Annotated in this window: 39 protein-coding genes; 31 read left to right on the top strand and 8 right to left on the bottom strand. The window is 62.8% G+C overall.

Annotation, left to right across the window (positions count from 1 at the left end):
* Positions 1-125 precede the first annotated feature (125 nt).
* From M2320_RS20430 to M2320_RS20420, 3 genes are all read left to right on the top strand, one after another.
* Positions 126-593: a hypothetical protein gene (locus M2320_RS20430; protein ID WP_264598865.1), complete on the top strand. Its 468-nt coding sequence runs from the start codon at positions 126-128 to the stop codon at positions 591-593.
* Complete coding sequence (locus M2320_RS20425) at positions 499-1755, top strand: AAA family ATPase (protein WP_264598864.1); 1257 nt, start codon at positions 499-501, stop codon at positions 1753-1755. The genes M2320_RS20430 and M2320_RS20425 overlap by 95 nt, the downstream gene beginning before the upstream one ends.
* 94 nt (positions 1756-1849) lie before the next feature.
* The gene (locus M2320_RS20420) at positions 1850-3121 is read left to right on the top strand and encodes a tetratricopeptide repeat protein (RefSeq protein ID WP_264598863.1); all 1272 of its coding nucleotides are present in this window, start codon (positions 1850-1852) and stop codon (positions 3119-3121) included.
* A gap of 227 nt (positions 3122-3348) precedes the next feature.
* Here the strand turns inward: M2320_RS20420 and M2320_RS20415 are convergent, their stop codons facing one another.
* Positions 3349-3600, bottom strand: coding sequence for a phospholipase D-like domain-containing protein (locus tag M2320_RS20415; RefSeq protein ID WP_264598866.1), 252 nt, complete (start codon positions 3598-3600; stop codon positions 3349-3351).
* Between the two features lie 686 nt (positions 3601-4286).
* On the opposite strand from M2320_RS20415, the gene M2320_RS20410 reads away from it, so the two are divergent.
* From M2320_RS20410 to M2320_RS20330, 17 genes are all read left to right on the top strand, one after another.
* The gene (locus M2320_RS20410) at positions 4287-5228 is read left to right on the top strand and encodes a DUF3991 and toprim domain-containing protein (RefSeq protein WP_264598862.1); all 942 of its coding nucleotides are present in this window, start codon (positions 4287-4289) and stop codon (positions 5226-5228) included.
* A gap of 337 nt (positions 5229-5565) precedes the next feature.
* Entirely contained in the window at positions 5566-6114 is a 549-nt protein-coding gene (locus M2320_RS20405; RefSeq protein ID WP_264598861.1) for a hypothetical protein, read from the top strand.
* A gap of 109 nt (positions 6115-6223) precedes the next feature.
* The gene (locus tag M2320_RS20400) at positions 6224-6481 is read left to right on the top strand and encodes a hypothetical protein (RefSeq protein ID WP_264598860.1); all 258 of its coding nucleotides are present in this window, start codon (positions 6224-6226) and stop codon (positions 6479-6481) included.
* Positions 6482-6518: 37 nt separating this feature from the next.
* On the top strand, positions 6519-6707 hold the full coding sequence (locus M2320_RS20395; protein WP_264598859.1) for a hypothetical protein: 189 nt from the start codon (positions 6519-6521) through the stop codon (positions 6705-6707).
* Between the two features lie 419 nt (positions 6708-7126).
* Positions 7127-8080: an ArdC family protein gene (locus M2320_RS20390; RefSeq protein ID WP_264598858.1), complete on the top strand. Its 954-nt coding sequence runs from the start codon at positions 7127-7129 to the stop codon at positions 8078-8080.
* Positions 8081-8173: 93 nt separating this feature from the next.
* Positions 8174-13267 (top strand): N-6 DNA methylase, encoded by a 5094-nt coding sequence (locus tag M2320_RS20385; RefSeq protein WP_264598857.1) that lies wholly within the window; start codon positions 8174-8176, stop codon positions 13265-13267.
* 68 nt (positions 13268-13335) lie between these two features.
* Complete coding sequence (locus M2320_RS20380; protein WP_264598856.1) at positions 13336-14073, top strand: hypothetical protein; 738 nt, start codon at positions 13336-13338, stop codon at positions 14071-14073.
* A gap of 188 nt (positions 14074-14261) precedes the next feature.
* The gene (locus tag M2320_RS20375) at positions 14262-15947 is read left to right on the top strand and encodes a ParB N-terminal domain-containing protein (protein ID WP_264598855.1); all 1686 of its coding nucleotides are present in this window, start codon (positions 14262-14264) and stop codon (positions 15945-15947) included.
* Between the two features lie 120 nt (positions 15948-16067).
* On the top strand, positions 16068-16328 hold the full coding sequence (locus tag M2320_RS20370) for a hypothetical protein (protein ID WP_264598854.1): 261 nt from the start codon (positions 16068-16070) through the stop codon (positions 16326-16328).
* Between the two features lie 38 nt (positions 16329-16366).
* Positions 16367-16576, top strand: a complete 210-nt coding sequence (locus M2320_RS20365) for a hypothetical protein (protein ID WP_264598853.1) — start codon at positions 16367-16369, stop codon at positions 16574-16576.
* Positions 16577-16594: 18 nt separating this feature from the next.
* The gene (locus M2320_RS20360; protein WP_264598852.1) at positions 16595-17008 is read left to right on the top strand and encodes a DUF3768 domain-containing protein; all 414 of its coding nucleotides are present in this window, start codon (positions 16595-16597) and stop codon (positions 17006-17008) included.
* Between the two features lie 1113 nt (positions 17009-18121).
* Positions 18122-18697, top strand: coding sequence for a hypothetical protein (locus M2320_RS20355; RefSeq protein WP_264598851.1), 576 nt, complete (start codon positions 18122-18124; stop codon positions 18695-18697).
* Positions 18698-19159: 462 nt separating this feature from the next.
* Positions 19160-19516: a hypothetical protein gene (locus tag M2320_RS20350; RefSeq protein ID WP_264598850.1), complete on the top strand. Its 357-nt coding sequence runs from the start codon at positions 19160-19162 to the stop codon at positions 19514-19516.
* Between the two features lie 56 nt (positions 19517-19572).
* Entirely contained in the window at positions 19573-21258 is a 1686-nt protein-coding gene (locus M2320_RS20345; RefSeq protein WP_264598849.1) for a hypothetical protein, read from the top strand.
* Positions 21259-21390: 132 nt separating this feature from the next.
* The gene (locus tag M2320_RS20340; RefSeq protein WP_264598848.1) at positions 21391-23034 is read left to right on the top strand and encodes a hypothetical protein; all 1644 of its coding nucleotides are present in this window, start codon (positions 21391-21393) and stop codon (positions 23032-23034) included.
* Positions 23021-24721, top strand: a complete 1701-nt coding sequence (locus M2320_RS20335) for a hypothetical protein (RefSeq protein ID WP_264598847.1) — start codon at positions 23021-23023, stop codon at positions 24719-24721. Before M2320_RS20340 ends, M2320_RS20335 begins: the two co-directional genes overlap by 14 nt.
* On the top strand, positions 24708-26102 hold the full coding sequence (locus M2320_RS20330; protein WP_264598846.1) for a DUF4132 domain-containing protein: 1395 nt from the start codon (positions 24708-24710) through the stop codon (positions 26100-26102). Before M2320_RS20335 ends, M2320_RS20330 begins: the two co-directional genes overlap by 14 nt.
* Before the next feature lie 141 nt (positions 26103-26243).
* On the opposite strand, the gene recD2 is transcribed toward M2320_RS20330, so the two are convergent.
* Positions 26244-28421 carry an SF1B family DNA helicase RecD2 gene (gene recD2 / locus M2320_RS20325; protein WP_264598845.1) on the bottom strand — a complete coding sequence of 726 codons (2178 nt, stop codon included), beginning with the start codon at positions 28419-28421 and terminating at the stop codon, positions 26244-26246.
* 370 nt (positions 28422-28791) lie between these two features.
* On the bottom strand, positions 28792-29352 hold the full coding sequence (locus M2320_RS20320) for a hypothetical protein (RefSeq protein WP_264598844.1): 561 nt from the start codon (positions 29350-29352) through the stop codon (positions 28792-28794).
* An 828-nt stretch (positions 29353-30180) separates the two neighbouring features.
* On the opposite strand from M2320_RS20320, the gene M2320_RS20315 reads away from it, so the two are divergent.
* Positions 30181-31068, top strand: a complete 888-nt coding sequence (locus M2320_RS20315) for a helix-turn-helix domain-containing protein (protein ID WP_264598843.1) — start codon at positions 30181-30183, stop codon at positions 31066-31068.
* A gap of 1231 nt (positions 31069-32299) precedes the next feature.
* On the opposite strand, the gene M2320_RS20310 is transcribed toward M2320_RS20315, so the two are convergent.
* Positions 32300-33154: a transposase gene (locus M2320_RS20310; RefSeq protein ID WP_264598842.1), complete on the bottom strand. Its 855-nt coding sequence runs from the start codon at positions 33152-33154 to the stop codon at positions 32300-32302.
* A gap of 1035 nt (positions 33155-34189) precedes the next feature.
* Here M2320_RS20310 and repA point away from each other — a divergent pair.
* The 7 genes from repA to M2320_RS20275 all read left to right on the top strand — a co-directional run bounded on the left by repA (position 34190) and on the right by M2320_RS20275 (position 39050).
* Complete coding sequence (repA, locus tag M2320_RS20305) at positions 34190-35389, top strand: plasmid partitioning protein RepA (RefSeq protein WP_264598841.1); 1200 nt, start codon at positions 34190-34192, stop codon at positions 35387-35389.
* A 2-nt stretch (positions 35390-35391) separates the two neighbouring features.
* Positions 35392-36411: a plasmid partitioning protein RepB gene (gene repB / locus M2320_RS20300; RefSeq protein WP_264598840.1), complete on the top strand. Its 1020-nt coding sequence runs from the start codon at positions 35392-35394 to the stop codon at positions 36409-36411.
* A gap of 212 nt (positions 36412-36623) precedes the next feature.
* Positions 36624-37919, top strand: a complete 1296-nt coding sequence (repC, locus tag M2320_RS20295) for a plasmid replication protein RepC (protein WP_264598839.1) — start codon at positions 36624-36626, stop codon at positions 37917-37919.
* A 78-nt stretch (positions 37920-37997) separates the two neighbouring features.
* Positions 37998-38219 carry an AbrB family transcriptional regulator gene (locus tag M2320_RS20290; protein ID WP_264598838.1) on the top strand — a complete coding sequence of 74 codons (222 nt, stop codon included), beginning with the start codon at positions 37998-38000 and terminating at the stop codon, positions 38217-38219.
* Complete coding sequence (locus M2320_RS20285) at positions 38206-38448, top strand: hypothetical protein (protein WP_264598837.1); 243 nt, start codon at positions 38206-38208, stop codon at positions 38446-38448. Before M2320_RS20290 ends, M2320_RS20285 begins: the two co-directional genes overlap by 14 nt.
* Positions 38436-38660: an AbrB/MazE/SpoVT family DNA-binding domain-containing protein gene (locus tag M2320_RS20280; RefSeq protein ID WP_264598836.1), complete on the top strand. Its 225-nt coding sequence runs from the start codon at positions 38436-38438 to the stop codon at positions 38658-38660. Before M2320_RS20285 ends, M2320_RS20280 begins: the two co-directional genes overlap by 13 nt.
* Positions 38661-39050: a type II toxin-antitoxin system death-on-curing family toxin gene (locus tag M2320_RS20275; RefSeq protein WP_264598835.1), complete on the top strand. Its 390-nt coding sequence runs from the start codon at positions 38661-38663 to the stop codon at positions 39048-39050.
* A gap of 133 nt (positions 39051-39183) precedes the next feature.
* Here M2320_RS20275 and M2320_RS20270 read toward each other — a convergent pair whose 3' ends face one another.
* From M2320_RS20270 to M2320_RS20255, 4 genes are read right to left on the bottom strand one after another with little or no spacing between them, the layout of a single operon-like run.
* On the bottom strand, positions 39184-40341 hold the full coding sequence (locus M2320_RS20270) for a site-specific integrase (protein ID WP_264598834.1): 1158 nt from the start codon (positions 40339-40341) through the stop codon (positions 39184-39186).
* Positions 40338-40523 carry a type II toxin-antitoxin system Phd/YefM family antitoxin gene (locus M2320_RS20265; RefSeq protein WP_264598833.1) on the bottom strand — a complete coding sequence of 62 codons (186 nt, stop codon included), beginning with the start codon at positions 40521-40523 and terminating at the stop codon, positions 40338-40340. The genes M2320_RS20270 and M2320_RS20265 overlap by 4 nt, the downstream gene beginning before the upstream one ends.
* Before the next feature lie 6 nt (positions 40524-40529).
* Positions 40530-40943, bottom strand: a complete 414-nt coding sequence (locus M2320_RS20260) for a type II toxin-antitoxin system VapC family toxin (RefSeq protein ID WP_264598832.1) — start codon at positions 40941-40943, stop codon at positions 40530-40532.
* Positions 40940-41197, bottom strand: coding sequence for a type II toxin-antitoxin system VapB family antitoxin (locus M2320_RS20255; RefSeq protein WP_184429907.1), 258 nt, complete (start codon positions 41195-41197; stop codon positions 40940-40942). Before M2320_RS20255 ends, M2320_RS20260 begins: the two co-directional genes overlap by 4 nt.
* A 138-nt stretch (positions 41198-41335) precedes the next feature.
* On the opposite strand from M2320_RS20255, the gene M2320_RS20250 reads away from it, so the two are divergent.
* The 3 genes from M2320_RS20250 to M2320_RS20240 all read left to right on the top strand — a co-directional run bounded on the left by M2320_RS20250 (position 41336) and on the right by M2320_RS20240 (position 45060).
* Positions 41336-41521 carry a hypothetical protein gene (locus M2320_RS20250; RefSeq protein WP_184429908.1) on the top strand — a complete coding sequence of 62 codons (186 nt, stop codon included), beginning with the start codon at positions 41336-41338 and terminating at the stop codon, positions 41519-41521.
* A gap of 119 nt (positions 41522-41640) precedes the next feature.
* The gene (locus M2320_RS20245; protein ID WP_184429909.1) at positions 41641-42765 is read left to right on the top strand and encodes an RHE_PE00001 family protein; all 1125 of its coding nucleotides are present in this window, start codon (positions 41641-41643) and stop codon (positions 42763-42765) included.
* Positions 42766-43050: 285 nt separating this feature from the next.
* The gene (locus M2320_RS20240; RefSeq protein ID WP_264598831.1) at positions 43051-45060 is read left to right on the top strand and encodes a pentapeptide repeat-containing protein; all 2010 of its coding nucleotides are present in this window, start codon (positions 43051-43053) and stop codon (positions 45058-45060) included.
* Positions 45061-45127: the final 67 nt, after the last annotated feature.

The following is a 45127-nucleotide window of genomic DNA, read 5'->3' as shown; positions in this document are numbered from 1 at the left end:
GCAACTCGTTACGACAAGCGAGCCGACAACTTTCTCGCAGGCGTCAAGCTCGCTGCGTTTCGCATATGGTGCCGGTTTAATGAGTCGATGACCTAAAGGGCGGCGCGGGCGCCAATGCGCTGGCTATGGCCGGCGTGATCGCGACTGGAGTTCTCGCAGGCGCCGTTGCGCTTCCGACAGCTAGAGCAACCGCGTCCGATTCCGTCGAGATCAGCGCTTTGTCGGTCGCCGACATCGCCGCCGCAATGGGTTCGCTGGAGCCGGGCGTCGCCGCGGCTCTCGCCAGCCAGGCCCGGGACTGCAAGACGCCGATGGCGGTTCTTACCCTCGTACGGGCGCCGGACGCGCCGGTTGGACCGATCAGAATTCGCGCGGGCGCATATCTCTCGCCTCCGTTCCAGGTTGGCGCGACCCCGATCCGCGTCGCCGTGCCTTTTCCGGCGGCCTATTCGGCCGGGACAGGCCAGTTCGGCGTCGAGGGGCCCCATAATGGTTTGAATGCGTCGCTTAGCCCCACCTGGTTCTCCAGCGGAACGGGAGGCGCCGCCGTCATCAACGTGTGGTGGCGCACCGACCAGCCATGCGGCCGGTGACCGGAGGGTTTTAGGGAAAGACGGTGGGGCGATGTTTGATTTTCTCCAGCGTAATCAAACTGCTGCGTTGATCGTTGGCATGACCGCGGCCTCGCTGCTGACGGCATTGATCTTCGCGGGCGTCGCCGGCGGCGCCGGCGCGCTTTCGCAACTCTTTACATGGGCCAATATGCCCAAGCTGCTGACAGCCCTGGCGATCATCGTCGCCGGCGCGCTCACGAGCTTTCTCGCCATGCGCCTTGCGCTCGTCTATGCGAATGTCAACGCGACAGCGGAAGGGCCGGCGGTGGCGACGCATCAACTACGGTTGTTGCGTATCGTCGCGACGCCCGCGATCGTGGAGCAGGGCCGCACCGCGCAGCAGGCTCTCGACGAACTCGACGCCATGATCGGGCTCAACAGCGTCAAGGCCGAGGTCAACACGCTGATCGCTCGTCTGCAGCTTGAGCAGAAGCGTCGAGCCGAAGGCAAGAAAGTCACCGGCCTGAGCCAGCACATGGTGTTCCAGGGACCGCCGGGCGTCGGCAAGACCGTGGTGGCCCACGCGCTCGGAGACATCTACCGCGGCCTGGGCGTCCTCAAGCGCGGACATCTGATCGTCGCCGAGACCAAGGATCTCATTAAGGGCTATATCGGCCAGACCGCAGGAAATGTCGACAAGATCTGCGAATCCGCGCTGGACGGAATCCTCTTTATCGACGAGGCTTACGGTTTGGTCGCCGAGAACAACACGGCCAGTTTCGGCATGGATGCGATCAACACGCTTCTCACCTTCATGGAGAACTATCGCGACCGCGTGATCGTCATCGTGGCCGGCTATTCGCAACCGATGCAGAAATTCCTCGACGCCAACCCTGGCCTACGGGGACGATTCGCAAAGACGATAGAATTTCCGGATTATGCGCCGGATGAACTGGCGCAGATCATGATCGCCATGGTCAAGGCGCAGGACTTCGTTCCGCCCGAAAATTACGAGGAGAAGTTCAACGCCTGGGTTTCGGCGGCGCGCGGCCGGATCGGCTGGGCCAACGCGCGATCGGTGCGACAATTGGTGGAGAAGATGCGCGAGGCGCAGGCGGTGCGGCTGTCGCGCGATCCGGAGTCGAGCAGCACCAGTCAGCTGACGCTGGCTGACCTCGACAGCGCCATAGCTGCGTATTAGGCGCGACGCCATGACCGCTCGAGCGCGCTTCGCCCATTTCCTTCTCTGGCACGGAGACACGGCCTATCGCCGCATCTGGTTCGTCGCTCCGCAGATGCTGGCCCTCGCCGGTCTCGCGTGGCTGTTCACTCGGCAGGTGGAGCCGGGGGCGCCAGGCTGGGGCGCGCCGCCGCCGGGCTGGAGCGGCGGGCCAACGACGCCGCGTCAGCCGAAACCGGCTGAGCAATCGCCCGCCGCGATCGGCGTGGCCGAAGCCCTGCGCAATCGCGCCTTGAACGATCCCGCCGCGCTGAGGGAGTTGACCGCGCGCGCCGACGCTGGCGACGCCAACATGCAGTTCATGCTGGCCACGATCTACGATGGGGACATGAAACTCGGCAAGCCGCAAGACTGGGACGCTAGCAAGGCCGCGCGCTACTATCGCCTGTCGGGCGAGCAGGGCATGGTCTACGGCCAGGCCAATTACGGGCTGTATCTCGTCTATGGCAAGTTCGGCCTGGCGCGTGATCTCCAAGCCGGATTCGCATGGCTCTCCAAGGCCGCGGACGCCGGACTGGCTTTCGCGCAGCGTCACGTGGGCATTGCCTACCGGAACGGGGTCGGCGTGGGCGTCGACGGCGTCAAGGCGCTCGAATATTTTCGCAAGGCGGCCGACCAGGGCGATCTCTATTCAAAGGTCGAACTGGCGGACGCCTACTGGCATGGCAGGCCCCCCTACGCGCAGAACCGCGCCGAAGCGGTGAAGATCTATCGTGAGGCCGCGAATGACCCCAGTTATGCCAGCGCGGCCCGGATGGTCGGCTGGGCCTACATGAATGGCGACGGCGTTTCCCAGGACAAGACTGTGGCGTTGAAATGGTTCCGCGATGCGGCGGATCGCGGCGACGCGAATGCGAAGTCGATGATCGGGGACGCCTATTGGAATGGATGGCCGCCTTATCCGCGCGATCATGCCGAAGCCGCCAAATGGTATCGCGGCGCCGCGGCGGACCCGGATCAGGCCGGAGCCGCGCGCATGCTGGGCATGGCGCTGCGAGACGGTGATGGCGTCCTGGCCGATCCGGCCGAGGCGGCCATCTGGATGCGGCGCGCGGCGGAAAAGAACGACGCACATGCGCAGGCCGAACTTGGAATCGGTCATTTCTTCGGAAAGGGAGCTTACCGCCAAGATTATCGGGAAGCCTTCAAGTGGCTGCAAAAGGCCGCGGCCGCAAACAATGAATCGGTGGCGCAACGGCTGCTTGGCGTCTGCTATATGCAAGGCTACGGGACGCCTCCGGACCCGCGGCAGGGCGTCTTCTGGCTACAGCGTGCTTCTGCGAACGGTGATCGCGAGGCAGCGAAACTCCTCCGGCAATTCCGATGAAAGGCGCGTCCTGCCCTGCTTCTAGTCCGAATTCCTGAAATCTTGCAACGTCCGCCATCGAAGCTGGATGTGACGTTGGCTTCCGCCTGTCAGGCGTCTCCTTTGGGCTGATCTGAAACGAGGGCAGGCGTTTTCCGCAATGTCGCTTTCGAGCCGGACTCTGCCGATCAAGCGGTCTCGATCTCACTCGTCGCCAAATCCACATTTGGTGTCGCAAGCCGCAGCCGTTAGGGAAAAGAGAAGGCCACGTTAGAGCGTCGCGCCAACATGACTTCAAATTTTCGATTGAAAGCCTCGACAGCCGCGCGATCCGTAATCAAAAGCAAGTCATTGTCTTGCTTCGTCAATCCGGTAAACGATTCGTTGGCTGAACCTGTGCGCAAATTTGAATTGTCGATCGCATAAGACTTCATGTGCATCAGCCCCTCGGCCTCTGCTTTTACTTTGATCTGGACGGTTGGCGCGTGCGAAAGCTGCACCAACGGCTGATCGTCGTTCAGTTTGAGCTACGGGAGTTCTCTTAGGTCCAGATAAATCCGAAATTTTGCTCCGCGCGACGCTGCAAATTTAAGCGAGTCAATAACCTCGTATTTCGACAAGGCTCATTTCCGGCGCACTGTAAAAAGCAACGCTCGCGGCCCTTTGTCGCGCATTCGCAGGAGCGCTAATCGGAAAAATTGGAATCATCGACAAAAAGCCAATTAGTTTGCTCATAGCTCGTGAGCCTCCTGGATTCGGGTTAGCGAGATTTTCCGATCGCTGCAAGGCCGCTCCAGCATGAGCCGGCAATCCCGCGCCTCTCAATCCTTCATGGCAAGCCCTGCGGGACGGGCTCTCGCGCCTACATCGCCGAAGCCCCAAAGGGTCTTCGCCCTGCGGGTGACGATCGGCTCCATCGCCTGCGGCGCCGGAGCCCCCAAGGGCCTCTTGCGCACCCTCCGGCGCGGACGCGCGCCATTTCACGACACAGCGCGCCTACCGGAGAGCGGTGGGAAGGAAGCAGAATCACCTCTACCGCTATCGCCGTCGATCGCAGCAAGGGTGCGTCGCCCGCTCCCGCGCGTATCCGCGCGCCCTTGCCCCGCCGCCGCCTCGCGGTCGAGCCGTCGTCATTCCGAGAAGAGCAACCGGATAGAGGGCTTTGTTCCCAATTCAGGAGCAGGAAATGACGCACGCCCGAACCGAAATCGAGGAATTACGCGCCGGGGTAAGTTGCGCGACCGTTCTCGAAAGAGCCTCGCCGGCCTGGCGCCTTGACCGCGCCGAAAGTTCTCGAAATTGCCTGAAGTATCGACGCGGCGCCGGTGAGATCGTCATTGTCAATCACAACGGCGCGGGTTGGTGGGATCCAACGAGCGACGCGAAGGGCGACGTATTCAATCTCGTCCAGCATTTGGAGCCTCGGCTCAATTTCGGGGACGTGCGCAAAGCGCTGCGGCCTCTCGCCGGCATCCCGCCCGCCTTCACGCAAGACGTGCGGACAACCGCCAGCTGTGCGGTGCCATTGTCGGTGGCTGTTCGGTGGGCGCAACGGCCCCGCTTGCGCAGGCATTCGCATGCCTGGCTTTATCTTTCGAACCGAGGGTTGCCGGAAGCCGTGCTTGTCGCCGCCGCCGGTTGCGATGTCATCCGCGACGGCCCATATGGCTCGGCATGGTTTGCTCATCGCACTGCGAACGTCGTCACCCACGTCGATGTCAGGGGGCCAGCATACAAAGGCTCGTTGACCGGCGGCGCCAAGTCGCTGTTCTGGTTTCCGAGCGACACCGCGCTTCGGAACCGTTTCGTGCTGGCGGAGGCTGCGATCGACGCGCTGAGCTGCGCCGCCCTTGAGAATATGCGTGAGGACACGGCTTACGCCGCGACGGGCGGAGGCATGGGACCGGGCACGATCGCCGCCATCAGAGATCACTTGTTTTCGATCGCCGGCAGGCCCGGCGCTCATTTCGAAAGCGCGACCGACGCAAACCCTGCCGGCGATCGTTATGCCAACCGCCATGAACAATTCGCTCAGGAGGCCGGCATTCCCTTCATTCGGCGCCGACCGCCGCAGGGCCAGGATTGGAACGACGTCCTCAAAGCCCGAATATTGCGCCGTGACACATGACCAATGCGCGGCGCCGCTGCGCATCCGAGTATATTCACACCCAAACAGGCGAGCCCGACGATGACAAGCCGCACTTTGACGGCCGTAAATCCATGATGGCCCAAGAACAGGGCGCGCGGCCTCACCATTGGCAACACGAACCTGACGCGTTGCGGATGCTCAGCGATCGCCAGAACTGTCGCTGAAATTGAAAGGAAGATCCGGAGGAAAGGCGAAAATTCGCCGACGCGCGGCGTCGCCGCAAGGGTCAGGCCATGCGCTGACGCGCCCTTGCCCCGTCCGCTGCGGTCGGCGGCTCAGGAAATATCTGGAAGAGATGAAAGGAATTCCTGAGATGATGAACATCGAGGCCAACACCGACGGCAAGCGCGTTTCGCCAGCCCAGGTTCGCAGCGGAAAGATTGAAGATCCAGGATTCGGCTGGTCGCGCGCCGTTTTTGACGGCAACAATCATGGCCGTGAAGCGTGGCGTCAGCCGCCCCACGCAGAAGATGAAGAACTTCTCTTTCACGAGCCCGGTCGCATTCTCCCCTCGGTTCACGAGGGCGCCGGTGGAACCGACTGCCGCAGCCACAGCTTCAAGATCATCAAGCCGCGCTTCGCCAATTATGTGTTGATCGTCCAGCATGGCGGCGGGATTGAGCGCGTGGACCTCGGCTATTCCCGCCGGACGGTCAACGCATTCGCGCAAATGGATTCCGACACGCGCTTCCGCCTGATGTGGTCGATTCTGGATGTTCACACGAACGCCAAACGGGAGGCGGCCGAAGCGACCGCCAAGACCTTTCGTGAAGCCTTTGTTCAGGGCCGCTTGAAAAAGCGCCATCTGCCCGCGCGCGGAACGACCAGGGTTTGGATCGAACCCGACCGAGCCGGGATCGGCTGAGCCGGACGCCGGGCCGAGACGCAGAACACCCCCATCACCTGATCCTTTCCGCGCGCTCCGGAGCCTCGCTGGCGCGCGCCATCTGCCCAATTCCAGGAAGGAAGACGTCATGAACTCGTGTTGGACCATCACCGATGACGGTGCGTTCATCTGCGGAGATCTCGATAGCCGCGTGACCGCCTACAGCTACCCGACCAGCCCGAATGCGGAAAAGGCCAAGCGCCTCGCGCGCCATGGCATTCCAGCCGTCATGCGTTTCGTGGTGCGTGTCGTCACGGCGGCGGCATCACGACGCGTCAGCTCCGAATGCGAGGCGGAATACGACGCTCGCAACTGGCGCAAAATCAACGCGGAACGGGAGGAATAGGCAGGTTTGAACGGCGACAAGCGTCAAGGAGGTCAAAATGTCTCTTGGACACTATGCGGTTCAAATCTGTGACCTGAATGGACGCCCAGTGCGCGCGTTCAACCTTCCCATCGTGCCCGACATGGTCAGTTCACATCAGCGCTGGATTCCGGGCGCCGACATTCCGCCTGAGCTGATCGATGATCGCCACGTCGACGTCATTTGGTACGGCCTGAACGAGGGCTGATGGCCGCGCGACGAACATGGGCTTGCGCTTGAGGCGTCCGACGAGCTGACGAACTAGGACGGTGAAGGTCTGGCGAACCTTCGCCTGATCACCGCGGCGCCGAAAATGCTGGAAGCCGTGCGGACTGTCGCGCACACGCTCGGTCGATCCGGAGTTTTAGTCGGCTGCATGGACGCCATTTCCGCGATCTGCGCCGCCCTGGCCGATTTCAGTTGAGGACCTCCCGTCAGTCGATGCCCAACACGCTTTCGCGGTTGGAGAGACAGGAAAGACGGCAAAAAGAGAAAAGAAGAATCCCGCTACCGCATCGCCGTCGCGCGCCGCAAGGGTCAAGCCCGGCGCTTCGCGCCCTTGCGGCGTTCTCCGGGACGCGAAGCGCAAGGGGCTGTTTTCGGACCAGAATATGGAAAGGACAGCCGATGAAAAAGTTCAACAGAGCCAGCGCGCGCCGCGACCATTGCGAAGAACTCACCCAAACCATCATCGCCAAGCTCGAAGCCGGGGTTCTACCGTGGCGTAAGCCGTGGGACGCGGCCAAATGCGCGTCGGCAAGCAACCCGATGAACCCGACCACGGGACGCTTCTATCGCGGCATCAATGCCCTGGCGCTGGCGATGTCGCCGCACACGTTCGCCTCGGGCGATCCGCGCTGGTGCAGCTACAAGCAGGCCGACCAACGTGGCTGGCAGGTGCGAAAGGGCGAGAAGGGGACCATCGTCTTCTTTTACAAGAAGCTGAACATCAAGGACGAGAACGAGGAAGACCGCGCGATCCCGTTGCTGCGCGCCTATACCGTGTTCCACGCCTCGCAGATCGACGGCATTCCCGAATTCGTCGCCCCGGAAGCGACCAAGCCCGTCATCGAGCGCATCGCCGACGTCGATTTGATTCTGAGGGCCAGCGGCGTGCGCATCGAGATCGGCGGCAACCGCGCCTTCTACCGACAGGCGACCGACCATATTCAGATGCCGCCGGAACAGGCGTTCGAAGACATGCCGGCCTGGGCGGCGACCGTGATCCATGAATTGGCCCACGCATCCGGCGCCAAGCACCGGCTCGACCGCGACCTCACTGGCCGGTTCGGCAGCACGGCATACTCGCGCGAGGAATTGCGAGCCGAACTGGCGAGCCTGTTCGTCGGCAACGCCCTGGATCTTCCCTGCGACGTGCCCAATCACGCCAGCTACATCGAGTCCTGGGTCAAAGTGCTGAAGGACGACAAGCGCGAGATTTTCCGCGCGGCAGCCGACGCCAATCGCATCGCTGAATGGATCCTGTCGCACCATCCTGAGCACGCCGCCAGCGACGACGATCACGACGCGACCGACGAAGCCCAGCCGTCGAACGCCTCCGCCGAGGCCCTGGCCGCCTGAGCGCGGCCCTCAAGCTCACCTCTCCCATTTGGTAGATCGCGACGACGTCTGACGGCGCCGCGCGATCGCGCGCATCCGAAAGGCCTCGGACCGATGAAAAAATCCATTGATCAAATGACCTTGCCGCTGTTCGACACCACCGCTTTGAGCACGGGCGCGTTCGGGCTCTATTCCGGCCTGTCTCTCGGCGAACCCGCCGAAGACGACGAGCCCGAAGCCGAAGACCAGGGCTCCGTCGCGAAGCCGGTTGCGACTCCCGCGCGAAACTTCCGGCTCCGGGGATCGCGGCCTCTCGCCTCCGACTGGAAATCCCGCGCCGCCGACAATCTCGCCGCCATCCGCCTGATGCAGCAGATCGAGGGTGAGGCGCGCAATGCGACGCCGGAGGAACAGAGCCGGTTGGCGCGATTCATCTCATTCGGCGCAGGCGATCTCGCCAACAATCTGTTCCGCCGCGCCGCCGACGAGGCTCTGCCGAAAGGCTGGGAAACGCTCGGCCAGGAGCTCGAACAGCTGGTCTCGCCGACCGAACTGGCGAGCCTCGCGCGCGTCACCCAATACGCGCATTTCACGCCGGAATTCATCATCCGCGCCATGTGGAAGGCGCTGCGCCGTATAGGATTCTCCGAAGGCCGCGTGCTGGAGCCCGGTTGCGGCTCCGGACTGTTTTTCTCGATGCTGCCGGATGCGCTCGCCGACAAGACCACCCTGACCGGCGTCGAACTCGATCCGGTCACGGCGAAAATCACCAAACTCCTCTTTCCGAACGCCCAAATTCGCAACGAGGATTTCACCAAGGCGCGCCTGCCCGACAACTACGACCTGGTCATCGGCAATCCGCCGTTCAGCACCCGCACCGTGCGGGGAAGCGACCCCGTCGGCGCGCTCAATCTGTCGCTGCACGACTATTTCATCGCGCGCTCGATCGAACGCCTGCGCCCGGGCGGAATCGCCGCTTTCGTCACGAGCCGCTGGACCATGGACAAGACCGACGCGACAGCCCGCACGTTCATCGCCTCCATGGCCGACCTGCTCTGCGCCGTTCGCTTGCCGGAAGGCGCCATGCGCGCCGGCGCCGGGACCGACGTCGTGGTCGACGTGCTGATCTTCCAGAAACGCGACCAGGACCAAGCTCCCAAAGCGGCGAACTGGATCGAACTCGACGCGATCCTGCCGGCCGAGGATGGCGAGGACGAACTGCGCATCAACCAATATTTCGTGGCGCATCCCGCCATGACGCTCGGCGCGCACGCCCGCACCACCAGCGCCTATGGCCCGACCTACACTTGCCTTCCGACCCACGCCAACGAACCGGCGCTGTTCCGCCGCCTGATCGAGGCGCTCTATTCCGTCCCGCCCGCGATCTACGCGCCCCGGCCGCAGCTTCCCAAGGAACTGAACGACCTGCTCGACCTCGACGGCGAAACGATCGACGTCGGCACCGCCGCCGAAGGCGCCACGATCAAGGAGGGCAGCTATCTCGTCGTCAAGAACAGCCTGGCGCAGATCATCAACGGCAGGCCGGTCCCGGTCGCGGTCCGCCAGGGCAAGGGCACAGAAGGCATTCCCGCCAAACACGCCCGCATCATTCGCGGCTTGATCCAGGTCCGTGACGCCGTTCGCGAGGTTTTGCGCGCGCAGGCCGCCGATCAGCCGTGGGGCGTCGCCCAGGTGCGGCTGCGCTCGGCCTACGCCCATTTCAAGCGCGACTTCGGCCCGATCAACCTCACCACCATTTCCGAAACCACCACTGCCGACGGCGACATCCGCGAAACCGTGCGCCGGCCCAATCTCCAGCCCTTCCTCGACGATCCCGACGTCTGGCTGGTCGCCTCGATCGAGGACTATGACGTGGAAAGCGGCCACGCCAGCCAGGGCCCGATCTTCAGCCAGCGCGTGCTGCATCCGCCGACCACGCCGGAGATCACCAGCGCGGCTGACGCGCTCGCGGTCGTGCTGCACGAGACCGGCACGGTCGACGTCGACCGGATCGCGGAACTTTTGGGCGTCACCCGCGAGGCGGTCATCGCCGACCTCGGCGACCGGATTTTTCTCGACCCAATCGCGCATGGAACAAATGTAGAACTCTGGCACACCGCCGACGCCTATCTCTCTGGCGACATCCGCAAACGCCTCGCCGCGGCTACCGAAGCCGCAATGTCCAACCCCCGCTTCCAGCGCAATGTGGACGCGTTGAAGGAGGCCCTGCCGGAAGACCTGAAACCCTCCGAGATCACCGCCCGCCTCGGCGCACCGTGGATTCCGGCCGAGGTCATCGCCAAATTCTGCGAAGAGATCATGGGCGTGAAGACGCTGATCTATCACACCGTCGAAATCGCCTGCTGGACCGTGACCGCCAGCGCCTTCCAGCAAAACCCGGCTTCGACTTCGGACTGGGGCACGCTGCGCCGCCACGCCGGCGAGCTCATGATCGACGCGCTCAATTCGCGCATCCCGCAGATTTACGACGAATACCAGGAAGACGGCGTCACCAAGCGCGTGCTCAACGCGCCCGACACAGAAGCGGCCAAGGACAAGCTGGCCAAGATCAAGCAGGCGTTCGAGAACTGGATCTGGACCGACGCGGAGCGCGCCGAAACCCTGGCGAAGCTCTACAACGAGCGCTTCAACAATCTCGTGCCGCGCTGCTTCGACGGATCGCATCTGACGATCCCCGGCGCCTCCAGCGTGATCAAGTTCTATTCCCACCAGAAGCGCGCGATCTGGCGCATTCTGGCCGCCGGCTCGACCTATGTCGCCCACGCCGTCGGCGCCGGCAAAACGTTTACGCTCGCGGCGGCCGTGATGGAGCAGAAGCGGCTGGCTCTGATCACCAAGCCGATGATGACCGTGCCCGGCCATTGCCTGGCCCAGGCCGCGCGCGAGTTCCTGCAGCTCTATCCGACCGCCCGCATCCTGGTCGCGGATGAGACCAATTTCGCCAAGGACAAGCGCCAGCGCTTCCTCGCCCGCGCCGCGACGGCCAATTGGGACTGCATCATCATCACCCATTCGGCCTTCAAGTTCATCGCCACCCCCGCGAAATTCGAGGAGGGCCTGATCGCCGACCAGCTCGCCTCTTACGCCGAGCTGATGAGCCGCATCGACAAGGAGGACCGCGTCTCGATCAAGCGCCTGGAGCGCATGAAGGAGGGCATCGAGGCCAAGCTTGAGGCCCTGCAGAGCCGCAAGGACGACATGCTGACCATCGCCGAGATCGGCGTCGACCAGATCATCGTCGACGAGATGCAGGAGTTCCGGAAATTGTCCTTCACCACCAACCAGAGCACGCTGAAGGGCGTCGATCCCGACGGCTCGCAGCGCGCCTGGGACCTCTATGTGAAAACCCGCTTCCTGGCGCTGAACCGCCGCACCGAACGCGCGCTGATCGCCGCGTCGGGCACGCCGATCACCAACACGCTCGGCGAAATGTACACGATCCAGCGGTTCTTCCAGCCGGACATGCTGGAGGAGCGCGGCATTCAGGAGTTCGACGCCTGGGCGGCCTCGTTCGGCGAGACGACGACCGACCTCGAATTGCAGCCCTGGGGCATCTACAAGCCCGTGACCCGGTTCGCGCAATTCGTCAACGTGCCCGAACTGATCTCGATGTTCCGGGATTTCGCCGACGTCGTGCTCAAATCCGACCTTCGCGAGAACCTGAAGCTGCCGAGGATCGCCTCCGGACAGCGCCAGATCATCACCGCGCCGGCGACGCCCGCCTTCAAAGCTTACCAGAAGGTGCTCGCGCAGCGGATCAAGGCGATCGAGAACCGCCAGGGACGCCCGAAGAAGGGCGACGACATCCTGCTGTCGGTCATCACCGACGGCCGCCACGCCGCGATCGACCTGCGCTTCACCTACCCCGATCACGCCAACGAGCCCGAAAGCAAGCTCAACGCGCTGATCGACAAGGTCTTCCAAATCTGGCGCGACACCTCGGACCGACGCTATCGCCGCCCGGACGGAACAACCGACCCAACCCCCGGCGCCACCCAGATGATCTTTTCCGACCTGGGCACGCCGTCCGTCGCCGAGTCGCGCGGATTCTCCGCCTATCTGTGGATCAGGGAGACCCTGATCGCGCGCGGCGTCCCGGCGTCCGAAATCGCCTTCATGCAGGATTTTAAGCGTTCCGCGGCCAAGCAGCGCCTGTTCAACGACATGAACGGCGGCAAGAAGCGCATTCTGATCGGCTCGTCCGAAACCATGGGCACTGGCGTCAACGCGCAAAAACGCCTCGTCGCGCTCCACCATCTCGACGTGCCCTGGCTGCCTTCCCAGGTCGAGCAGCGCGAGGGCCGCATCGAGCGCCAGGGCAATCAGAACGAGGAAATCGAGCTCTACGCCTATGCGACCAAGGGCAGCGTCGACGCGACCGGCTGGCAGACGCTCGAACGCAAGGCCCGGTTCATCGAAATGGCCATGTCCGGCGACCGTTCGATCCGCCGGATCGAGGATGTTGGCGCCCAGGCCAACCAGTTCGGCCTCGCCAAGGCGATTGCGTCCGGCGACGAGCGCCTGATGCGCAAGGCCGGCGTCGAGGCGGAGATCGCCCGCCTCGAGCGCCTGCGCGACAATCATTTTGACGAGCAGATCATGCTGCGCGGCAAGATCGAGCGGATGCGCAACAACGCGGAACGCGCGCGCCTGCGCATCACCCAGATCGAGGCCGACATCGCTAAGCGCCGCTCTACGCGCGGCGACGCCTTTGCGATGACCATCGACGAAAGGTCGTTCACGGACCGCAAGGAGGCGGGATCGTTGCTGTTGAAGCATGTGGTCAAGAACCGCGCCGCGACCAAGAGCTTCAGTCCGCACCGGATCGGCGCCATCGGCGGTTTCGACCTGCGCTTCATCAAGAGCATGTTCGGCTATCCCGCCCTGGTGATGGCGCGCACCGGATCGAACGAGACGATCGAGACGGACGGCGACCTGACGCCGCTGGGCCTGATCTCTCGCATCGAGCATGTGCTCTCGCGGTTCGAGGCCGATTTGCGGGACGAGAACGCCACCATCGCCCAGGCCGAGACGTGGCTTCCGTCGCTGGCGGCGCGCCTCGGCGCACGTTTCCAGTTCAACGACGAACTGGCCGAAAAGCGGGCCGAACTCGCCGAGATCAACGCCTCGCTCGCGACGACGAAGAGCGAAGCGGACTACAACGAGCCGATCGCCGCAGCCGCTTGATGCGCTGACGAGCTGTCGCGCCGGGTCTTTCAGCCGGCGCCCTCCCCTCCCCCAAAATTTGAAAGGGCATGACGATGCGCTTCCGCCGCTGGCCCCACCCGACTCCTTTCGAAGACACGACCCGGAAACGCGCGGCCTTCGCGCGCAAGCAACGGCTTGAACGCGAATCCTTGCCGCTGTTCGCAAGCGCAATCGCGGAAAACCAGCACAGCGTCGACGAAGAAATGGCGCGCCGGGCCGTGAGTTGGGTCCGAATCCAACAATCAAGCCGAAATCGGCGCGCGGCCGACTGGCGGCGGTTTCGCGCGCGACTGTTTGCTTTCCCCGATGCGCTGCGGCGCCAAATCCGCGAGACATGGCGGCGCTGCCCCTACCCGCCAGACCCCTACAGCTTCGGGGATTTCCTGCGCCAGATCCAGATCGGTAAACTCGATCCCTTCCGGCCGCCCTGGACGTTCCATGCCTCCATCCGGGCGCGGACGACGCCCAATCCGACGACGTTCGCGGAGGCCTTCAAGCAGATCGGCAAGCCCCCGCCCTCTCCTGGCGCCCCGAAGCCCGCTGCGATTTACTGCGGCAATCTCGGCTCCGGGATTCTGTTCCTGCGGGCGACTCCGCTGCAAGTCGCTGCAGCCGCGCCCGATGATTGCGGCGAATTCATCGATCTCGAAATCACCGGCGCCTGTTCAGACGACGAGCTTGCTCTGATTGAGCGCCTCGCTCAGGCCGCTTGTTCGCGCCCCCTCGTCGCGCGTCGGCGCGGCGCCGAAGTCGGCTTTGCGTCGAAAAAGCAGAAGGCGGCGTAGGGCATAAAAATGAATGAGAAATCCAGCGCGGGCGACGCGCCCGCCGCAAAGGGTGGGTTCGGACGGCCGCTTGCGCTGGACCGTCCGAATCCCGGCGCAAGCGCCGCCTTTGCCCCGGTCGCGCCTCCGCGCTCGCGCGCTGTTGTTTCGGAAGAAGAAGACCGAAGCGCGAGCCATAGGAGCGAGGCATGGAACTCAGGATCGTCAATCCGAAAACCCTGGAATTCAAGGACAACAAGGATCCCCGCGAAATCGCCGCCGCGAAGGCGTCCGACGCCGGCCTGAAAGCCAACGTCAAGGCGATCGGCTTCATTCAGCCGCCACTGTTTGCCCAAGAGGATGATGGATCGCTGACGATCATCGCCGGCCGCCGCCGTTTGCGCGCCGCGATCGCCAACAAGGTGAAGGAACTGGCGATCCTGGTCAAACCTGCTGATCCGCTCGACAACATGCGCGCCGTCGCAGAAAACGCCGTCAGGGAGCCGATGTCGCCCGTCGATTTGTGGCGATCGTTCGAGTCCCTCGCCTCCGAAAATTGGACCGAAGAAGCCATCGCCGCCGCCTTCGCGACCACGGTGCGCCAGGTGAAGAAACTCCGACTGCTCGGCAAGGTGTTGCCTGAGATTCTGGAGCGGATCGGTCAGGGCGACATGCCCCAGGAGCATTATCTCCGCGCCATCGCCTCGGCGCCGATCGCTGAACAGGCCGAGGCCTGGGAGGCGCACAAGCCGAAGAAGAAAGACGGTGTGTCGTGGCACGCCATCGCCAACGCCCTGTCCCGCCGACAGATGTTCGCGCGCGACGCCAGCTTCGGCGAAACCGAACAGCAAGCCTTCGGCATCACCTGGATTGAAGATCTGTTCGCCCCGGCCAACGAAGATTCCCGCTTTACGACCGACGCCGCCGCCTTTCTCGCCGCGCAGCGCGCGTGGCTGGAAAGCAATTTGCCCGAGAACGGCGCGATCATCGAAATGGATCAGTGGGGCAACGCGCAACTTCCCAAGGGCGCCGAACGCATCTGGTCCACGCCGACGCCGGATGATCGCATCGGCCATTACATCGACCCGCGCTCAGGCGCCATCAAGACCGTCGCCTACCGTATCGCGAAGCGCGCCGCCGCCGCGAAAGGCATGGTCGAGGACGGCGGCGAGGGCGGCGAGCCGACGCAGCCGAAAACGCGCCCGGACATCACCGGCAAAGGCATGGAGATGATCGGCGAGATGCGGACCGAAGCACTGCACGGCGCGCTGTCACGGCCGGACATTGCCGACGAGACCCTGATCGCCTTGCTCATCCTGGCGCTCGCCGCCGACAACGTGACGGTTCGCACCGGTGACACGATGCCGATGCGCAGTCTGGTTGCGAAGATGATCGAGGGCGGCAAGATTTCGGCCGACGCCGCCCTTATCCGCGCGACCGCCATCAAGGCGCTCAAGGCGACGCTGAGCTGCCAGCTCAAATACAACGGGAGCGGTCTGGCGGCGCGCATCGCCGGCGACGCGATCGGGGCCGACGCCGAACTGCCGACCATGGCGACGGAAGAGTTCCTGCCGTCGCTGTCACGCGCCGCGCTCGAACGTCTGGGCTCGGGCATGGGCGTGTTGCCGCGCGGCAAGGTCAAGGACACCCGCGCCGCTGTCATCGAGCAGGCGCGTGAAACCCGGGTCGTCCTTCCGGAAGCCCACTTCGCGCTCAGCGACGAGGAAGCGGCCAAGTTCGCCCGCGGCTACTACCAATACGCCGAAGGCGAAGAGGATGCCGACGACGAAGCGTCGGAAACGAACGCGTTGGATGATCTTGATGGCGGCGTCGACCTCGGCGATGCGCCCAGTCCCGATGATCAGGCCGAGCAACCCCACGCCGCCGCCGCTTGAAATCGTGATCAAACCGGTGTGGCGCGCCGCCGCCGCCACGCCGACCAATCCGACAAACCGTCCAAACTTTGCGCCGCCGCACAAGCTGGTCTCGTCGCGCGCGAACCGCTGGAGAAAACCATGTCGCATATCGCTTTCGCTGATCGCGCCGGCGTCATCGGATTTGGCCTCCGATGCCCCACGGGCGCCTTGTCTATCGCCAAATATTCCAATCTCGAACTGCTCAAGTCGGCCGTCGCTGCAGTCGCCCGACTGGCGCACGACAATGAAACCCTCCTCGTTCCCGGGCTTCCCGAGGCTTCGAACAGCGACCACGCCATCAGGGCGCTGGTCAAGTTCGGCGAGACTGTCCGCTCTCGTTTGCAGGCGGTCTCGACGTGAACGCCGATGCGATCCAGCGGCGCCGCGCCGCCCGGAAATTGGCGGCCGACCAGCTCGCGACCGATCTCATCATTGATTGCGAACGCGCCGCCTCCCGCCGCGACAGCAGAAACACGAATCCTGAGCGATGGAACGGAACGGATTGGCGGCGATACCTCCACGCCGCCTTCCATTCTCCCGTCATCCTGAAGCTTTCGGCGCTCTATGCGTCGATAGGCGAGATCGAAACCGCGCGCGTTCACGGCTGATCCCGAAGCGGCGGAGCCATGAACAATCCGGCGCCCGCGGTGGCCGGCGCCATTGCGCGCAAGACCGTGAAGAGGAGACCCACCGCCATGACTGACGACGAGACCCAACGCACCGTTCGCGTGCGCGAACTGAACGACGCCTTTCGACAGGCGCCTCAGTCGAGAGGAAAACTGTGTCTTACGCGCAGCATCGCGAGCCTACCCTTGAACGCTCAGCTTGCAATCATCCGGCGCGTTATGACATTCGATGCGTTCACGACGGACAACGATCCGTACGAAGAGCACAACTTCGGCGCGTTCGAATTTTCCGACCAGAAGATGTTCTGGAAAATCGACTATTACGACCGCGCCTGCGAGTTCGGTTCCGAAAATCCCGCCGACCCGGCTCAGACGACGCGCGTCCTGACGATCATGCTCGCCAGCGAATACTAGCGGCAGCGCCGCGATTCCGAACACACGCGCGTTTCGCGAAACCTCACTCCTTTCCTTACGGAGGCGCGCATGCCAGCGCAGCAAACACCCTTTGCCTACGAAGGCCAGCGCCTCTCCGAGTCGAAGCTCCGGGAGGCCGCCCGCTTGTCCTGCGCAGCTCGAAGACGAGGCGGAGTCTTGAGCGCTGGGTCGTGCGACGAACTCTGGCGTAGGCGATGGAAAGGCTGCCACTTCTCTGTTTGAGAGTTTCGCAGGATTGACTCCGCTTCAAGTAGGCGGCGGTTAGCAGGGCGAAGCCACCGCCATTGCCGGCTGTGAAACCCCTGCAGGGCGCGGTTCAGCTTCACAGAACTGGAGCGTCGATTTCCTCCGAGGTTCAATTGTCAGAGCGGGTTCTTTGGCCACGGTATTGGTGATCCTGTCCGAAAAACGCCAATTGCAGCCAACCGCCAGAGCGACCAGAGAGCCGATGCGGCAGTCACGACGGCGTGTTGGTGATTTCGTTGCGTACTTGGCGCGCGCTTCCCTCATCTTGATGAGTCCGGAAGATGACAGGAACTGGGTTTCCTGGTCCCGGGCGACCTTTGAGGTTCGGCTCTATCATCCGTCTTCTTGCCCCGCTTGTGGCGAGCATGGCGGTATTCGTGCGACGTGACGCTCGACTGGGCCGATGTCAGGCGAAGCGGTGAGCGAAAGCCTTTGCGCCGCGATCAATGCCATTGGGTCGATCCAGCCGTCTTGGCGCCAGCTCATGGACCATCAACCCTCTGTCAATGCAGTCCCCTCGGTTTAGGTGACGCCTAGGCCGGCCAGCCAGCGCGTCAACCGTGGCTCGCAACGATTGTCCCCTTCGCTCTGGGAGCGAATTCCTCGCGAAACAAAATCGCCGCGATCTCACGATCCTCCGCAAGCGTCGGCCCGCTCAAGCGCGCGGCGCTCAGCGATTATCCCCTTCGCTCTGACGTGCGAATTCCTCGCGGAGCAAAATCGCTGACGCCGCGATGCACGCTTGGCGGGTTCTGCGCCGGCTCTGGGCCGGCCTCGTTCGGCGTCACCGAGGGGAACGCGTTGACAAAGGGTCAACGGCCCCCGGCGCCAAGAAGGATCGAGCAAATGGCTAACACTCGCAAGGCTCCCGCCCAGTCCGCCGAACATGCCAAACAGCCCAAGGCCGCCATCACTTTCGAACGGGCCAAGCTGTTGTGCCCCGACCAGGGCAAAGCCGAGCGCATCGCCGAAAACTTCGGCCTCATCTGCCCGGACTACGAAAACATCCGGGACCAGCACTCCCTCGCCCTTCTGAAAATGAAGGACGGCTTCGAGGCAGCCCTCAACGAAAAGGCCACCGCCCTGCACTTTCAGCGCATCGTCGGTTCTCTGGTCTCTTCGGCGGTCGGCGCGGGCTCGTTCTACTCGGACAAGGTCTCCGACGCCCGGGCGCTCGCGACCCGCACGCCCGAAGGTGGCGAGGACACCGACGCGCCGGTCGGGTTTGAAAGCAAGGCGCGCCGCGCGGCGGAATTCGCCGCCGACATGGGCCTCCAGGCCTTCGCTCTGCTGGCCGCCGCCCACGGCGCGGTTGATGCCTACAAGGACATCACTGGCGAAGAGTGGCGGGCCTACCGTGCTCCGGCCGAGGGCCAGCCGCTTGAACAGCGCGCCCTCAAGAGCCAGCTCGACGTCCTCTGATCGAGGACAAGCGGGAGCCCTCCGGGGCTCCCGCACCCCTGCGCTCTCAAGTGGCCAGGCCTCAGCGTTGGTCGCCGGACATTTTTCTCGATCGGCGCTTTTCGCTCGTGCTCAGCGCAAAAGTGGAATGGCCGATAGGCGAACGGCGCGAAAGGGTGCAATAGCGAGCGTCTGCGCTCCCGCCGTAACTGGCGGTGACCGCCGATGACGCCTCAGCCAGCTTCGCCTTGGCTAAATTTCTGCAAAGTTCAAGGTTTTTGGCAGAGTCCGGCTCAATCCGGCCCTTCACGGCGTCGCCCGGGAACAGCCGTTTCGATCCAAAGCTGCCAATCCAACCGAATTGGCGACAGGTTCTTGTTTGCCGAATTGCCGACGATCAGCGGGCCACCCATGCCTACGCGAAATTTTAAGCCAACTGCAAGTCTCTCATTTTAGTGTGGCGATGACCCTAGGGGACGCTTGATGGCCAAGGTACTGATCCGTGACGCCGCGAATGCCCGGCGCGATGAGGTTTCCTTCACTTTCGACTGGAGCGAAAGCCGGATTGTTCTGGCTTCGACGCTGATCGAGGAGCGGGTGCGCGCTGAGGCGGACAAGATCGCCTGCGGTGCCGCGCCAAGCCGGCTTTATGCCGAGTTGCGCGACGGGCTCGACACATTGGTCGACGAGATCGCCGCCCGCGCCGTAAAGGCCTTTGCGCGCGGCGCGTTTTTCCTGATCGTCAACGACCGCCAAGTCACGGACCCGCAGGAACGCATCGATCTCTCCACGACCACCGAAGTGGTTTTCCTAAAACTCGTACCGCTGCGCGGCGGTTGAGGAGCAGCTTGATGTTGCAGGGGAATTGCGCGCCGCCGGATGATTTGGATGCGCGCTTGCGCGAACTTGAACATGCCGTCGAGTCGCGCCAGGGCTTGGGCGTACTGCATCAATGGAGCAGCGAAGATCGCGGCCGGTTGCTGCTGGCCATGGTCGATACGGATTTCCCGGCGCGGACTCGGTTGAACCCGTCCGACATCGCCATGGCGTTGCACACCATTGTCTGGGCGTTCGCGAGTTTGCCGATCCGCCCGGATATTGTCGTCGCCATGGTTCGCAAGATCGAGCGCGATGCAAGCGTCGCCGGCTTTTCCGCCTTGAGCTGCTTCCCGCTCGCCGACTATCTCGAACGCGGCGGCGCGGCAGGACTCACGCTCGGCAGCGCTGAACGCGCCGATCTGAAGCGCCTCGCCGAAACGCTGGAAGAGCATGTCCACGAATGCCGGCGCAGTTATGAAAGGCAGGCGCTGCGGGCTCTGGCGACGCTCAACCTCTGGGCCGGTCGCCTCGTCGATCCCAACGAGGCCATCGTCAAGCGGCTGGAAGCCACGCCCTCGCCCAATCGTTTCCGTCCGCTTCCGCCGCATTTCGACTTCTGGAGCCGTTTCTTCCTCGCGGTCTCGCGCGAGGCCGAAACGCTCGCCAAGGAACTGAAGGGCAAGAGCCTGCCCGTTTGGACCCGCGACGCAGCGAAATTCGCCGAACGCTTTCCGCCGGACGGGCTGACGTTGCGTGCGTTCGGCTTCTGGACGCAAGTCGGTCCCCGCTGGCGCGACTGCAGCCAATTCGCGCCGCTGCGCAAGCCGAGCCGCGCCGCGGACTTTGCCGAATTTCGTGGCCTGCGCGCCATAGATGAAAAGGCTTTTGTGGCCTTGCGCGACGAACTGGAAGCGCTTGCCGCTCATCAATGGAACCAGCCATGGATTCCCGCCGCCGAGCGTCTGGCGCCGGAGCGCGAACCCCGGGACCTCGCCTTCCTCGCCACGCTCGCCGCAGCGCCGGACGCGGCCAGACCTAGCAAGGACTGGCTCAGGCAGTTGCGCGTGGCCGCAGAGGCGATTGGCTTCGATGAAGCCCGGCGCCGGGTCGCCTCCTGGCTGGATATCTTTCACCGACCCGGCGCGACGGCAGACAGGCTGGCGGATCTCGCCTTCTGTCACCGTTTCGCTCTGGAGGCGCACGCCTATGAACTGGCCTTTCCCGATTGGAAAAATTGCGACGACACGGCGCTCGCGCCTCTGGCGCGCTGGGTCGCTGTCGTTTGTCTCGGCGCGTCCGACGGACGGGTCTGGTCCTTTGCCGCCTTTCTCGAATGGGACTGCGCGCGACGTGACGCGCCGGCCCCGGAGATTTGCCATCCCGAGGGACGAAGCCCTTACGGAACTATCATCAACCCGGATTGCTGCCATTTGACGCTGGAAAACGATCTGCTGCTTCGCGGCGCCATCTGGGCGCTGGCGGAATGGCCGGCGCCCGACACGGTGGATCGACTCGAACGCATCGCAGGCGTGGCCGCGACCATTGCGGCGCGCTCGCGCATCGGCGCCAATGCCGCGATCAACGCGCTCGCCGCCCACGGCTCCATTGAGGCTTTGCAGGCTCTGACGCGATTGCGGCGCGCCATCGTGGACAAAAATTTAGCCAATGCCGTGGCCAAGGCGCTCGAAAAGGCGGCCGCCAGACAGGGCGTCGCCGCCGCCGATCTCGAAGAGCTGGGAGCGCCGACTTATGATTTCGCATGATGAAATCTTCGAGGGCGGGGGCGCGGAAGTTCGATGCTGAAAAGATTGTTCGGTGGCGAGCCGAAACCGGCTCCATCACTTGTCGAGGCTTGGAAAGGCGCGGCATCCGAGCGTCGGGGCCACGAATTCCTGATGCCGCTTTCGCCGGAACAGCGCGCCGATCTTCTGATCGCCCTGGCGACCGAAGCGCAGTTCAGGATCGGCCTCGAACCGGGCGACATGGATGGCCTCGCGTTCACGTCGTTTCTGCGTTTCGACCTGCGGCTGCGATCCGACCTGATCGCGATCGTTGTTCGCGTGATCCTGGAAAACGACAGACATTCTGGCTACACGCACATGCTCAGCCATGACTTCGCCAATATCCTCAACCGGGGGGCGCAAGCCGGAGGCGTGCTGACGCGATCCGACCGCATCCTGCTGGTAAAGCTGGCGGATCGGCTGGAGAAAAATCCGCACCGAAGCCTGCGCGAAAGCGAGCGCGAGACGCGCGAGACCATCGCGACGCTCAACCGCCTCGCCCAGCGAACGCCTGATGCGCTGAGCGCCATAAGCGAGCGACTCGACGCCGAACCCTCCTGCAACCGCCTGCGCCCGCCGCCGCCTTTCTTCGACTTTTGGTGCGATTTCTTCGTCGCCGTCTCGCGCGAAGCCGATATGCTGGCCAAGGAGCTCAAGGCCAAGAACCTGCCCGACTGGACGAGATCCGAAGCAAAATTCGCCGAACGCTTTCCTGAAGACGGTCTGGTTCCCCGCGAATTCGCCATCTGGCGCCGGTCGGAACTCGGCTTGCCCGCGAGCTGGGACCGCACCGATTTCAAGCCGCTGCGCAATGCAGGCCGCAGGACCGGCTTTGCCGAATATCGGGGCATTCGCAGCCTGGGTCGCGAAGCTTTCGACGCATTGAGCGCCGAAGTCGCGACTCTTGCCGATCACGACTGGAGCCGGAACTGGATTCCCGCGGCCGATCTGCTGGCGGCGGACCGAAAAGCTGACGATCTGGCTTTTGTCGCCGTTCTCGCGGAAACGCCGGATACGCCGACGCCGGGCAAGGCTTGGCTGAAACGGCTGCGCGCCGCCGCCGATGCCATTGGCGTCGAGGAAGCGCGCCGCCGCGTCGCCGCATGGTTGGAGGTGTTCCATCGTCCCGGCGCGCTGGCCGACAGGATCGAGGACCTCAACTTCTGCCACGCCTATGGCTTGATGGCGGCGACGTTCGAGTTGAATTTCCCGGCTTGGCGCAGCCTCGACGCCGAGGCTTTGGCGCGTCTTGCGCGCTGGGTTGCGCTGGTCTGCCTTGCCTATCCCGATGGCCATCGCTGGTCGCTTCACGCTTTTGTCCAATGGGAGCGCGACCGGCGCGCTCCCGACGCGCCAAAAATCATCTATCCCGACGATCGCGGCCAAAGCTATTTTGGCTGGGGGATCGCAACCAATGTTTACCGCCTGACGCTAGAAAATGAATTGCTGCTGCGCGGCGCGATCTGGGCGCTGGCGGAAGGACCCGGTCCTGACACGGTGGAAATATTGGAACGCACGGCCACGGTCGCCATCGACAGGGTCTTGCGCGCGCGTGCGGCCGCCAATGCGGCGCTCAACGCGCTCGCCGCCGAGGATTCGCCTGCGGCGCTGGAGGCGCTGACCCGCCTGCGCCGCGCGATCAAGGACAAGGCCATCGCCAATATGGTGGCGAAACTTCTCGCCAAGGCGGCCGCGAAACAGGGCATCGCCGCCGCCGACCTCGAAGAGCTTGGAGCGCCGTCCTATGGCTTCCATTGAATTCTCCAGGGTTCTTCCCAGCGCCGCGTCGGATTCGGCCAGTCTGCGGATGTGGTTCCTGGCGCAACTCGCGCCCGAGGCGGCCAACGACGACCGTCGCGCCGATGTGCTGCTGGCGCTGGACGCCGACAAGCACGCGCAGGTGCGATTGCGACCCGAAACCGGCGTGCTCGACGGCTTGATTTTCGTCGCCATGCAGCACGGTCTGCCGATACGCGCCGACCTTGTCGGCGCCATGGCCCGAATGCTCCTCACCAGTTTCGCAACTTGCGGCCATGCGCGCGTGGCGCCCTTCGCGGTCTATCTCGCGGAGGCCGAGCGGGATGGAATCCGCTTTACTGACGACGACAAGGCAGCTTTCGCCGCGTTGTGGGCGCATTGCGCAAAGGCGCCCATCAAGGGGGCGACCCAAGAGCGTGAGGCGAAAGCCCTTCAGGACCAATTGCGCCGCTTCGCCGGCATCGAAATCGATCCGCTGGACGCGGTGAAAAAGCGTGCGATCGCGCGGCCCTCGCCCTGTCGTTTCCGGCCGCCGCCGCCCGATTTCGACTTCTGGTGCGCGTTCTTTCAAAAGGTCGCCGCGCAGGCCGAGGCCCTGATCGCGGAACTGACACAAGCCGATATGCCAGTCTGGACGAAGGACCGTGAAGCCTTTTCGCTTCGGTTTCCCGAAGATGGCGTCTTGCCGCGCACTTTCGGGTTCTGGACCCACAAGGATCTGGACAGGCCCTTCGACTACCGCAATTTCGGCGGCTTGCATCCACCCAAGACCGGCCCGTTTGCCAAACAGGCGCCGTTCCGTGCGCCGCGCACCCTTTCACGCGAAGACTTCGACGCCCTGTGCGCGCGGTTCGCGCCGCTGGCCGAACATGAATGGGATCAGGATTTCATTCCCGGCGCCGAACATATTCTCGCGTCGGGAAAGCCCGAAGACTGGGCGCTGCTGGCGGTCCTCGCGGAGACGCCCGACGCCGCCGCGCCGACGGCAGGGTGGAAAAAGCGATTGAACGTCGCGATCAAGCCCATCGGCGCCGAGGAAGCCCGGCGGCGCTGCCTGTCCTGGCTTTCGCTCTACCACACGCCCGGAGGTTCTGAGGACGCGCTAAGGGAATTGTTCTTCCTGCACAGCTACCAACTCGAAGCCGCGACCTTTGCGATGCAATTCCCGCACTGGCCTTCCTTGCCCCCAGCGCAGGTCGATGGTCTCGCGGAATGGGTTGCGCTGGTGACGCTCGGCTTCAGCGTGTCGGAAACGTCCCTGAGTTTCTTCCTGGTGCATGCTTTCGGCTGGGACGCGCCAAGGGCTTCCTATGACGACGACCCACCCTATCGCCACTCCTGGGATTGCCATTTGGCGACCGTTGCCAACCAGAGGCTGCTCAAGGGCGCGATCTGGCTCGTCGCGGACAATCCGCCTCCCGATGCTGCGGAGATCTTCGAGCGAGTGGCGCGCGCCGCCATGCCCGTCCGGCTCCCCTCGCGCGCCGTGGCCAATGCCGCGATCAAGGGCATGGCTCTCGTCGGCTCTCAGCAAGCCATGGAAACGCTCGGGCGCCTGAAGCGCGATTTCGACGACAACGGCATCAGCAATGCCGTGGACCGCGCCATGGTGACCATCGCCAAGGCGCGCGGCGTCGCGGCGGCGGATATCGAGGAAATCAGCGTGCCCGCCTATGATTTCACTTGATCCTCCTCCTCGCGTCGCGAAATTTCCACTCGGCGACTGGACGGCGCTGATCGCCCTTTCGCCGCTGGGCCATACCAGCGTCAGCTATCTCGACCCCGGCGGCAAGGCGTTCAAGCGCCTGCCCGCATCCGAACCTTTCGCGCGCGAAGACGTGGATGCGCTCAAGGCCCGACGCGCCGACATCGATGCGGCGCTGGCCGAGGCGCGAAAAAGGCTGGAGCTGACCTGGCGCACGGGCCGCGACTGGCGGTTCGGCGACTGGCGCGCGCGCTACCCCGATCATCCCCTGATCGCCACGTTGGCCGCGCGCCTGCTGTGGCGCTTCGAACCCCGGAATCGCGCGCCTTTCGTCGCCTTCGGGACCGCGTCGGACCTGCACGGCCCCGATGGCGAAACCCATGCGGCGCCGGAAGGAGATTGCCGCGTCAAACTCTGGCATCCCCTGATGGAGACGCCGGAAACAAATGCGCGCTGGCGCGCAGCCTTGACGGCGGGCGGTCTGCGCCAGCCGATCCGCCAATTGTGGCGTCCGGTCTATCGGCTCACCGAGGCGGAGTTGGCGACCGCGACCTACAGCAACCGTTTCGCGGGCCTGATCCTCAACCAGCCGGTTTTCGTGCGCATCCTGCGCAACCGGGGCTGGGCGCTGCATTCACGGATGCTCAATTGCGTCCCGAAAAAATTCCATCCCGCGCGGCTCGACCTGCCGGGCTTCGGGCTGGTGGCGGAATTCTGGGGACGCGGCTGCGGCGCCGTGCAGGAGAACCACGGCGGCTATGCCGCGCCCAATTTTGCCAATTTCGCCACGTCGCAAATCCGATTCTACCGCGCCGCCGAGATCAACGGCGCCGACGCGCGCCCCGTGGCGTTGGAAAATGTTCCGGCTCTGGCTTTCGCCGAGGTGCTGTTCGACATCGATACGGTCACCGGCGCCAGCGTCCTCGGTCTAGATCCGCAATGGGCCGATCCCGGCGCCGAGGCGGAGCCGCCGCCGCCGGAATTCGACCGGGGCGCGCTGGGCATCGACGACAATCTCTCGCTGCAGGCGTTTGGCGAGAGCGCGATCCTGCGCGCGGAAATGCTGGAATGGCTGGTTCCCAAACTGGCGATCGCCGGGCGCTGCCGCATGGAGCATAACCACCTGATCGTGAGCGGCGAATGGCACAGCTACGCCATCCATTGCGGCAATGCCGCCGTGCGCATCGTCGGCAAGAACCAGCATGTCTGCATCGTGCGCGGGGAGGGCGGCGGCGATCTCGGCGGCGTGCCCTTGCCCTTCGCGGGCGACGACGTGCTTTCGCTCATTCTGTCCAAGGCGCAATTGCTCTGCGACGAGACCAAAATCAAGGACCGCGTAATCCTCAATCAGATCGCGCTCTGACCCCGCCCTGACAGCGAACGTCCGCGTGGAGTCCCAAAACTTCCATTAGTTCCACTTCGCCTTTCCGCCCGCGTCGTCAATTTGCAGCGGCCTCGGGAATGTCCGGAATCCGCCGGAAAGGGCCGTCGCATTTCGTCCCATCTATCGTGCCAGCCACTCCCTCAATTTTGTCCAGCGCCTGATTGTTCGCACGTTCCGGATGGCGATGGCCAAGGCCCGCTTCTGCCCGACGATCACGACCAGCCGCTTCCCGCGGGTGACCGCCGTGTAGACGAGGTTGCGCGCCAGCATGGTGTAGTGCTGGGTCGCCAGTGTCACGACAACGGCGGGATATTCTGACCCTTGCGACTTGTGAATGGTGGTGGCGTATGCGGGCACGAGAGCGTCCAGCTCGCCGAACGAGTAGGTCACCTCACGTCCGTCGAAGCTGACAACCAGGGCCCCTTCCTCCCGATCAATGCGGACGACGCGCCCAAGGTCACCGTTGAAAACCTCGCGGTCGTAGTCGTTGTCGGTCTGCATAATCTTGTCGCCGGGCGCAAACACCGATCCAAACCGCTCGATCTTGTCGACCGGATTGGGGTTCAGCGCCTTCTGCAGGTCGGCGTTGAGCGCCCGCGCGCCCAGCGCACCCCGCTGCATTGGGCACAGCACCTGCACGTCGCCGACCGCGTCCATGCCGAACCGGCGCGGGATGCGATCGCGCACGATCTCCAAGACCTTGGCGGCCCCTTCCTCTGGAGAACCCGCCTCGACAAAGAAGAAATCGGCGTCTTCGCCGCGCCGCGGCCATTCCGGCATTTTCCCCTCATTGATTCGGTGCGCGCCGACGACAATCCGGCTTTCCGCCGCCTGCCGAAACACTTCGGTCAGGCGGGCGACGGGAAGCGCGCCGGATTCGATGATGTCGGCGAGAACCCGCCCGGGACCGACGGAGGGAAGCTGGTCGACGTCGCCCACCAGAATCAGGCCCGAGCTGACGGGCAAAGCCTTGAGCAACGAAAACATGAGGGAGGCGTCGATCATGCTGGCCTCGTCGACCACCAACAGGTCGCAGTCGAGCGGATTTTCGGCGCCGCGCTTGAAGCCGCCTTCCTTCGGGTCGGTCTCGAGCAGCCGATGGATGGTCTTCGCCTCCATTCCGGTCTGCTCGGTCATGCGCTTGGCGGCGCGGCCCGTCGGCGCCGCGAGCAGGATTTTCGTGCTTTTGGCCGTCAGGATTCTCAGGATGGCGTCGAGCAGGGTGGTCTTGCCGACGCCAGGGCCTCCGGTCACGACCAAAACCTTCGATCTCAACGCCATGGCGACGGCTTCGCGCTGAGACGCCGCCAGCGTCTTCCCCGTCTTTCTCTCGACCCAAGCGACGGCGACAGGGGCGTCGATCTCCGGCCACGGCGTCTTGCCGTCGCACAGGAAGAGGAGCCGGTCAGCGGCGCCCTTTTCGGCGATATGCAGGCCACGCAGGAAAATACACTCTGTTCCCTCGATGGCGTCGGCGACGACTTCGCCCGCCAGCAGTTCCTCGGCCAGCGCGGTCTCGATCGGGCCAGCGGGGACATCGAGCAGGTCGCTCGCCGACCGGATCAGTTCGGCCCTCGGCAATCCGCAGTGACCGTCGTCGGTTGCTTCCTGCAAGGCGAAGGAGACGCCCGCGCGCAGCCGCTGCGGGGATTCCTTGGTCAGCCCGAGCCTCATGGCGATGGCGTCGGCGGTGCGGAAGCCGATGCCCCGGATGTCGCGCGCCAGACGGTACGGGTTCTCCGTCATCACCTGGATGGCGTCATGACCATAGGTTTTGAAGATCCGCACCGCGCGCGAGGTGCCCACGCCATTGGCGTGCAGGAACACCATGATGTCGCGCACGGCCTTCTGCTCGGCCCAGCCGGCGGCGATCCGCGTCGCGCGCATCTCGCCAATGCCTGACACCTCTCTGAGCTTCGCCGGCTCCGCCTCGATGATCTCGAAAGTCGCCGCCCCGAAAGCCGCGACGATGCGCTGCGCGAGCTTGGGGCCAATGCCGCGCACCATGCCGGAGCCGAGGTATTTCTCAATCCCCTCGGCGGTCGTCGGCGGCGTGGTCTTGAGGAAATCGGCCTTGAACTGAAGCCCATGCGTCCGGTCGGTGAACCAGACGCCGACGGCGTGGATGAACTCGCCGGCGGAAATCGACGCCGCATGGCCGACCACGGGAACCAGGTCACGGTGGCCTCGCGCTTTCACCTTCAGGACGGCGAAGCCGTTGTCCTCGTTGTGGAAGGTGACCCGTTCGACCGAACCGACCAGCGTTTCCTTATGCGGCGTTTCCAGCGCGTTGGCCAAGCCTTCGAACCTCTCGTACACCGTGGCGCTGCATCGCGCGACAGGGCCGCCGAAGTCTAACGCCATACTCGTCGTTCGGGGAGCGTAAGGCTCTTGCAATCGCTTGGTTGGCGGCTCCGCCTGGCGGAGCGGCGCATCCTGTTGCGCTCTTTGATGCGCGAGTTCGCGCGAAGCCCGAGAAAATCGAAATCACCCGACGATCCTGGAGATCGGCGGTGATGACGAAATTGTCAGGATTGATAGAAAGACTCTGGCGCGGGTCTGCGTCCAGGGGAGAGGGCGCGCCACTCTAATCGGCTGGCCAGGATGATGGCTCGGTTGCGATTGCTGTCGCGAACAGGCTGTTCATAATCGCGTGAACGACAGCGCGCTAATCTGTTCTCAGAGGCACACTTGCATCAACGCCGAGGAACTCCCAAACGGAGATCCCCAGGCGCGCCGCCATTTCTTCGCACATCAGCAATGGGGGGCCGGCCTCCAGCCGTCTGATGAGATAGAACTGCAATAGGCTTATGCCTAGAAACTTGGCCTTGTCGGCGTCGGTTGCGCCGATAGTCGCCGTCATTTCCCCAATCACCAACGCCATGTGTTTCAGCGCATGATCCGTCGCAATCAGGCGACCACGCACCTCGTCATCGCCGCAAAGCGTGCATAGCGGGATCTGAAGCCGGATCGACATCTCGAAAAGGCGATCAAGCTTTGGATTGGCCGAACAGCTTCGCAGCATCCGAAACGCAGCGCCCGAGATTCCAAGCGTTTTCGCGTATTCTGGTTTTTTCAGGCCGCTTTTCTTTTGTAACGTAGCCAGAGTCTGCGCCAATCCGACCAGAATGGGCCGATCTCGGCGGATTTCTGGGGGGAACCGGAGGCGTGTGTATGGTCGTTTTTCTCTCGCGGAAGTTGTGTCCGGCTGTTTCTCGCGTTTCTTCATATTTTTCAGCCATTTTTGTAGGCTAAAAAATTCTAAGCATGAATCACCCGTTTCTCAAAGCCGCCATAATTTCATATTGCTAACGAAATTTACGTTTGACGTCGTCGTCGGACCAGCGCCGTCGAAATCACGTGCTGAGGCCACTTCCAGAGAATTCCTCGCCAAACACAATGTAATGGCCAGGAAAATGGCTGAATCTAGCCTTTTCGCCCCACCCAAATGCGCTTTTAAGCAGCCGATGCTTCCTGGATCGCGATCCACCGACCTGACGCCCATGCCCGATCACGAGCGATGAGGCACACCTTGACGCCGGCTTCGCTTGATCCGCAGGCTTGGGTTTGAAGTCACCTCATAAAATCAGCAGGATAGCAAACGTCCATCAGCGCCCTTAACGCTCGCCTATTTGCTCAGGCGAAACAATTTGATTTTGCTAACGACTTTATCAATATTGCCGGATGAACCCCGACTCCCCGACGAGTCGGCGGTCGCGGCCGAGCTCAGTGTTTTCGGGCGGTCGTTCTCTGAGTCCTGGTTCATCGACGCCCAGGCTCGGATTTCTGGTGCCACGCGTCTTGCTATCTGGGCCGATTTCGGACCCGCCTATTGGAGAAAACAGCATTAGAAAAACGTAAAGCCCGCCGGGGGCGGGCCTCACAAACTAGCTAGATAGAGTCGGTGCGGGGAAAGCCCCTTCAAGGTTCGCCAAAACCTTGAAACCGGGAAAGCGACAACAACTTTATTTTCCCCGAATCGGACTCTGAAGTCAAGCAGGAAGCACATTTCTGCTAACGGCTTTTCTTTGCCCGTTGAGGCTCTGACGCCCCTGGCATGACCCACATCATTGGAGAGGTTCATGCACGCTGTGTTCACGGCGCCTATTCGGCTGCGCTCATTGATTATATCCATTTGCCCGAGCGCCGACCGATGATCGGCCTTGCCCCCCTCGCAATCATCGCAGCAACCAAATCCCTGATCGCCCTGGAAAGCTTCGCAAAAGATATATGGACGGAGTGGGCTGACGGAGCTCTGTCCGATAACCAAGCCGAAGCTCTCGCCGCAGCCGTTGAACGGCGGAAGAAGGAGGTTCGCGGCGTTGCTCCCGTCACCGTCGCGCCAACGATTACTGCCGCCACCAAGACCCGGAGCTTGCCGAGCCACTTTCCGCCGAAGCACAAGCGGCCGTTGTCGCCCGACCGACGTGCATCACTCGAACGCCGTCGGCTGCTCGCCACGTCCGGCCCGATGCCCCCTGCCCTGGCCTGCCGTTTCACAACCGGCGAGCTTGCCGCATTGCGGATCGTTGCGGACGCCGTGCGCGACCGAGGCGACTGCCGATTATATATCGCGGAGATCGCAGCCCGCGCTGGGATCGGCGAAACCACTACGCGCAACGCGCTCCGTCTCGCCGTGCGCGAGGGCCTTATCACGATCGAGGTGCGCCGGCGCGACAAGCGCCCAAATCTCTCCAATGTCGTCCGGATTATTTCGCGAGAATGGAAAATCTGGATTAAGCGCGGACAGCGCGCTTTTTGTCTTTCTCGAGGATCTCATCCGCCCGAAGGTGGAGGGTTCAAAAAGGCAAAGCCCACGGATAAAGCTTCTTGCAGAAGCACTTGTGGAGATCGCGAGATAGGCGATTGTCGTTCGCGCACCCCACAGATAATGCGGCTCCGACGACATAGCCTCAAGGACGCGGCGGCTCCGGCGCCAGGTTGACGCTTCCGACGTCCCTAACCCGCGAGCATCCGCCGTGACCGAAAGAATGGAGCGGCGCTGCGCCGCCCTTTGGCTTGCCGGCATGAGAATTTGCAAGATTGTGTCCAGCGCCCTACCCGCTCATGTGCGGATAGGAATATTTCGCATGAACGTAGTCGGGCTATAGGAGACAACAAAGCCTTCCGGGTGGGAATATCGAGCCACTGGAAGCTAGGATATGAGATTGTCACGGCGAACTGTGCGCTCGTGCGCACCAAACTGAGATTGAAGACGGTGCCTGCTCGCGGCCGCCGGAATAATGGCGCGAATGCGACGAACTTTCCCGGCGGAGTGTTGATTGCGGGACGAACCGACGGCGGCGCGTGCGCAAGCACGTCGAAAGTCTCAAGAGATCGAAGCGCGCCCAAAAATGTCATGCACCTGAACGAAGCGTGATGCCAAGCTCGCGGCGTGTGCAGCTAAGACTGGGCCAGAGCAAGTACTACCGGCAGAGCCCTGCAAGCTTTCCACCGCGGGGCCGATGCCTTCCGATCAAGTCTCGTCTGGCAGTGGGATATCCCACCCAGGATAGAGTTGACCTTCATCCAGGCGGAATAACCTCCGGTCGAAGGCAACGGAACTTCGTAGTCAAGGCCAGCAGCTCAACGAAACCGACGGCTTCGATCCAGACGAGCGGGCGCGGAAATGGGGCAATGCATGATTGCCCTCAAAGCGGTCTCGCTCCCATGCGCTGGGAGTCCGTGTGCCTCGTAAGTGGCGCACCTGTTCTGGGCGCAGCATTGATGACAGCGTTGAGTTGTCAGCGTACAACTCTCGTTGACGGCGGGTGCGCCTGGATGCTGCGATTTACTGATTGTCGTGATCTGGCTAGAGAGCGCATGTAGCCGATTCGCGCATAAAGTTGTCAGCGTACAACTGAGAGCCCGCGAGGCCGTCGCCTTCGGCCAAACGGTTGTTGGGGGCGGGGATTACGGAAAGCTCGTTGGTCCTGCCCGCGTCGGCCTCCTGCCCAAGGCCGACGCGGCCAAGGTGGCGAAAACGGAGGCGAGATGCAGTGGCCCCGCGTCCGGTGCGTTCAATCGCCACCAGATCTAGGCGCTTCGTCTTGCAAGCTGTTGACTGGCGCTTTGCCGCGATTCAGGCCGTCTTCGGCATGTGCCTCGGACGACTGGCGCGGTATGCAGGACGACGTGGCGCAGCCATTCCTATCCAGTATTGGCGGACATCGTTTTCAAGCGCAGGCGAGGCCGAACATCTGCTTCAAATTCCACGCCATGGTCACAAGGCTCCATTCGCCTCTCGCCTTTTTTAGACCACGCAGCGAAAATTGCCGGAACCCGAGTACCGATTTGATAACGCCGAACACTGGTTCCGGCGTTTGTTTGCGCAGGGCGTAAAGCTTCTTGCCCTCGGGCGTCTGCAAGTGATGCGCCACGGTCTCGACGGGCGTCGGGTTTTCCGGCGCGGGGGGCGCGGCCTCGAAACGCTCATCGAACTGCGAAAGGTACGGCTGGCGGCCCATGGCGATCAGCGGGTCGATCCCCGCCTCCGCACAAGCCTCGACATTCGCCGCGCTATAGCCCGTGTCCGCCAGCAGCGTCTCGGGTTCTCCCAACTTCTTCGGCAACGGGCACGATCTTGCCGAGCTTGGGCTCAAGCTGCTGCTTGTCGTTCGGGGCCTGAACCACATCGGCCGCGACGACCAGAAGGCTTCCCGCGGCGACTGCGGCCTGCGCGTTGTCGCACTGGTCGAAGCCGCTACCGGCGGCGGAATGATGCGCGACTCTTCGTCGTTGAGATTGATGTGGTCTTCCGGTTTCGGTCCCTCGGCAGGAGCCTTTGGACGCTTGCCGCCGGGCTTCTTGCCCGTGTCCGCCGCCTTGGCTTTGCGCGCCCACAGTTTCGCCGCGTGCTTCTCCCGCACGTAACGCTCCCGCGCGCGCCTCAATTTTCGCCCGCGCTTCGGCCAGCTTGCGCATGCGCTCTTTGCGCGCGCCAGTTCGTCGGGTATCGACATGCCATCGGGAATGTCCGCCGCATCGGCCGCCACGGCTTTCGCCATCAGATCGGCGACCTCCGCCTGCAACTGCGCCTCGATCTTGCCGGCAAGGGAACCGCCAGCGTGCCGTGTTCTTGGCTTTGCTTTTTTGTTGGCGCGCTATTCCTATGCGACTGCGGTGCTTGTAGCCAGCGCGAGGGCGTTGCCGCAATCGCGCGAAACCAAAGTGACGCTTCATTCGGCTGCAGAGTGGGTTGGGGCAAATAATTGGCTGCTGTCGGAGCATCGCAACCAGCACGGCCATGAACGCCCCGGAGCCCGTTTGCCACAGCCGGCATGATCAGTCTCGATGCAATTGCGTTTGCGCCGGCCGCTGGCGCCGCCTCGTTTCGCCTCCCGCAACAGGCGGGAGGGCGAACGGGGTCTGGGCGCTGGTGGGAGGTCTGGCAAAAAGCGCTTCGACGCGGCGCGTGAACACGCCGCGCGCGCGATTTGAAGGCTCGCAGCGGCGCTGGGAGCGCGCGGGACAGCTGAAGGTAGCGCGAGAAGCACCTCCAATACCAATAAGGAGGAGACGAATCGACAGTAGGAGCCACGCCTTGGCTGCCGGTGCGGACGCTTCGGTGATGGACACGCCCGATGGCGTCCTGCGTCACACTCACAAGATACAGTTCGCCAGTCTGTCGGATGGCGCGCGTCACTAACAGACGACGGCGACGCATTTGCCAACGCTGTTCTCTGCGTGAGTCGCCTCCGCCGGACGCCGCACCCTCGCTATTCGCTGCCTCATGCGCTGCGGCGAAGGACATTGCCGGCCGCACAGGATCAGTTTTGGGGGCAATTTTCGGTTGCCTGAGGCCCCAATGCAGTTTCGTCGTACGGATACGCCAGGGCGCGGAGTGCAGCAAAAGGATCCGAAATCGGGATTAAGACGCAGGCTCTGAGCGTTCTCAGTCGGTCACACGGCAACGAATTGCACGCTAAATTCGCGATAAGCGCGCCCGTTAACTTCCCGTTAACTCAATAATCCTTGCAGCTTCGAGAGAATCGGGCATTACTGATCATCAGCGCATTTTCGGGGCGCATGCTCAAAATTCCGCAGATGCAGAGATAAGAAGGTCGATGTCAGTCAAATCCCTTGACGGTAGTGTGCGGGATCTCCGTTCACTGATCAATGCCGACGCGGCAGAGCTTTCTACGCGGCTGCGGGCGCAGCAGCTTCGTGACTTCCCGCCAATGGCCGAGAAAACAATCCGCCGCTTCTCGTCAGCAGAGACCGCGCGTTTCATCGGCATCGCGGAGGGCTATCTTCGGCAGCTTGTTTCTGAAGGGAAGGGCCCTCCAGCCCCAACGAGTGGCCGCCGTAGCTATTCAATTGATGACATTGATGGCCTGAGAAGCGAGCTCGATGGCGCCGGCAAGGGTGCACGCCGCTACATTCCGCATCGGCGTGAAGGCGAAGCCCTTCAGATCATCTCCGTGATGAACTTCAAAGGAGGTAGCGGCAAGACGACCACTGCGGCGCACCTCGCTCAATACCTTGCGTTCCGAGGCTACCGCGTTCTTGCAATTGATCTTGATCCGCAGGCGAGTCTCTCAACTCTCTTTGGGCATCAACCCGAACTCGATGTTGGTGAAAACGAAACGATCTACGGCGCAATCCGCTACGATGACGCCCGGAGAGATATGCGCGAAATCGTGCGCGCCACATATATGCCCAACTTGCACATTGTCCCGGGTCAGCTCGAACTCATGGAGTTTGAGCACGAGACGCCGAAGGCGCTGATGGCGCGCGAGAACGACGATTCTATGTTTTTTGCAAGGATCGGCGAAGCTTTGGCTCAGGTCAGCGACGCTTACGACGTCGTTGTGATCGACTGTCCGCCTCAACTGGGCTTTCTTACGCTTTCCGCACTTTGCGCGGCGACGGCGGTTCTCATAACCGTCCATCCTCAGATGCTCGACGTCATGTCGATGTCTCAGTTCCTCAACATGACCGGAAGCTTGCTTGATGTGGTAGCGCGCGCAGGCGGCGCAACGCAATACGATTGGATGCGCTACCTCGTCACGCGATACGAACCTAGTGACGGTCCGCAGACGACAATGGTTGGTCTAATGCGTTCGATCTTCGGGTCGCGCGTATTGACTCATCCGATGGTGAAAAGCACGGCTATCGCTGACGCCGGACTTACGAAGCAGACACTTTATGAGGTTGAACGACAGCAGTTCACGCGCGGCACCTATGATCGAGCTATCGAAGCGCTCGACTTGGTGAACGGCGAGATCGAAGGCTTGATCAAACAAGTCTGGGCCAGGAGCTAAGGATGGCGCGTAAAATCAATTTCGATCCTCCTGCGGCCGAGACTGTGACGCCTACGGCAGAGATTAATGAAGCACCGCCGCAACGCGCGCGCCCGCTTCTTGCGCTTGAGCGATCTGTCAAACCATCTGGTGCGCTTGGTGCGATATCGCAGTCGCTGGGCGGCATCTCGGAAAAGGTGAAACGCGCGGAGGAGATCGAGCAGAAGCTCATTGAAGGGCAGGTGATCGTTGAACTTGATCCAGCGATCATCGACAATTCTTTCGTCGCAGATCGCATGGAATCATCGGAAGAGCAAAGTGCGGCCTTCCGCGACCTAATTCGCCAGCATGGCCAGAATGTTCCTATCCTCGTACGGCCCAAGCCCGGCGCGACAGAGCGTTACGAAGTCGCATTTGGTCACCGTCGCCTGAGAGCGGCGCGCGAACTTGGAATTAAAGTGAGAGCCGTCGTTCGGGTCCTCACGGATGAGCAACTGGTTATTGCGCAAGGTCAGGAAAACAGTGGCCGAACTGATCTCACTTTTATCGAACGTGCGCGTTTTGCCGCCCGACTAGAAGAACGGAAATTTTCACGCGAAATCATCATGGCGTCGCTCAATGTCGACAAAGCCGCCCTTTCGCGCCTTATCTCGATCGCAACCCGAGTGCCGGGAACAGTAATTGACGGTGTGGGGCCAGCCCCAGCCTTCGGTCGCGTGCGGTGGCAGGAATTATGCGACCTTCTCGAACAGGAAAACAATCGCGCGCGTGCGATTGAAATGGTCAAAGCACCCGAATTTCTGGTCTTGGATACGGATAAGCGCTTTGAGACACTTGCCGCTGGCCTGCGTCAGAAGTCATCGCGCAGTCGTGCCGAAACGTGGTCGGCGAAAGACGGGACGCACGCTGCCAAGATCGCGCGGACAGGGAAGAAGCTCACCTTGGTGTTTGACGATCGAGTCGCGCCGAAGTTCGGTGACTTCGTCAAAGACAGGCTGGAGATGCTCTACGAGGAATTTAAATCCGGCAATCTGCCGGAGTGAACACCGTTTGCCTGGTCGGAATGAGCCGGCCAGACCAAACCGCAACTAAGTCGGAGAACCACAGGCAAAAGAAAAAGGCCCCCGTCACGTCGCCGTTCCGGAAGCCCCTTCTTTATGTTGGCGCTTAAAGAATCCCACTTCCGCGAATCAGTGTCAAGAGTTTTGGCGTCATTTCGGCGAGCGGATTTTCTTTGCCCGAACAAGGCAAAGACATGGAACCACATCAATCAACGACGCCTTTTGGGCGGCGGTCGCTGACGCTTGCCCATGTGGCAAGCCAGGCGGCGGCAAAAGCGCGTCCGCCTGAAAAATTCGCGCACAAATGGAATGTCTTCCGCGCGATTTGCGCGGCGCGCGCGCCTCTCGGCGTGTCCGAACGCGCGCTGGCGGTGCTTGACGCGCTGCTGACGTTTCATCCCGAAACCATCCTCGCCGGTGAAGACCTGGTGGTCTTTCCCTCAAACCGGCAACTCAGCCTGCGCGCCCACGGCATGGCGCCGGCGACGCTCAGGCGCCATCTCGCCGTCCTAGTCGACGCCGGCTTGATCGTGCGGCGCGACAGCCCCAACGGCAAACGCTACGCCCGCAAGGACGGGGCAGGGGATGTCGAAATCGCCTTTGGCTTCGATCTCGCTCCGCTGGTGGCGCGCGCTGACGAATTCGAGGCGCTCGCAGAAGCCGTGCGCGCCGAAGAGCGGTCGCTCAAACGCGTGCGCGAACGCATCACCATCTGTCGACGCGACATCGCCAAGATGATCGTAACCGGCATCGAGGAGGGCGTTCCGACCCGCATCGCGGGGCAGGGCCCTGCGGATTGGATGACGATCCATGAGATGTTTCGCGCCATTGTAGGCCGGATTCCGCGCACGGCGACGAGAGCCGAACTGGAGCCTGTCGCCGATGAGCTGGCACTCCTGTCCTCCGAAGTGCTCAATCTGTTGGAAACTCACGTAAATTCGCAAAATATAAGCGCCAATGAGTCTCAAACTGAGCGTCACATACATAATTCAAAACCAAACCCTCCAATTGATCTTGAACCTTGCCTACGAGAAGGCAGGGCCGTCGATATTGGTTCAATCGACCAAGATGGGCGCGCTCCACAAAGGTCTCAAGACGACGAGGAGGCGAATGCGGCAAAGATTGCGCCGACAATGAAAACCTATCCGCTCGGGATGGTGCTCGAGGCGTGCCCGGATATCGCCGATTACGCCAAGGATCGGATAGGCTCCTGGCGCGATCTGATCGCCACTGCGGGTCTGGCGCGCGCCGCCCTTGGCATATCGGCGGACGCCTGGCGCGAGGCGCAGGAGACCATGGGGACCGCCGACGCCGCGGTGATGATTGCCGCAATCCTGCAAAAAGGCGAGGCCATTGGCAGCCCGGGCGGTTATCTCCGCGCGCTTTCGGCGAAAGCCCGGGCCAAAGAATTTTCCATTGGCCCGGTGCTGATGGCGCTGTTGCGCGGCAAATTGCCGAAAGTGGGCCGCACCCGCGATGCGGCGGGCTAAGATGTTTCGCTATCGGAGCCATTCCCGATGCGCCAGGCAGAGCCCATCTTACCATTGTCTTACCGAGGAGACGAACACATGTCCGCGGGCGAGCGTTTGACAACCGTGGTATCCGTCGGCGCCAGACTGGTGGTCGAAGAAGTCCCGGACGGTGTTTTGCTTCGTCGCGCGCCGCTGTTCGAAACCACGCAAGTGTCGGACGTGTTCGCGATGCTCAAAACCGACGGAAAGCGCCGGTCGGTCGAGGACATGGACGCCGCCGTTCTCGATGAAGCGCGGAGGCGGCATGCTGGCGATTGACACCAATGTCATCGTTCGGCTGCTCACCAATGACGACCCGGATCAGGCCGCCAAAGCCATCCGAGGGCGGATCCTTAGGTCCTTCGACGCCACCGTCGTCTCGGCGAAATCAAATGCTCCGATTTCCGCCGGCCTCGCCTTTGCGGTTTTCGTGGAACCACTTCGCGTCCCATGTTATTACAAACGTAGATACAAACTTGCTTTCGGGAGGACACAATGGTCGCATTGAAGCTGCGTTTGATCGGCAACTCCACCGGCGTGACGATCCCGAAGGAAGCTTTGGCGCAGTTCAATCTCAAAGAGGGCGACACGCTTTATCTCACCCCTGCGCCGGGCGGCATGCGGCTGACCCCGTACGATCCCGACTTTGAGGATCAGATGGAAGCGGCCAAAGCGATCATGAAGAAGCGGCGCAACGCCCTGCGCGAACTGGCGAAATAAGTGGCCGACGAGCCAAGATGGGTCGCGGCCTCGGTGGCGCTCGCGATTCATGACGCGCAAATCGCCGAGCATGGCGGCGGCGTCGGGTTGCGGGAAGAAGGTTTGCTGGAGTCGGCCCTTGCCCGACCTAAAAACGTGTTCGCTTATGGGACTGCGAGCCTTGCGCAACTTGCCGCGACCTACGCCTACGGAATTTGCAAGAACCATCCGTTCACCGACGGCAACAAAAGGACGTCGCTGGTCGTCGCCGAACTTTTTCTGAACCTGAATGGCCAAGGGCTGGAGGCCACCGACGTCGAATGCGTCATCGTTTGGCAGAAATTGGCGGCTGGCGAGATGGATGAACAGAGTCTGACGCTATGGTTCGATCAACACATGGCGCCTGTTTGAGAATTCCGGTCTTTCGCGAAACGGGCGGCAGGTCTTCGGCGGGAGCGGCCGTCTTCAGCCGCGAAGTTGTCGGGCGCGAGTTTCAACAGTTTGGCGCGGTCTGCCGCAATCGTGTTGACACGCGTCTGAAGCCTCACACCAACAGTCGCGCCGCTGCGCCGAGCCGCGCTTCCGCGTCGTTGTAATAGCGCGCCGCCTGCTGCACCGAGCGATGCTGCGACTGCCGCATGGCTTCGGGCAGGGGGACGCCGCGCCGCGCGGCTTCGGTCAGAAACCCGGACCGCAACCCGTGGGCGCTAAAAGCGTAAGGATCGAGCCCGGCCTGAAGGCAGCGCCGCTTGACGATGAGATTGACCGCCTGCGGCGTGAGCGCTTTGTCCTCCAGGTTGCCCCAGCGGTCGATGGCGCGAAACACCGCGCCTTTCTCAATCCCGGCCTTTGCGATCCAGGCGTCGAGCGCCTCGACCGGCGGCCCGATCAGCAGCACGCGCGTCTCCTCGTCGGCTGATCCGGTCTTGGTGCGGCCGAGTGTGATCGACAGGCAGGGCAGGGTTCCCGCCCCGGGATTTTGAGGATCGCGAGGCACAGGCGCTTCGCGCGTGATCTGCTCGAGACGCAGGCGGGCGATTTCGCTGCGACGACGCCCCCCTGAGGCGAAGGCCCCCAAAAGTAAGGCTTTGTCACGAAAATCCACCAGCCGATTCCAGTCGCAAACAGCCAGCAATTGCTCCAGCACGTCGCGGGTCACCGCTTTTTGGCTTTTTCGCCCCCGCGGCCGCGCCGAGGCGCGCACGGCGAGGCGCAGCGCGGCGCGCAACGTCGGCGCGGCGAAAGGGCCGTCGAGCCCGCGCCAACGGTGCAACGTGCCCCAATGGGCGAACCGGCGTTTCACGGTCGCCGGCGCGTGCGGCCCGAAGCTGCGCAAATGGCCATTTCCGCGCAACGCGTCCTCGACTTCGGCAGGCATGCCGTGCGCCGCGTCGGCCTCGCGCTTCTCCGGGTCCCATAGATGATGGGCGACAAATTTCAGCGCCAGCGCTTCCGGGGCCGGCCAGGGCAGGGGATTTCCTGTCGCCGCCAGCGACCAAGCTTCGAGATAGGCCAGATCGGACGCCAAAGCCCGCAAGCTGTTGTCGCCGATCCCCTCATTGGCGAGATGTTTGAGCGTGGCGACGTCGTCGTCGGTCAAAGTGGCGGCGAGCGCGTCGCGGCGGTCCATCGGCAGGATCGCCGCCAAGGCGTCGAGGGCGAGGGCGCGCGCAGTTTCGGCCACGTAGGCGTCGTCGGTCATGGCTTTGGCAAAGGCTCGGTTTCGGAGTCGACGTTTTCGCTCGCGGGTTCAGGTCCGAAGCGGATCAGACGCGCGACCGGCGCGCCGTTGCGGGCGATCAGAACCTCCTCGCCGGCCTCGACGCGGGCGAGGAGCGCGTCCCACTGATCCATAACCTCATCAACGGTGAGAAGCATGGTCATGAGGGATCACGCCTGATCGCAGCGGCTGGACGCCGGGTGGCGCAGGATGTCGGTCTGACCAAAATCCAGGCCCTTGAACAGCAGGGGGGCCTTGGCGACGGCGGCCACGGCATAGGCGAAACAATCGCCCATATTGAGCCCGGCGGGATGGCGGCCGCGACCGAAGCGCTCATAGGCCGCTTCGGCGGCCGAGAAATGTTTGGCGTCGAAGGGCAGCGCCGTGACATTGGGCGTCGCCGCAAGTTGAGCCACGATCGCGCCGGCGTTGGAAAACCCTTTGGCGGCGAGAACGATGCGGGTTTCAAACAGCGTCGGCCAGCCGATCAGCAGCGCATTTTCGCGCAGGACGGTCTTGAAACTCTCCGCCTCGGGCTCGGCCAAGGCGATCGCGACAATGGCGGAGGTGTCGAGCGCGATCATTTCGGCAGGCCGTCGGCGTCATAAAGATCGTCATGCGCGGAGGTGGCGTTCGCGGCGACGTTCTGGCGTCCGGCGGCGGCGAGGTCCCAGACGGCGTCGATCGGAGCGGCGTTTTTGGCGGCGTTGAGCTCGGCGTCGTAATGCTGCAGGGCGCGCTCGACCAGCTTGTTCATCGGCAAGCCGGTGCGCCGGGCCAGGTCTTGCGCCAATCGCCTGGCTTTGGCGCTGCGGATGGAGAGTTGCGGTTCGGCCATCGGGACATCTTTGAAGCTTTAGATCGGCGCCAGGATAACGCTTTTGGCTCCGAGATGGCAACAATAAGCCGTAGGCTGGCTCACTATCGATAAGCTATCCTTATCGATAGTGTTGACGCCTCCCGACAAGACGCCGCTATGACAGAAGTAAAAGCCATGATAGCTTCGGTTAAGAAGATCGCAGCCAAGGATCGCAGGCGTTTGCCGTTCATGGAAAACATCGCAAAAATGCTCGATTGGGGCCACATCGCCGGTCCGGTTGTCGGTTTTGGTTGCCGATTTCAATTTGAAGCGCTTAGCCAAAAATCCGGGGTGGATTTTTAGCTACGGATTTCAAGAGCGATCGGACAACATGATGAAATCGCGAGTAATTCACTCCAGATCGCCGGAGCTTCCGGAAAAGTTGCCATGAACGATGATCGCCTCGCCTGGCCGGCCGCTCGATGCCCTCGTTGAGCGTCAATTTTCTCGATTCCCTGCCGTGGCGGGCGCTCGCGGGGCCGCTGGCGCGCGCCGAAGACGCGCTCGCCCGGCTCGACGAGCGGCTGCGCGCCAGCCCGATCCGCCATGGCTGGATCGAACGCGCGCATTTCGCCGACGCCTGCGCCTCGCTCTGGATCGAGGGCGAACTCGCCCATCTCGAAGACCTCGTGCTCCACGACGCCCATATGGACGCCCGCGCGCCCACCCCGGAATTGCTCCGCGCCGCGCGGGTGCTGGCGGCGCGCCGGCAGATCGTCGCCGCCGCGCCAGACTGGGCGCTGTCGCTGGCCGGCCTCGCTACTTTGCGCGGCGGCGGGTATTTGCCGGAAGGGGAGGGCAGGGCCGAGGCGCCCGGCGTGCGTGAAGACGAGGAAGGGGAGGTGGCCTTTGCCGACGCCGACGATCCGGCGGACGATGATCCGCTCGCCGCCGAACTCGCGGCCCTCGACGCCGCGCTGGCGCGGACAAACCTCGCGCTCGAACGCAAGCCCGCCGTCGCGCGCGAGGACCGCGATCCGCTTGTCTACGATCTCGACTGGGACGAGGACGAGCGGCTCGACCAATGGCGCGACGGCGTCGCCGCGACCGCCGATCTGCCGCCGGTGCTCGCGGCGGCGATCGCCGCGGTCCTTTGGGACGACCTCGAGCCGCTGCAACATGTGGATTGGCTCGGCCGCCTGCTCGCCGCCGCGCTGTTGCGCCAGCGCGGCAAGACCGCGAGCCATCTGACGTGCGTGAACTGCGGCGCGCGGGCGGCGGGCCGCCTCCGGCGCAAGCAGGGCGAGCCCGAAGCCAAAGTTCTGTTCTGGCTCGCGGCGATCCAGGCCGCCGCCGAACAGGGCCTGAAGGATCATGACCGCTGGCTGCTGGCGCGCGCCTCGCGCGAGGGACGCTTGAAGGGCCGGCGGGGCACGTCGCGTCTGCCGCAAGCGCTCGACCTCGCCCTGGAGAAGCCGATCGTCACCCCCGAATTGCTGGCCAAGGCGCTGAACGTTTCCGCGCGCGCCGGGCAAGACCTCATCGCCGGGCTTGGATTGCGCGAACTGACCGGCCGCAGGCGGTATCGGGCGTGGGGGATCTTGTAAGCGCGCCGCCATCCTCATGACGACGAGCCACACGCCTTGAACGCCGAAGAAGTTAGGCCACGGTCAAGCTGCGACAGGCGGCCATCGGCTCATTCCGGCCCTTCCGGGCAGCGCCCGCGACGGTCTCCAGTCGGACCTCAAGCCGTCGATCGGTAGGCTCGCTGCGCGCCCCGAGATAAAAGGCCTCGTGCGCTTCCCGCAAAAACAATTTGATTGGGCGCTCCACGACTTGCCCAGGCAACGTATAAATGTGAGCGTGCGCCAAATTTCGAAAGGCCATATTCCATGCTGAAACGCGTACGCTGTTTCATTGCATTCGTTGCCTTCTTTACGGTCGCAAGCAATGCCGCCGCTTCGACCTGCGCGCCTTTCGACGTCCGAAGCGCACCGGTCATAGTCTCCGGAAATGTGATCGACATCCGAACGGGAGCAAGCGGCGGGACGAACGCCGGCGCAAGCTCGCTCTTTTACGCAGGCGGAATTAAGCAGCTGGCCGCGAACATCGCGACGATCGATGTCACGCAGATCTACAAGGGCGTCGTGCCGTCCAAAATCGAAGTCACGTCCGCAATGCCAAACGGCGTCAACCTTGGCGCGTTCTATCGCCCGGGCCCGATCATGCTCGCTCTGTGGCGAAGCGAAAGCGGCGCCTTGGTTTCCAACATCTGCGGCGCCATCGCCCTCAAACTCGGCGATGTCGAAAAGACCCCAATCATCGAGCCGGAGTTTTTCTCTGACGTAAAACAGAATGAAACCGGAAATCAGGCGGTTTCGCCAGCCGCCGCAATGTTGCGGTACGTGAATGAGGCATTGAAGCGTCCCCTTGCAGCCCTGAAGGTCAATCCTGGCGATATCGACGCAGCGAAGGAGGCCTCACGGCTTCTCCGGCTCATCAATGATGGTGAAAGAGACGAGGCGCTTTGGCGCAATGTTGCCGACGCTGGTCACAAAGCCGAAGCAATAGCCGAGCTTGGCCGGACGCTTGCAAATGAGCAGAAATTCTCCGAGGCGGTTTCAGTCCTTGAGGACGCGGCGCAACGAGGTGTCGACACAAGTGCTGTGCTCTCGCAGGCCAAACTGAACGCCGGATTGAAGTCTGATCTCGCCAGCCTCGAAATGAAAGACCTGACGACCAACAGGCTCGACATTTCGGGCGCCGACCTCAGGGAACGCAACCTGTCAGGACTGAAGGCCAACGAGCTTGCCGCTCATGGAGCGAATCTGACGAACGCTGACATGAGTGGCGTGGCAATGACCGTCGCCCAGTTGACCCAGGCTGTTCTCGACGGCGCAAACCTTGATCGGGCGCGAATTCACCAGGTTGACCTGAGCGGTGCGCGCCTGCGCAGGGCTTCTCTGAAGAGCGCCGATTTCGCCATCGTCGCTGCGACTGACGCCGACTTCCGTGAGATTGCAGCGGAAGGGCTTCGTGCTGGTGGCATCCGCATGGCGGGCGCAAAATTCGATGGCGCTCACCTCGCTGGCGCGAATTTCGACTACGCCCGCGGCGCCGGCAGCTTCATCAACGCTGATCTAACCGGTGCGACCTTCAGGCGGGCAAAACTTGGCGGCGTCAATTTCGATGGCGCAAAGTTTGACAAAGTTGATTTCAGTGACGCCATCTATGACTGCGAAACGCGCTTTCCATCTGGCTTTTCGCCGGAGGCCCATCCAGAAATGACCCGTTGGGTCGGTCCCTGCAAATGGGAAAAGCAAGATCGGTCGGGACCGGTCGATCATGTCATCTTGAAGGGATGCGGCGATGAATGCCACGCATGGCTGATCGCCGACCCACGCCGTTTTGTTCTCGTCTCCACCCGCGAAGCGAAGATTTTCTACGCCGCCGCCTTCAGTCACGACAAGAATTGCCCTTGGCTGCGGTCGGACCTTTTTACGCAAGTGATACAAAACGGAAGCGTAGGTTTCGACTTCGATTATGTGGACCGATTAAAGCAAGCGGGGTTTTGTCCGCATATTCGACCCGAAAGCTCACCCGACGAAACGGCTCCACTGTTTTCGCCAACCGTGAATATGGATGTTTGGAAGGGCGACGTCCTTCGTTCGATATTGATGAGCAGGGCTGAGTTTCAAAGCAAGGCAGCGCCGGCGATCGGGCGGATCTCGCCGGCGGATCGACGCGCGCAAATTCTCAACCTTTACCTGTCGTTTAACGCCGTCGATTTCGTCGACTTGCTGGCGGACGAATTCGTCGCAGTCTTGGAGTCGGACTCACAAAGCCAGATCGACGTCGAGCACATTGCCTTTAGCTGCCCGTTGCCGAAGAGCGCTGTCTGATCAACTCCCTTCGGGAGCGACGCGCCAGATGATTGCGGCGATTTCGCCGTGGATGGAGGTGACGATG

The organism is Rhodoblastus acidophilus, from assembly GCF_025961575.1.
Taxonomy (GTDB): domain Bacteria; phylum Pseudomonadota; class Alphaproteobacteria; order Rhizobiales; family Beijerinckiaceae; genus Rhodoblastus; species Rhodoblastus acidophilus_C.
Note: the sequence above shows the minus strand (reverse complement) of the source record. Positions and strands in the feature narration are given on the sequence as shown.

What these genes read in the sequence shown, in the direction of transcription:
- M2320_RS20430 (WP_264598865.1), top strand. Translation starts at nt 126, where the DNA reads ATGGCCGGCGTGATCGCGACTGGAGTTCTCGCAGGCGCCGTTGCGCTT.
- M2320_RS20425 (WP_264598864.1), top strand. Translation starts at nt 499, where the DNA reads ATGCGTCGCTTAGCCCCACCTGGTTCTCCAGCGGAACGGGAGGCGCCG.
- M2320_RS20420 (WP_264598863.1), top strand. Translation starts at nt 1,850, where the DNA reads ATGCTGGCCCTCGCCGGTCTCGCGTGGCTGTTCACTCGGCAGGTGGAG.
- M2320_RS20410 (WP_264598862.1), top strand. Translation starts at nt 4,287, where the DNA reads ATGACGCACGCCCGAACCGAAATCGAGGAATTACGCGCCGGGGTAAGT.
- M2320_RS20405 (WP_264598861.1), top strand. Translation starts at nt 5,566, where the DNA reads ATGAACATCGAGGCCAACACCGACGGCAAGCGCGTTTCGCCAGCCCAG.
- M2320_RS20400 (WP_264598860.1), top strand. Translation starts at nt 6,224, where the DNA reads ATGAACTCGTGTTGGACCATCACCGATGACGGTGCGTTCATCTGCGGA.
- M2320_RS20395 (WP_264598859.1), top strand. Translation starts at nt 6,519, where the DNA reads ATGTCTCTTGGACACTATGCGGTTCAAATCTGTGACCTGAATGGACGC.
- M2320_RS20390 (WP_264598858.1), top strand. Translation starts at nt 7,127, where the DNA reads ATGAAAAAGTTCAACAGAGCCAGCGCGCGCCGCGACCATTGCGAAGAA.
- M2320_RS20385 (WP_264598857.1), top strand. Translation starts at nt 8,174, where the DNA reads ATGAAAAAATCCATTGATCAAATGACCTTGCCGCTGTTCGACACCACC.
- M2320_RS20380 (WP_264598856.1), top strand. Translation starts at nt 13,336, where the DNA reads ATGACGATGCGCTTCCGCCGCTGGCCCCACCCGACTCCTTTCGAAGAC.
- M2320_RS20375 (WP_264598855.1), top strand. Translation starts at nt 14,262, where the DNA reads ATGGAACTCAGGATCGTCAATCCGAAAACCCTGGAATTCAAGGACAAC.
- M2320_RS20370 (WP_264598854.1), top strand. Translation starts at nt 16,068, where the DNA reads ATGTCGCATATCGCTTTCGCTGATCGCGCCGGCGTCATCGGATTTGGC.
- M2320_RS20360 (WP_264598852.1), top strand. Translation starts at nt 16,595, where the DNA reads ATGAACAATCCGGCGCCCGCGGTGGCCGGCGCCATTGCGCGCAAGACC.
- M2320_RS20355 (WP_264598851.1), top strand. Translation starts at nt 18,122, where the DNA reads ATGGCTAACACTCGCAAGGCTCCCGCCCAGTCCGCCGAACATGCCAAA.
- M2320_RS20350 (WP_264598850.1), top strand. Translation starts at nt 19,160, where the DNA reads ATGGCCAAGGTACTGATCCGTGACGCCGCGAATGCCCGGCGCGATGAG.
- M2320_RS20340 (WP_264598848.1), top strand. Translation starts at nt 21,391, where the DNA reads ATGCCGCTTTCGCCGGAACAGCGCGCCGATCTTCTGATCGCCCTGGCG.
- M2320_RS20335 (WP_264598847.1), top strand. Translation starts at nt 23,021, where the DNA reads ATGGCTTCCATTGAATTCTCCAGGGTTCTTCCCAGCGCCGCGTCGGAT.
- M2320_RS20330 (WP_264598846.1), top strand. Translation starts at nt 24,708, where the DNA reads ATGATTTCACTTGATCCTCCTCCTCGCGTCGCGAAATTTCCACTCGGC.
- M2320_RS20320 (WP_264598844.1), bottom strand. Translation starts at nt 29,352, where the DNA reads ATGAAGAAACGCGAGAAACAGCCGGACACAACTTCCGCGAGAGAAAAA.
- M2320_RS20315 (WP_264598843.1), top strand. Translation starts at nt 30,181, where the DNA reads ATGACCCACATCATTGGAGAGGTTCATGCACGCTGTGTTCACGGCGCC.
- repA (WP_264598841.1), top strand. Translation starts at nt 34,190, where the DNA reads ATGTCAGTCAAATCCCTTGACGGTAGTGTGCGGGATCTCCGTTCACTG.
- repB (WP_264598840.1), top strand. Translation starts at nt 35,392, where the DNA reads ATGGCGCGTAAAATCAATTTCGATCCTCCTGCGGCCGAGACTGTGACG.
- repC (WP_264598839.1), top strand. Translation starts at nt 36,624, where the DNA reads ATGGAACCACATCAATCAACGACGCCTTTTGGGCGGCGGTCGCTGACG.
- M2320_RS20290 (WP_264598838.1), top strand. Translation starts at nt 37,998, where the DNA reads ATGTCCGCGGGCGAGCGTTTGACAACCGTGGTATCCGTCGGCGCCAGA.
- M2320_RS20285 (WP_264598837.1), top strand. Translation starts at nt 38,206, where the DNA reads ATGCTGGCGATTGACACCAATGTCATCGTTCGGCTGCTCACCAATGAC.
- M2320_RS20280 (WP_264598836.1), top strand. Translation starts at nt 38,436, where the DNA reads ATGGTCGCATTGAAGCTGCGTTTGATCGGCAACTCCACCGGCGTGACG.
- M2320_RS20270 (WP_264598834.1), bottom strand. Translation starts at nt 40,341, where the DNA reads ATGACCGACGACGCCTACGTGGCCGAAACTGCGCGCGCCCTCGCCCTC.
- M2320_RS20265 (WP_264598833.1), bottom strand. Translation starts at nt 40,523, where the DNA reads ATGACCATGCTTCTCACCGTTGATGAGGTTATGGATCAGTGGGACGCG.
- M2320_RS20260 (WP_264598832.1), bottom strand. Translation starts at nt 40,943, where the DNA reads ATGATCGCGCTCGACACCTCCGCCATTGTCGCGATCGCCTTGGCCGAG.
- M2320_RS20255 (WP_184429907.1), bottom strand. Translation starts at nt 41,197, where the DNA reads ATGGCCGAACCGCAACTCTCCATCCGCAGCGCCAAAGCCAGGCGATTG.
- M2320_RS20250 (WP_184429908.1), top strand. Translation starts at nt 41,336, where the DNA reads ATGACAGAAGTAAAAGCCATGATAGCTTCGGTTAAGAAGATCGCAGCC.
- M2320_RS20245 (WP_184429909.1), top strand. Translation starts at nt 41,641, where the DNA reads ATGCCCTCGTTGAGCGTCAATTTTCTCGATTCCCTGCCGTGGCGGGCG.
- M2320_RS20240 (WP_264598831.1), top strand. Translation starts at nt 43,051, where the DNA reads ATGCTGAAACGCGTACGCTGTTTCATTGCATTCGTTGCCTTCTTTACG.